The sequence below is a fragment of the Nocardioides sp. NPDC004968 genome, assembly GCF_040608935.1.
Lineage (GTDB): Bacteria > Actinomycetota > Actinomycetes > Propionibacteriales > Nocardioidaceae > Nocardioides.
This window is the reverse complement of record NZ_JBEXJF010000018.1, coordinates 57,672-105,479: the sequence shown is the minus strand read 5'-3', so window position 1 is coordinate 105,479 and position 47,808 is coordinate 57,672. Positions and strand designations below refer to the sequence as shown.

Annotated in this window: 38 protein-coding genes (1 of these 38 cut by a window edge); 25 read left to right on the top strand and 13 right to left on the bottom strand. The window is 68.8% G+C overall.

Annotated elements, in window-relative coordinates; all coding sequences use genetic code 11:
• Window positions 1-129: 129 nt before the first annotated feature.
• On the bottom strand, window positions 130-1,782 hold the full coding sequence (locus ABZU72_RS17685) for a glycosyl hydrolase family 18 protein (RefSeq protein ID WP_355020135.1): 1,653 nt from the start codon (window positions 1,780-1,782) through the stop codon (window positions 130-132).
• Between the two features lie 175 nt (window positions 1,783-1,957).
• Between ABZU72_RS17685 and ggt the strand changes: the two genes are divergently transcribed.
• Window positions 1,958-3,784, top strand: a complete 1,827-nt coding sequence (gene ggt / locus ABZU72_RS17680) for a gamma-glutamyltransferase (RefSeq protein ID WP_355020134.1) — start codon at window positions 1,958-1,960, stop codon at window positions 3,782-3,784.
• On the opposite strand, the gene ABZU72_RS17675 is transcribed toward ggt, so the two are convergent.
• Window positions 3,781-4,848 (bottom strand): PLP-dependent transferase, encoded by a 1,068-nt coding sequence (locus ABZU72_RS17675; protein ID WP_355020133.1) that lies wholly within the window; start codon window positions 4,846-4,848, stop codon window positions 3,781-3,783. The two genes, ggt and ABZU72_RS17675, sit on opposite strands and share 4 nt — an antisense overlap.
• An 87-nt stretch (window positions 4,849-4,935) precedes the next feature.
• On the opposite strand from ABZU72_RS17675, the gene ABZU72_RS17670 reads away from it, so the two are divergent.
• The 4 genes from ABZU72_RS17670 (at window position 4,936) to ABZU72_RS17655 (ending at window position 9,569) form a co-directional block, all read left to right on the top strand.
• Window positions 4,936-5,673 carry an alpha/beta hydrolase gene (locus tag ABZU72_RS17670; protein WP_355020132.1) on the top strand — a complete coding sequence of 246 codons (738 nt, stop codon included), beginning with the start codon at window positions 4,936-4,938 and terminating at the stop codon, window positions 5,671-5,673.
• 23 nt (window positions 5,674-5,696) lie between these two features.
• Window positions 5,697-7,187 (top strand): UDP-N-acetylmuramoyl-tripeptide--D-alanyl-D-alanine ligase, encoded by a 1,491-nt coding sequence (gene murF / locus ABZU72_RS17665; RefSeq protein WP_355020131.1) that lies wholly within the window; start codon window positions 5,697-5,699, stop codon window positions 7,185-7,187.
• 20 nt (window positions 7,188-7,207) lie between these two features.
• The gene (locus ABZU72_RS17660) at window positions 7,208-8,323 is read left to right on the top strand and encodes a hypothetical protein (RefSeq protein ID WP_355020130.1); all 1,116 of its coding nucleotides are present in this window, start codon (window positions 7,208-7,210) and stop codon (window positions 8,321-8,323) included.
• 292 nt (window positions 8,324-8,615) lie between these two features.
• Window positions 8,616-9,569, top strand: coding sequence for a type IV toxin-antitoxin system AbiEi family antitoxin domain-containing protein (locus tag ABZU72_RS17655; RefSeq protein WP_355020129.1), 954 nt, complete (start codon window positions 8,616-8,618; stop codon window positions 9,567-9,569).
• A 134-nt stretch (window positions 9,570-9,703) separates the two neighbouring features.
• Here ABZU72_RS17655 and ABZU72_RS17650 read toward each other — a convergent pair whose 3' ends face one another.
• On the bottom strand, window positions 9,704-10,660 hold the full coding sequence (locus ABZU72_RS17650; protein ID WP_355020128.1) for a D-alanine--D-alanine ligase: 957 nt from the start codon (window positions 10,658-10,660) through the stop codon (window positions 9,704-9,706).
• Between the two features lie 39 nt (window positions 10,661-10,699).
• The gene (locus ABZU72_RS17645; protein WP_091049571.1) at window positions 10,700-10,936 is read right to left on the bottom strand and encodes an Lrp/AsnC ligand binding domain-containing protein; all 237 of its coding nucleotides are present in this window, start codon (window positions 10,934-10,936) and stop codon (window positions 10,700-10,702) included.
• 188 nt (window positions 10,937-11,124) lie between these two features.
• On the opposite strand from ABZU72_RS17645, the gene ABZU72_RS17640 reads away from it, so the two are divergent.
• A complete protein-coding gene (locus ABZU72_RS17640; protein WP_355020127.1) occupies window positions 11,125-12,081 on the top strand; it encodes a thiamine-phosphate kinase in 957 nt (318 codons plus the stop codon).
• A 58-nt stretch (window positions 12,082-12,139) separates the two neighbouring features.
• Here the strand turns inward: ABZU72_RS17640 and rpmB are convergent, their stop codons facing one another.
• Together rpmB and ABZU72_RS17630 are read right to left on the bottom strand one after the other, a co-directional pair.
• Window positions 12,140-12,325, bottom strand: a complete 186-nt coding sequence (rpmB, locus tag ABZU72_RS17635; RefSeq protein WP_141803692.1) for a 50S ribosomal protein L28 — start codon at window positions 12,323-12,325, stop codon at window positions 12,140-12,142.
• Between the two features lie 125 nt (window positions 12,326-12,450).
• A complete protein-coding gene (locus tag ABZU72_RS17630; RefSeq protein ID WP_355020126.1) occupies window positions 12,451-13,479 on the bottom strand; it encodes a methyltransferase domain-containing protein in 1,029 nt (342 codons plus the stop codon).
• Between the two features lie 238 nt (window positions 13,480-13,717).
• Between ABZU72_RS17630 and ABZU72_RS17625 the strand changes: the two genes are divergently transcribed.
• The 8 genes from ABZU72_RS17625 to ABZU72_RS17590 all read left to right on the top strand — a co-directional run bounded on the left by ABZU72_RS17625 (window position 13,718) and on the right by ABZU72_RS17590 (window position 25,052).
• Complete coding sequence (locus ABZU72_RS17625) at window positions 13,718-15,361, top strand: DAK2 domain-containing protein (protein ID WP_355020125.1); 1,644 nt, start codon at window positions 13,718-13,720, stop codon at window positions 15,359-15,361.
• 13 nt (window positions 15,362-15,374) lie between these two features.
• Complete coding sequence (locus ABZU72_RS17620; RefSeq protein WP_355020124.1) at window positions 15,375-17,639, top strand: ATP-dependent DNA helicase RecG; 2,265 nt, start codon at window positions 15,375-15,377, stop codon at window positions 17,637-17,639.
• A 9-nt stretch (window positions 17,640-17,648) separates the two neighbouring features.
• On the top strand, window positions 17,649-18,212 hold the full coding sequence (gene rsmD, locus ABZU72_RS17615) for a 16S rRNA (guanine(966)-N(2))-methyltransferase RsmD (protein WP_160024539.1): 564 nt from the start codon (window positions 17,649-17,651) through the stop codon (window positions 18,210-18,212).
• Between the two features lie 20 nt (window positions 18,213-18,232).
• Entirely contained in the window at window positions 18,233-18,724 is a 492-nt protein-coding gene (coaD, locus tag ABZU72_RS17610) for a pantetheine-phosphate adenylyltransferase (protein ID WP_350661889.1), read from the top strand.
• Window positions 18,725-18,829: 105 nt separating this feature from the next.
• Window positions 18,830-19,528 carry a class I SAM-dependent methyltransferase gene (locus ABZU72_RS17605; RefSeq protein ID WP_355020123.1) on the top strand — a complete coding sequence of 233 codons (699 nt, stop codon included), beginning with the start codon at window positions 18,830-18,832 and terminating at the stop codon, window positions 19,526-19,528.
• Window positions 19,529-19,597: 69 nt separating this feature from the next.
• Window positions 19,598-21,313 carry a hypothetical protein gene (locus ABZU72_RS17600; RefSeq protein WP_355020122.1) on the top strand — a complete coding sequence of 572 codons (1,716 nt, stop codon included), beginning with the start codon at window positions 19,598-19,600 and terminating at the stop codon, window positions 21,311-21,313.
• A 317-nt stretch (window positions 21,314-21,630) separates the two neighbouring features.
• Complete coding sequence (locus tag ABZU72_RS17595; protein ID WP_355020121.1) at window positions 21,631-23,385, top strand: hypothetical protein; 1,755 nt, start codon at window positions 21,631-21,633, stop codon at window positions 23,383-23,385.
• 122 nt (window positions 23,386-23,507) lie between these two features.
• Window positions 23,508-25,052, top strand: coding sequence for a phospholipid carrier-dependent glycosyltransferase (locus ABZU72_RS17590; RefSeq protein ID WP_355020120.1), 1,545 nt, complete (start codon window positions 23,508-23,510; stop codon window positions 25,050-25,052).
• Here ABZU72_RS17590 and ABZU72_RS17585 read toward each other — a convergent pair.
• The 7 genes from ABZU72_RS17585 to ABZU72_RS17555 all read right to left on the bottom strand — a co-directional run bounded on the left by ABZU72_RS17585 (window position 24,961) and on the right by ABZU72_RS17555 (window position 34,052).
• Window positions 24,961-25,932, bottom strand: coding sequence for a lysylphosphatidylglycerol synthase domain-containing protein (locus tag ABZU72_RS17585; protein ID WP_355020119.1), 972 nt, complete (start codon window positions 25,930-25,932; stop codon window positions 24,961-24,963). The genes ABZU72_RS17590 and ABZU72_RS17585 overlap by 92 nt on opposite strands.
• The gene (locus tag ABZU72_RS17580) at window positions 25,929-26,984 is read right to left on the bottom strand and encodes a glycosyltransferase family 2 protein (protein ID WP_355020118.1); all 1,056 of its coding nucleotides are present in this window, start codon (window positions 26,982-26,984) and stop codon (window positions 25,929-25,931) included. Before ABZU72_RS17580 ends, ABZU72_RS17585 begins: the two co-directional genes overlap by 4 nt.
• Before the next feature lie 203 nt (window positions 26,985-27,187).
• Window positions 27,188-27,475, bottom strand: coding sequence for an enoyl-CoA hydratase-related protein (locus ABZU72_RS17575; RefSeq protein WP_355020117.1), 288 nt, complete (start codon window positions 27,473-27,475; stop codon window positions 27,188-27,190).
• A 141-nt stretch (window positions 27,476-27,616) separates the two neighbouring features.
• Window positions 27,617-29,230, bottom strand: a complete 1,614-nt coding sequence (locus tag ABZU72_RS17570) for an acyl-CoA synthetase (RefSeq protein WP_355020116.1) — start codon at window positions 29,228-29,230, stop codon at window positions 27,617-27,619.
• A gap of 65 nt (window positions 29,231-29,295) precedes the next feature.
• Window positions 29,296-32,085 carry a YfhO family protein gene (locus ABZU72_RS17565; protein WP_355020115.1) on the bottom strand — a complete coding sequence of 930 codons (2,790 nt, stop codon included), beginning with the start codon at window positions 32,083-32,085 and terminating at the stop codon, window positions 29,296-29,298.
• A gap of 81 nt (window positions 32,086-32,166) precedes the next feature.
• On the bottom strand, window positions 32,167-32,922 hold the full coding sequence (locus ABZU72_RS17560) for a class I SAM-dependent methyltransferase (RefSeq protein ID WP_355020114.1): 756 nt from the start codon (window positions 32,920-32,922) through the stop codon (window positions 32,167-32,169).
• 23 nt (window positions 32,923-32,945) lie between these two features.
• Window positions 32,946-34,052, bottom strand: a complete 1,107-nt coding sequence (locus tag ABZU72_RS17555) for a glycosyltransferase (protein WP_355020113.1) — start codon at window positions 34,050-34,052, stop codon at window positions 32,946-32,948.
• Window positions 34,053-34,146: 94 nt separating this feature from the next.
• On the opposite strand from ABZU72_RS17555, the gene ABZU72_RS17550 reads away from it, so the two are divergent.
• The 11 genes from ABZU72_RS17550 to ABZU72_RS17500 all read left to right on the top strand — a co-directional run.
• Window positions 34,147-35,151 (top strand): lysylphosphatidylglycerol synthase transmembrane domain-containing protein, encoded by a 1,005-nt coding sequence (locus ABZU72_RS17550; protein WP_355020112.1) that lies wholly within the window; start codon window positions 34,147-34,149, stop codon window positions 35,149-35,151.
• A complete protein-coding gene (locus ABZU72_RS17545; protein ID WP_355020111.1) occupies window positions 35,103-36,482 on the top strand; it encodes a hypothetical protein in 1,380 nt (459 codons plus the stop codon). The genes ABZU72_RS17550 and ABZU72_RS17545 overlap by 49 nt, the downstream gene beginning before the upstream one ends.
• A 40-nt stretch (window positions 36,483-36,522) precedes the next feature.
• Window positions 36,523-37,077 (top strand): YceD family protein, encoded by a 555-nt coding sequence (locus ABZU72_RS17540; protein WP_355020110.1) that lies wholly within the window; start codon window positions 36,523-36,525, stop codon window positions 37,075-37,077.
• A 66-nt stretch (window positions 37,078-37,143) separates the two neighbouring features.
• Complete coding sequence (gene rpmF, locus ABZU72_RS17535) at window positions 37,144-37,329, top strand: 50S ribosomal protein L32 (protein ID WP_008358292.1); 186 nt, start codon at window positions 37,144-37,146, stop codon at window positions 37,327-37,329.
• Window positions 37,330-37,349: 20 nt separating this feature from the next.
• Window positions 37,350-38,048, top strand: coding sequence for a ribonuclease III (gene rnc / locus ABZU72_RS17530; protein ID WP_355020137.1), 699 nt, complete (start codon window positions 37,350-37,352; stop codon window positions 38,046-38,048).
• Window positions 38,049-38,060: 12 nt separating this feature from the next.
• The gene (gene mutM, locus ABZU72_RS17525) at window positions 38,061-38,927 is read left to right on the top strand and encodes a bifunctional DNA-formamidopyrimidine glycosylase/DNA-(apurinic or apyrimidinic site) lyase (RefSeq protein ID WP_355020109.1); all 867 of its coding nucleotides are present in this window, start codon (window positions 38,061-38,063) and stop codon (window positions 38,925-38,927) included.
• Window positions 38,928-39,249: 322 nt separating this feature from the next.
• Window positions 39,250-40,446: a glycosyltransferase family 8 protein gene (locus ABZU72_RS17520; protein ID WP_355020108.1), complete on the top strand. Its 1,197-nt coding sequence runs from the start codon at window positions 39,250-39,252 to the stop codon at window positions 40,444-40,446.
• 99 nt (window positions 40,447-40,545) lie between these two features.
• A complete protein-coding gene (locus tag ABZU72_RS17515) occupies window positions 40,546-44,682 on the top strand; it encodes a glycosyltransferase (RefSeq protein WP_355020107.1) in 4,137 nt (1,378 codons plus the stop codon).
• A gap of 34 nt (window positions 44,683-44,716) precedes the next feature.
• On the top strand, window positions 44,717-46,828 hold the full coding sequence (locus ABZU72_RS17510; protein WP_355020106.1) for an acyltransferase family protein: 2,112 nt from the start codon (window positions 44,717-44,719) through the stop codon (window positions 46,826-46,828).
• A 91-nt stretch (window positions 46,829-46,919) separates the two neighbouring features.
• A complete protein-coding gene (locus tag ABZU72_RS17505; protein WP_355020105.1) occupies window positions 46,920-47,738 on the top strand; it encodes an FkbM family methyltransferase in 819 nt (272 codons plus the stop codon).
• Window positions 47,739-47,749: 11 nt separating this feature from the next.
• A protein-coding gene (locus ABZU72_RS17500; RefSeq protein ID WP_355020104.1) for a glycosyltransferase family 2 protein crosses the window boundary here: on the top strand, window positions 47,750-47,808 show its start. It continues 1,168 nt past the right edge of the window; only the first 59 of its 1,227 coding nucleotides appear in the window; it begins with the start codon at window positions 47,750-47,752; its stop codon lies beyond the right edge, outside the window.

Below are 47,808 nucleotides of genomic sequence, written 5' to 3'. Positions count from 1 at the left end.
GCCGAGCGGGCGACCCCTACGAGCTCTCACCCGGCAGGCTGCTGCGCGAGACCCTGGTGACCAGCGCCGTGCGGAGTTCCGCACGGGAAGCGGGCCTTTCTCTGCATACCTTGATGGAGGGTCAGCGGCTCAGGCGGTGCCGAGGTCCTTCCACGGGCCCCACTCCTCGGTGCCAGGGGTGTTGCCCTGGGTCCACCACTTGGCCTCCCACAGGTGACCGCCGTAGGTGGCACGGTCACCGGCGACGTACACCGTCGTGGCCGACCATGCGGCCGCCCCGCCGGGCGGGTCGGTCGGTTCCTCGGTCGGCGGGTCCGTGGGCTCCTCGGTCGGCGGGTCGGTCGGGTCCGGCTCCTCGACCGGGCCGCCGGTGCCGTTGCGCATGGCGTCGGCGAAGGTGCCGATCAGCTCGCCCTGACGGTCACCGGAGAGCTCCCACCACATGCCTCCGCCGAGGCCCTTCGAGATGGCGTACGCCGCCTTCTGGGCGATCGTGCGCTTGTTGTCGTAGCTCCACCACTGATTGCCGTCGTAGCGCCACCCGGCGCCGGTCGCGGCGTCGTAGTGGTCGGTGCCGCGGGACTTGAGCTTGTCGTAGTCCTCGTTGCCAGCCTCGTACGTCCCTGGTGCCGCGGCGGTCGCCGGACCCCACGGGGCGGAGGAGGTGGCACCCTGCCAACCACGGCCGTACGCCGCCATGCCGAGCCCGAGCTGGGCCGGTGAGATGCCGGCGTCGAGGTACTCGCGGACCGACTCGTCCACGCTGAACCGCTTGCCGTCGGGGCGCGGGTCGGCGGGGTCGGCGTAGAGGTTGCCCTGATGGCCGGTCAGCGTCGGGTCCCAGGCACCCCACAGGTCGTAGCCCTGGATGTTGCCGAAGTCGAGGGAGTTGAAGATCGCCGGGTCGTTCCAGCCGCCCGCCTCGATGTCCTGCGGGTTGGCCGGGAGGAACGCGGAGAGCTGGTAGTCCTTGCCCGTGGTCGATCCCAGCGCGTCCAGCTGGGAGCGGAACTCGGCCAGCAGCGCCTTGAAGTTGGCGCGGTCGTTGACCGGGTCGACGTGGTTGCCGGCGTTGCCGTTGGGCGAGCCCGGCCACTCCCAGTCGATGTCGAAGCCGTCGAAGACGCCGGCGGCCGCTCCGGCGCCACCGCGGCCGTCGATGACCGGCAGGTTGCCCTTGATGTAGAGGTCGATGCAGGAGGAGACGAACTTGCGTCGCGACTCCGGCGTCGCCGCCGCGAGGGAGAAGTTCTTCGACCAGGTCCAGCCGCCCAGCGAGAGCAGGACCTTCAGGTCCGGGTGCTTGGCCTTGAGCTGCTTGAGCTGGTTGAAGGAGCCCGCCAGGGGCTGGTCCCAGGTGTCGGCCGTGCCGGAGACGGAGGCGTCGGCTGCGTACGACATCCCGTAGTCGGCGTAGGCGTCACCGGCGCCGTCGGAGCCGTTGGGCCCCTCGCCCTGAGCCTTGTTGGCCTCGAAGCAGGTCAGCGTCTGGTGGTGGATGTTGCCGAAGGCGTAGTTGAGGTGGGTGAGGTCGTCGGCGACCCCGGACGTCTCCAGCTGCTTGAGCTTGAAGGCTCGGCCGTAGACACCCCACTGCACGAAGTAGCCGACGTTGCGGTAGCCGTTGATCGCGGTCGGCTCCGCGGCGGCCGTCGTCAGCGATGCGCTGGACGGGGTGCTGGTGAGGACGAGCGTGCCGGTGAGGGCGAGCGCTCCGGCGAGTGCGCCGATGAGAAGGCCGGCTGTCCGGCGTGATCTTCGTGAGGGCAAGGCGACATGCATGGTGACACCTCCGAGGTGATGGCTGGCTCGGGCACCAGGCGCCCGAATCGCCATTCGATGGTGGCAGTCGGTTTGTTTGTAAGCAACCCTTACTAATTAAGGAATTTCAGAACGTAATTCGAGGTCGGCGCCGAAGTAGTACGTTCGATGAGCCGCCAATCTCTGGGAGATCGCCATGCTCGGACGCCGCTCTGCAGTTGTCGCCACACTGACCGGAGGTGCGCTCGCGCTGGCCACCCTGGTCCCGTACGCCGGGGCGACCGCCGCCCCGGAGGAGAGGCTGGCGCCACCACCGAAGGCGCCCACCGCGATCGGCTACGGAGGCGCGGTGGCGAGCGTCGACGCCGACGCGAGCCGGGTCGGGCTCGAGGTGCTGCGCAAGGGCGGCAACGCGACGGACGCAGCGGTCGCGACGGCTGCGGCGCTCGGCGTGACCGAGCCCTATTCGGCCGGGATCGGCGGGGGCGGCTTCTTCGTGCACTACTCCGCGCGCACCGGCGAGGTCGAGACGATCGACGGCCGCGAGAAGGCGCCGGCCGCGATGCCGCGCGACGCGTTCATCGACCCCGAGACGGGGAAGGAGTATCCATTCTTCCCCGACATGGTCACCAGTGGCGCCTCGGTCGGAGTGCCCGGAACCCCGCTGACCTGGGACAAGGCGCTGAGGAAGTGGGGCACGCGGTCGCTCGCCAAGTCGCTCGAGCCGGCGGCGCGGCTGGCTCGCCGGGGCTTCGTCGTCGACGAGACCTTCCGCCAGCAGACCGTCGACAACGCGGAACGTTTCGCAGCGATCGATTCCACTGCCGAACTATTTCTTCCTGGAGGATCCGCGCCCGAGGTCGGCAGCCGGTTCCGCAACCCCGACATCGCCGCGACCTACGACCTGCTCGCCCGCAAGGGCGTGAAGGCCTTCTACCGCGGCCCGCTGGCCGCGGAGATCGCCGCGACGGTGGCCGAGCCGCCCAAGAGCGACGACACCGACCTCCCGGTTCCGGCCGGCTGGGTGACCACCGAGGACCTCGCCGCCTACACCGCCCCCGACCGCGAGCCGACCCACTCGACCTACCGTGACCTGGACGTCTACGGGATGGCACCGCCGTCCTCGGGCGGCACCTCGGTGGGCGAGGCGCTCAACATCCTGGAGCGCTACGAGCTGGCCGGGATGACCAACACCGAGGCCTACCACCATCTTCTCGAGGCGAGCGCGATCGCCTTCGCCGACCGGGGCGCCTACCTCGGCGACCCCGACCACGTCGACGTACCCGTCGAGGCGCTCCTCGACGACACCTTCGCCGCCGAGCGGGCCTGCGGCATCGACCCCGCGGCGGCCCAACCCAAGCCCGTGGCGGCCGGTGATGCGTACGACTTCGACGGGGTCTGCGACGGCGCGGAAGGCGCCGGCGAGACCGCGAGGGACACCGAGAACCTCGAGACCACCAACCTGACCGTGGTCGACCGCTGGGGCAACGTCGTCGAGTACACCCTGACCATCGAGCAGACCGGAGGATCCGGCATCACCGTGCCCGGCCGCGGCTTCATCCTCAACAACGAGCTGACCGACTTCTCGACGACCTACCGGGCCGACGACCCCAACCGGATCGAGCCCAACAAGCGCCCGCGCAGCTCGATGTCACCCACGATCGTCCTCTCCGACGGCCGGCCCGTCCTGGCGGTCGGTTCGCCGGGCGGCTCGACGATCATCACCACGGTGCTCCAGATTCTCATCGAGCGGTACGCGCGCGACCGGACCCTGCCCGAGGCGATGGCGGCGCCGCGGGTCTCCCAGCGCAACGCGGCGAGCACCGGTGCCGAGCCGGCCTTCATCGAGGCGTACGGAGGGCCACTGACGTCGCTGGGGCACACCTTCGCCCCGACCGCTGAGCTCGGCGCGGCCACCGCGATCGAGATCGGTCCCGACGGGCTGCTGACCTCGACCGCCGAGCCGTGGCGACGCGGTGGCGGGTCCGCGCTGGTGGTGAGCCCGGTGTCGCCGACCCACTAGCTCCCGATGCGGTCCAGCGCCTGGAGCAGGTCGGCCCAGAGGTCGTCGACGTCCTCGACCCCGACCGACATCCGCACCAGCCCGTCGGGCACCGTCGCCGACTCGGTCTTCCAGCGGCGACGGCGCTCGAACGTGGACTCGACGCCGCCGAGGGAGGTCGCATTGACCCACAGCGAGGTTGAGTGGGTGAGCAGATCGGCCTGCTCCGCGGTGGGCAGGACCGCCGCGAGCATGCCGCCGAACCCGGGGTAGCGGACCTCAGCGACCGCCGGGTGCGCCGCCAGGCGCTCGGCGAGGGTCGCCGCGTTGGCGGAGGAGCGCTCGACGCGCAGGTGCAGCGTACGAATACCGCGAAGCGCCAGCCACGCCTCGAACGGGCCGGGGATCGCGCCGAGGAGGTCGCGACGGGCCTTGAGTACGTCCCACAGCGTGTCGTCGGAGACGACGACCGCGCCCATGACGACGTCGGAGTGGCCGGCGATGAACTTGGTGGCCGAGTGGATGACGATGTCCGCGCCGAGCGCGAGCGGCTGCTGGAGCAGGGGAGTGGCGAAGGTGTTGTCGACCACGACCCGCGCCCCGGCCTTGTGGGCGGCGGCGATGACGGCCGGCAGGTCGGCGAGCTGCATCCCCGGGTTGGTCGGGGTCTCGACCCAGACCAGCGCGACCTCGCCGTCGAGCTTCTCGAGCAGCTTCACGACCGCGGCGGTGTCGGAGAAGTCCGCGAGGCGCGCCGTCAGCCGGCCGCGCCCCTCGAGGTCGGCCAGCTGGCCGATGGTCCCCAGATAGCTCTGCTCGGTCGCCACGACCACCGAATCGTTGACCAGGTCGAGCAGCGTCGCGATCGCCGCGAGCCCTGAGGCGAACGACAGCGCCCGCCCTCCCTCGAGCTGCCCGAGCGCCTCCTCGAACGCCACCCACGAGTCGTTGGTGTAGCGCCCGTACTCCTTGTCCCCGCCGGCCACATAGGTCGAGGCCATCGTGATCGGTACGTTGAGCGGCTGGTCGGGCTCGTGGGCCGGCCGCCCGGCGTGGACGGCGATCGTGGCGGGCTTGTGATCCATGACTTCGACCCTATTGCCCGCTCGACAACCGGGCTCATGCGCCGCGCGGTTACGGCTCAGCGCATGGTCCCGGATAAGGTTGCGGCCGTGTTGACGACCCTGCTGGATGGACGTGCCTTCGGTGAGAAGCACGGCAAGGATGCTGCCACCGTCGTGGCCCTGCACGGCTGGGCCCGCAACCGCAGCGACTGGGGCTCGACGCTCGAGGGCATGGACGCGCTCGCGCTCGACCAGCCCGGCTTCGGCGCGACCCCGGCCCCCGAGGAGGCCTGGGGAAGCAAGGAGTACGCCGAGTGGCTGGCCCAGATCCTCGAGGGTCTCGACCGCCCGGTGCTCGTCGGCCACAGCTTCGGCGGCCGGGTGGCCGTCCAGCTCGCCGCGGCCCGCCCGGAGCTCGTCCGCGGCATCGTCCTCACCGGCGTGCCGCTGTTCCGTCCGAAGACCGGTGGCAAGCCCAAGCTCGCCTACCGGATCGGCCGCTGGCTCCACTCCAAGGGGCTGATCCCCGAGGCACGGATGGAGGCGCTGCGGGAGAAGTACGGCTCGACCGACTACCGCAACGCCAAGGGCATCATCCGCGACATCTTCGTCAAGGTCGTCAACGAGTCCTACGGCGACCAGCTGGCAGCCATCCCGAAGGACCTTCCGGTCCGCCTGATCTGGGGCGAGAACGACACCGCCGCACCGGTCTGGATGCCCGGTGAGGCCATGGAGATCCTGGGGGAGAACGCGACCCTGGAGATCGTCCCCGGGTCCGCGCACCTGCTCGACGCAGGGCTGGTCAAGAGCCTTCGAGGCGCCATCGACGAACTTCGTACGAACTGAATCTGAGGGGCTGAAGAAGAAGCATGTGGATCGTCCTGGTCACCTCCGCGCTGACCCTGGTCTCGTACTACCGCTGGCTGCGGGTCGCTCAGCGTGAGCACTACGAGCCGACGCGGCTGTTCGCGATCGAGTGGATCTGGATCAAGGCACGCCCGGTCGAGGCGATCCTGCTCGGCGCGGTCGTCGTGGTCTGCCTGGCCTCGTTCGTGCTGCCCTACGGCGCGCTCGTCGGCGCGCTGCTGTTCATCGGCTGGCCGGTGGGGATGAGCTTCACCGGCGCCAAGCGGCTGGTGTGGACCGACCGCGTCAAGCGCCTGGCCGGTGTGCTGTTCGTGCTGCACGCGATCGTCACCGTCGTGATCGCGCTCGTCGTCCCGGCCGCTGCGGGCCTGCTCCCGATCCTCGCGGTCCCGCTGGCCGAGGCGGCGCTGGCGATCATGTGGCCGATCGAGAAGGCGATGGCGAAGAAGTGGCAGGTCCAGGCGGCCGCCACGATCAAGAAGGTCAGTCCGCGGATCGTCGCGATCACCGGCTCCTACGGCAAGACCTCGACGAAGAACTACGCCACCCACCTGATGCAGGGCCGCTGGTCGACGCTGGCCTCACCGGCGAGCTTCAACAACGCGATGGGCCTCTCTCGCGCGGTCAACGACCGCCTCCAGCCCGGCACCGACATCTTCGTGGCCGAGATGGGCACCTACGGCCCCGGCGAGATCGCCGAGCTGACCGAGATCTTCCCGCCGGAGGTCGCCGCCATCACCACGATCGGCGAAGCCCACCTGGAGCGGATGAAGTCGCGCGAGACGATCGTGAAGGCCAAGTCGGAGATCCTCCCGAAGGCCTCGACCGTGGTGCTCAACATCGACGTACCCGAGCTCGCGCTCATCGCCGAGAACCTCCGCGCCAGCAAGCGCGTCATCGCCTGCTCCGCCGTTCCGGGCACCACCGCCGAGGTCGTGGTGGCCGACGGCGCGCTCCAGATCAACGGCGAGACGTACGCCGTCCAGCTTCCCGACGAGGTCGGGCACCCGATCAACGTGGCGATCGCCGTCGGCCTCGCCCTCGCGGTCGAGGTCCCGATCGAGACGATCACCCAGCGGCTGGCGTCGATCCCCGGCACGCCCCACCGCGCCGAGGCCAACAGGACGCCCGGCGGCGTCTGGGTCGTCGACGACACCTTCAACTCCAACCCCACCGGAGCCGCCGCGGCGCTCGCGAAGGCCAAGCGGCTGGCAGGGGAGTCGGGCACGGTGTGGACCATCACGCCCGGTATGGTCGAGCTGGGCACTGAGCAGGCCGCGCGCAACATCGAGTTCGCGCAGGCTGCCACGGCCTCCGACAAGATGCGGCTGTGCATCGTCGGTCGCACCAACCGAAAAGCGCTGCGTTCGGGGGAGCCAGCGCGAACCACCGCGTTCGAGAGCCGTAAGGCGGCAGCGGATCACGCTCTGACCGCGGCCAAGGAGGGCGACGTGGTGCTGTACGAGAACGACCTCCCCGACCACTACGCGTAGGACCCCCAGGAGCTTTCACCATGAGCGTAACCAAGGCCACCATCGTCTTCGGCGGTCCCAGCGCCGAGCACGACATCAGCATCCTCACCGGCCTGCAGGCCGAGCGGGTCCTCTCCGGTGCCGGCGTCGAGGTGACGTGCCTCTACTGGGCGCGCTCCGACAAGTGGTTCCTGGTGCCTGCCAAGCAGGAGGCGCGTGACTTCCTCGGCGGCGAGCCGAAGGGCTCCAAGGCCGTCGAGTTCCGCCTCGGCTCCGAGAAGGGCGACGGGTTCTACACCGTCGGCGGCTTCGGCGGCGGCAAGCGCCTCGAGACCGGCCCGATCCTCTCCGCCTTCCACGGTGGCGCAGGCGAGGCCGGCGGCATCCAGTGGCTCTTCGAGCTCGCCGGCCTCAAGGCGACCGGCGCGACCCCGGCTGCGGCCGCGCTCGGCATGGACAAGCTCGCCTTCGGTGCGGTCATGCTGAACGCCGGCCTCCCGTCGCTTTCTCGTGAGCTCCTGTCGCGCTACGCCGCGCCGTCCTTCGAGGGCCCCTACATCGTCAAGCCGCGCTTCGGTGGCTCCTCGATCGGCATCGAGGTCGTCGACGACTACGAGACCGGACTTGCGCTTCTCAACACCTCCCCGCACCTGCGTGCGGGCGCGGTCGTCGAGCCATACCGCCCCGACCTCTTCGACCTCAACGCCTCGGTGCGCACCGCCCCCGAGGTCGCGGTGAGCGACGTCGAGCGTCCGCTGCGCTCGGACGAGGCGAAGATGTACGACTACTCCGCCAAGTACGTCCACACCGACGGCCTCTCCTCCTCCCCGCGCGAGTTCCCGGCCCAGGTCGAGGAGTCGGTCACCAAGCAGATCAAGGACCTGGCCGTACGCGTCGTGGAGCTCACCGGCCTGACCGGCATCCTCCGCATCGACTTCCTCTCCGACGGCAAGGGCGAGGTCTACATCAACGAGGTCAACTCCATCCCCGGAGCCCTCTCGCTCTACCTGTGGCCCGACACCCCCGCCTCCGAGGTCCTCACCAGCGCCATCGCCGAGGCCGAGAAGCACATCCCCCAGGTCACCCGGAACTTCGAGGAGGGCGTCGCCCTCAAGGCCGCCGGCGGCATCGCCGGCAAGCTCACCGGCCTGAGCTGACGCCGAGTCGGCGCAAGCTGACCGAAAACCACGCCGAGTCGGCGCGGCTGTGGCGGGCGTGGGATACCCGGTCGACCGGGTATCCCTGGGCATGACGGGCACTGAAACACCCGTCCAGTCCACGAAGTGCCCGTCAAGTTGACCCGACGGTCTCAATTTCTGAGCCGGCCCGAGCCACGGTGACGGTGACTCGGGCCGGTTGGCGTCCACAGGTGCACTTGAGGTTCGAGTTATCCACAGAGAGGCCTCCGGGCCTCGAAGACTGTCCTAGGTCATGGCCAGGCTGAGCGGCATGAACCTAGATCCCGATGATGTACGTCTCATGCCAATCCGACTGCGGCGGGAGCTGCTTGCGTCGGGCTATGACGATGCCGCGATCCTGCGAGCCGTCCGGTCTGGTCAGTTCGCACGCGCCCGACGCGGGGCGTACGTGAACGCCGCGCCGTTTGCCGCACTCGATGAACGCTCTCAGCACGCGGTGCGCGCCCGAGCCGCGGCGAAGCAGGCGAAGACGGAGGTGGTGATCTCCCATACGTCCGCGATCGCCCTCTACCCCGAAGCGGTGCCTACGTGGGGACTCGACCTTCGCAACCTGCACCTGACGAGACGAGACGGAAAGAGCGGGCGCAAGGAGGCCGGCGTCCAGCAGCATCGCGGACGCCTGGTCGAAGGCGATGTCGTGCGTATTGGTGACGTCGACGTAACCTCGCCGGTGAGGGCCCTACTAGAGGTCACCACCATGGCACGGGTCGAGGTCGGTCTCGTCCTCGCGAGCTGCCTCCTGCATCGCAAGCTGGTCACGATGGAACAGGTCGTCCAGCGGTATGCCGGCGCGATGGATCATTGGCCTCAGACCTTGACCACCGACTTGGTCCTCCGGCTCGCCGATGGACGAATCGAGTCCGTGGGCGAGGGGCGCGTGTTCCACCTTTGTTTCGCCCAAGCGCTGCCAATGCCTTGTCCGCAGTACGAGGTATCCGATGACTCGGGAAGCGTAGTCGCTCGACTCGACTTCGCATGGCCGGAGTACGGGGTGTGGGTGGAGTTCGACGGCCGTATCAAGTATCAGGAGTTGTTGCGCGAGGGTGAGTCGGTCACTGACGTGGTGCTCAGGGAGAAGCGCCGACAGGAGATGATCGAAGAACTCACGGGTTGGCGGTGCATCCGATTGACGTGGGCCGATCTCGCCAGCCCCGAGCGGGTCGCCGCCAGGATCCGCGCTGCCTTTGCGCGCGCGGCGGCCTGATGACTGTTCTCGCCGTCCGGGTGGTGAGACGTACGGCGGGGCTTGACGGGCACTTTGGGGACTGGGCGTGTGTTTCAGTGCCTGTCATGCCCAGGGATACCCGGTCGACCGGGTATCCCACGCGGGGCCGCCGGTCAGCGGGAGAGGGCGCGCTTGAGAAGGGCGAGGGTGACCTCGCCCATCGAGGTGCCGTCGTGCTTGGCGGCGAAGGGGAAGACGCTGGTCTCGGTGGCGCCGGGGGTGATGGCGACCTCGAGGACGACGAAGCTGCCGTCGGGGGTGACCATGAAGTCGGTGCGGGAGATGTCACGCATGCCGAGCAGCTCGTGGGCGCGTACGGCGGTCTCGCCGAGCTCGGCGAGCAGCGCGTCGGGGAGGTCGGGGCGGCCGAAGCCGACGAACTCCGCGGTGTAGCGAGCCGCGAAGTCGAACTCGTGGCCCTTGCTGAAGTCGATGGCCACTGGCGTCATGTATGAGAGGCCCGAATCCTGCTCGTGGACGACCACGGAGACGTCGATGCCGGCGTAGAAGCGCTCGATGAGCGCCTCGTCGCAGTAGGCGTAGGTCTTGACCAGGGCCGCGGGGAGGGCGGAGAGGCCGTCGACGCCGGTGACGCCGAGCGCGGAGCCGCCGCGCGAGGGCTTGACCACGACCCGCTCACCCAACCGCGAGATGACGTGCTCCATCAGCACCGGCGCCCCGACGTCGCGGAACGTCGTGGACGACAGCGAGACCGAGTCCGGCACAGGGATGCCTCCGCGGCGCAGGAGCTCGCGGGCAGCCGTCTTGTCGAACGCGACGCGGCAGGAGGTGGAGACGGTGCCGACGTACGGGATCCCGATCAGCTCCAGGAGCGTCTGGATCTCGCCGTCCTCACCGAACTGGCCGTGCAGAGCCGGCAGCGCCACGACCGCCTTGTCGCGTTCGAGGTTGTGCAGCAGCGCCCGGTCGAAGTCGTACGCAGCCACCTCCACGCCCAGCGCCGACAGCTCGCGCACGAGGTTGCGGCCAGAGGCCAGCGACACGTCGCGCTCGTGGCTGAGCCCGCCGGCGATGACGGCGACAGGTCCGGAAAGAGGAGGTGTGCTCATGGGTTCGTTCTAACAGACGGCCGGGAAGAGCCGTCAATCTCAGATGTGGACGACCGGGCAGGTCAGGGTGCGGGTGATGCCCTCGAGGCTCTGGACGCGGGCCACGACCAGCTTGCCGAGCTCGTCGACGTTGCGAGCCTCAGCGCGGACGATCACGTCGTACGGACCGGTGACGTCCTCAGCCAGAGTCACGCCCTGGATCTTGCCGATCTCGGTGGCGACCTCTGCGGCCTTGCCGACGTCGGTCTGGATGAGGATGTACGCCTGTACGACCATTGTGCTGCTCCTGTTCTCCGTGCCTTCCTTGGCACAACGTCAGGCAAGTAACCTATCGCGTTATCTATCGATCGACCTACACCGACCCTGGGGATAAGACGAACGAGGAAGTGACCGAGCGAAGCTCGGAGACACGGTGATGCGTGTCCCGGTATCTCCGCGCGTGGCGAGGAGGGTTGGATGGAGCCATGGCTTTTCCGAGGGACACGACGCTCGCCGACATCGGTGAGTTCGGGCTGATCACCGAGATGACCAAGCACTTCGCCCAGGGGGAGCAGGTGCTGGTCGGTCCCGGCGACGACGCCGCGCTGGTGCGGGTCAAGCAGGGTCATGTGGTGGTCTCGACCGACCTGCTCGTCGAGGGCCGCCACTTCCGGCGGGACTGGGCCGAGGCGTCCCACATCGGCCACCGGGCGGCGGGCCAGAACCTCGCTGACATCGCCGCGATGGGTGGTGTCGCGCACTCGATGACCCTCGGGCTCGCCCTTCCCTCGGACCTTCCTGCCGAGTGGGCGGTCGACTTCGCGGAGGGGTTCGCCGCGGAGTGCGCGCTGGTCGGGGCCTCGGTCGTCGGCGGTGACGTCACCGGCGCCGACCAGATCGTCATCTCCGTGACCGCCATCGGCGCGGTCGCCCAGGCACCGGTGCTGCGCTCGGGCGCGGAGCCCGGCGACGTACTCGCGCTGTGCGGCCGCCAGGGGTGGGCCGCGGCCGGCCTGGCGATCCTCAAGCGAGGGTTCCGGTCACCACGGGTGCTGGTCGATGCCTACCGACGCCCACAACCGCCGTACGCAGCCGGCCCCGCCGCCGCGGCAGCGGGTGCCTCGGCGCTGATCGACGTCTCCGACGGGCTGCTGTCCGAGGCCCGGCACATCGCCGATGCCTCGGAGGTCTCCATCGACGTGCACACCGCCGCGCTGACCATCCCCGACGAGCTCAACGCGGTCGCCTCGGCGACCGGCGCCGACGCGCTCGCGTTCGTGCTGGGCGGGGGAGAGGACCACTCCCTGCTCGCCGCGTTCCCGCCTGACGTCGAGCTGCCGCAGGGATGGACCGTGATCGGGACGATCGGCGAGCCCGGTGGAGAGCCGGTCACGGTCGACGGGAAGGCCTACGAGGGTTCGACGGGCTGGACGCACTTCTGAGAACGACGAAGGCCGCTGCCCGAGTGGGCAGCGGCCTTCGTGCGAGGAAGATCCCGGGTCAGCGAGCGACCTTGCCGGCCTTGATGCAGGTCGTGCAGACATTCATGCGCTTCGGGGTGCCGTTGATTACGGCGCGAACGCGCTGGATGTTGGGGTCGAAGCGGCGCCTGGTCGCCTTCTTGGACCACGGCCGGTTGTTGCCGAAGCCCGGCTTCTTGTCGCAGATGTCGCAGACGGCAGCCACCGTGAACTCCTGAGGTTGAATAGATGATCGAGGTCGATTGGATAGTGTCGGCGGGCGCGATGAACGGCTGCCCTGCCGAGACAACCGAACAAGCGTAGCCCGTCCGGCTGTGCCCGGCGAAATCGTCAGTCGTCCGAGCGGCGATCCCGCCATCTGTCCAGCGGCGCGGCCAGTGCGGTGGCCAGCTTCCACCGCTTGGACCCGCGCAGATCGTCGATCTCGGCGCGCTGGCCGGCGAGCTGCTTGCGCTGCGACTCGAGCCGCCGCCGCTGGTCCGCGACGACCTCACGGAGCTTGGCGACCTCGTCGCGCAGCTCGAGGCCGTGCTCGACCCAGTCCGGGATGGCGGGCACGGCGGGGAGGTCGGGGGAGAGGCCGCGGCGCAGGACGACGTAGAACTCGATGTCGTTCTCCGGCACGGGCAGGAGGGACTCGACCGACCAGCCGGTCAGCCCCAGGCGGCGCAGCTCGGCGATGATCTCGGGGAACGAGCGGTCGGTGTAGGTCCACACATGGCAGTCGACGTACTCGCCCCGGCGGGCGCGCTCGACCTGGGCCCTGGTGTAGCCGAGGTCGTGGATACAGGTCTCGGCCTCGCTCGGCCCGCGGTGGTGGAGGCGCTTGGCGTCGGTGTTGACCGCACTCCGGTGGTGGTCGAAGACGGCGCGCACCGACGGGGTCGTGTCGCCCGCCTCGTACGCCTGCAGGATCTGGCCCATCGTCGTGGGCGGGCGATGGGCGTCGAAGGTGTAGCGCCGGTCGGGGACGACCAGGACGAGAGCCCCGTTCGGAGCGACGACGGCCTCGACCTGCGCCAGCCATCCGACCAGGTCGGGGACGTGCTCGACGACGTGGCTGGCCAGCGCCCAATCGAACGGGGCACCCTCCTTGGCAGCCTCCTCGAGCGTACGCATCCGGGTGCCGTCCCACATCGGATAGTCGATCTCGGGGATGGTGTCGTGATTCACCTGGGAATGCTCGGCGTACGACTCGTAGAGCCGGTCGCGGTCGTAGAGGTCCAGATAGGAGACCTCCGCGGCATCTCGGGGGACGAGCGGTTGGTGCAGGGGTCCGATCTCCAGGCCGCGCCCGGCCGAGAAGTCGAAGATTTCGTTGACGCGTTTCGCGCGTGGGGTCGGGGTCGGAATCGACATCCGTGAGTCCTTCGGCGTTGGGGACACCTCAACACTAGGGATGATCGTCACCGAGGTGGGGCGCAACTCGGCAGAAGGTGTTACTCGTTCGTGTCTTTGCTGCAGCCTCGGATTTGTTCACCCGTCGTTTACCCCGTACCCAGGCACCGCCTACCCTGGGGGCCGCGATACCGGGAAGTGTGTCCGGCGTCACGGTGTCTGGGTGTATGCAGGGGTGTAGAGGAGTAGGGAGGGCAGCGTGGCCGAGGTCAAGCTCGATCTGTTCCGCCGGTTCGGCGACCTGGCGACCGACGCGCTCGCGTCGCACCGCGAGGAGATCGACGCGCTCAACGTCTTTCCCGTGCCCGACAGCGACACCGGCACCAACCTCTACCTCACGATCGCCGCGGCCCGTGACCGGCTGCGCGAGTTCACCGGCCACGACTGGCGCGAGGGACTGCGCGCGTTCTCGCGCGGCGCGCTCCTGGATGCCCGCGGCAACTCGGGCGTGATCCTGGCCGAGATGATCGGCGCCCTGCTGCGCCGCCTGATCCAGGCCACCGAGGAGGAGCGCACCGCCACGGTCTTCGCCGACGCGCTGCGCAGCGCCGGCAACGCCGCGTACGCCGCGGTGGGGGAGCCCCAGGAGGGCACCATGCTCAGCGTGCTCCGGGCCGCCGCGGACGCGGCCGAGGCGTGCGTCGAGATCGACGAGACCGCACGCACCCGCGACGTCATGTCGGTCGCCGCCAGCGCGGCCCGCGCCGCTCTTGCCCGTACACCGGAGCAGCTGCCCGCACTGGCCGCTGCCGGGGTGGTCGACGCCGGTGGCCGCGGAATCTGTGTGCTGCTCGACGCCTTCGAGACCGCCCTGACCGGACGCCGTCCGAGCCCGCAGACGCCGATGCCGAGCACCCCGCACATCCCGATCCCGATCCAGACGGGCATGGGCGCGGCCGACGGCCACGCGCTGGAGCCCGGCGGGCCGGCGTACGAGGTGATGTACCTGCTCGACGCCGAGGATGCCGCGATCCCCGTTCTTCGCAAGCGGCTCCAGCCGCTGGGCGACTCGCTGGTCGTGGTCGGTGGCGAGGGCATCTGGAACGTGCACGTCCACGTCGACGACGTCGGCGCCGCGATCGAGGCGGGGATCAACGCCGGGCGGCCGCACCGGATCCACGTGACCCACTTCGCCGAGCAGATCGCCGGCCAGGCCCATCGCCACGCGACTCGCGCCGGCCGGGCGGTGATCGCGTTCGCGGCCGGGCCGGGTCTGGCCGAGCTCTTCCGCGGTGCCAGCGCGATCGTGATCGAGGGCGGCCCGCACCGGCGCCCGACGACCTCCGAGCTGCTCGAGGCGATCACCGCCTCCGGTGCCACCGAGGTGATCGTGCTCCCCAACGACGCCCCGACCCGGCAGTCGGCCGAGGCCGCGGCCCGCACCGCCGAGGACGACCTCGACATCAACGTCGCGGTGATCCCGACCCGCAGCCAGGTGCAGGGGCTGGCGGCGATCGCGGTCCACGAGCCCGGCCGGAAGTTCGACAAGGACGTGCTCGAGATGACCGCCACCGCGCGACACGCGCGGCATGGTGCGGTCACCATCTCGAACACCCGAGCGATTACCATGGCCGGGCCGTGTATGCCGGGTGACGCGCTCGGGGTGCTCGACGGAGACTTCGTCAAGGTCGGCCAGGACCTGGAGATGTGTGCGACCTACGTGCTCGCCCGGCTCATCGGTGGTGGCGGCGAGCTGGTGACGCTGGTCTCCGGCCTCGAGGACCCCATGGGCGAGCTCGCCGGGGCCGTCGCGGCGTGGCTGGCTGCCAACCATCCGGCCGTTGATGTGATGGTGTACGACGGAGGCCAGGAGCGCTACCCCCTCCTGATGTCGGTGGAGTAGAGGAGAAGAGACGGTGCCGATCACCCTCGAGTCGCCGATCGAGGCCGTGCTGGGCAACAGCAAGCACGCCACGAAGTTCACCAAGGGTCTCGGGCTGCGCACCGTCGGCGACCTGCTCTACCACTTCCCGCGGCGCTACCTGCGCACCGCCGACCTCAGCCAGACGCCGCAGCTGCACGAGGGTGAGATGCTCACGGTGCTCGGCGAGGTGGTCCGCAGCGTCGTACGGCAGCACACCGACCGCCGCACCGGCCGGCCCGCCTTCCGCGTCGAGACCCAGCTCAAGGCCGGCACCGCCGACCTGCAGCTCACCTTCTTCTCCAAGTCGCAGCGGATCGCCGAGTGGCGGCGCGGCGTGCTCGCCCCGGGCGTCCGCGGCGTCTTCGTCGGAAAGGCCGGATCGTTCCGCGGCGAGTGGCAGCTGGCCAACCCGCAGATGGTCGTCTTCGGTGACCCGTCCGACTCCGAGAACGCCGCCGAGGCGGCCGACAACCAGATGGCGGTCGAGGAGCTGACCGAGCTCTTCCCGATCTACCCGCTCACCGCCGGACTCCAGCACTGGGACGTGATGCGCGCGGTGCGGTTCGCCCGGCAGGTCGTCGAGGACGTCACCGACGTGCTCCCGGAGCAGCTGCGGGAGACGTACGCCGTTCCGGGGCTGCGCGACGCCCTGGACCTGATCCACGCGCCCCGCGAGTGGAAAGACATCCAGCGCGCCCAGCACCGCTTCCGGTTCGAGGAGGCGCTCGGGCTGCAGCTGGTCCTGGGACGCCGGCGGAGGGCACTCCAGGCGCTGGGCACCACCGCGCGCACCGGCGGGGCCCACCACCTGCTCGAGGCCTTCGACGCGCGCCTGCCGTTCACCCTCACCAAGGGACAGGCGGAGATCGGGGAGGAGCTCGAGGCGGCGCTTGCCCAGCCCCACCCGATGAACCGCCTCCTCCAGGGCGAGGTCGGCTCCGGCAAGACGCTGGTCGCGCTGCGCGCGATGCTGCGGGTCGTCGACTCCGGGGGCCAGGCCGCGCTGCTGGCGCCGACCGAGGTGCTCGCCCAGCAGCACTACCGCTCGATCACCGCGATGCTCGGCGATCTGGCCGCCAGCGGCCTGGCCGGCGGGCTCTTCGCCGGCGACCAGGAGCAGACCCATGTCGAGCTGCTCACCGGCTCGATGACCAAGACCCAGCGCAAGGGGCCGCTGAGTCGGATTGCCACCGGCGAGGCCGGGATCGTCGTCGGCACCCACGCCCTGCTGCAGGACCAGGTGATGTTCGACGACCTCGGCCTGGTCGTCGTCGACGAGCAGCACCGCTTCGGCGTCGAGCAGCGGGCCGCCCTGACCGACAAGGCCGGCACCCCACCGCACCTGCTGGTGATGACCGCGACGCCGATCCCGCGCACGGTCGCGATGACCGTCTTCGGCGACCTCGAGGTCTCCACGCTCACCGAGCTCCCGGCCGGACGCGCCGAGATCCAGACCAACCTGGTCTCGCTCGTGGACCATCCCGCGTGGATCGCCCGGGTGTGGGAACGCGTCAAGGAAGAGGTCGAGAAGGGCCACCAGGTCTACGTCGTCGCCCCGCGGATCAGCGGGGACGAGTCCGAGCAGGGGGAGAGCGACCAGCGCGACTTCGACGCCGACGGCATCGAGGTCAAGGCCGCCCCTGCCCAGCTCTCCGCCGTCGACGAGGTCACCGAGGAGCTGACCACCGGCCCGCTGCGGGGGGTGAACGTCGCCAAGCTCCACGGCAAGCTCCCCGCCGAGGAGAAGGAGCGCACCATGAGCGCCTTCGCCGCCGGCGACATCGATGTGCTGATCGCCACCACCGTGATCGAGGTCGGCGTAGACGTACCCAATGCCACCACCATGGTCATCCTCGACGCCGACCGCTTCGGCGTCTCCCAGCTCCACCAGCTGCGCGGCCGGGTCGGCCGTGGCGGGCTGCACGGGCTGTGCCTGTTGGTCTCCCACGCCGAGGCCGGCACCCCGGCCAGGACCCGCCTCGACGCGGTCGCCGAGACCACCGACGGGTTCGCGCTGTCCCGGGTCGACCTCGACCAGCGCCGTGAGGGAGACGTGCTCGGCGCCTCCCAGTCGGGCCGGCGATCGAGCCTGGAGAGCCTGCGCGTGCTCCGTGACGAGGAGACGATCCTGGAGGCGCGCGAGGCGGCCGAGGCGCTCCTCGAGGCCGACCCGGAGCTCGCGACCGCACCGCTCCTGGCCGAGCGGGTCACCGAGATCGAGGAGTCCGCTTCCGCCGACTACTTGGAAAAGTCCTAAGGTATCCCAATGACTCGGATCATCGGTGGCGTCGCAGGAGGGCGACGCCTACTCGCTCCCAAGGGGGTGCGGACCCGTCCGACCACCGATCGGGTGCGCGAGGCGCTCTTCTCGGCGATCGAGTCCTCCTACGGCTCCCTGGCCGGACTGCGCTTCCTCGACCTCTACGCCGGCACCGGCGCGGTCGGGCTGGAGGCATGGTCCCGCGGCGCCGGGGTCGTGACCCTGGTCGAGTCGGACAGGCGTACGGCCGGGGTGATCCGGTCCAACGCGAAGGAGCTCGGTTTCCCGCGGGCCCACGTGGTCGCGGCCACCGTGGCGAGCACCCTGGTGACGCCGCCGCCGGCTCCCTACGACCTGGCCTTCCTCGACCCGCCCTACCCGCTCTCCGACGACGCCGTCTCCGAGGACATCGCGCTGCTGGTCAAGCACGGCTGGCTGGTTCCGGGCGCCCTGGTGGTCGTCGAGCGGTCCGCACGCAGCCCCGAGCCGGTCTGGCCCGACGGGTTCACCGACCAGAAGTCGAAGAAGTACGGCGAGACCACGCTCTGGTACGGCCACGCGCCGGACTGACCCAAAGAAAGAAGAAGACAATGACGCGTCGTGCGGTGTGCCCTGGTTCGTTCGACCCGCCCACGTTCGGCCACCTCGACATCTTCACCCGCGCCTCGGCGATGTTCGACGAGGTTGTCGTCGCCGTCGGAGTCAACCCGTCGAAGTCGAAGCGCCTGTTCACGGCCGAGGAGCGGATGGAGATGATCACCGAGGTGACCGCTCCGCTGGGCAACGTACGGGTCCAGGGGTTCACCGGTTTGGTCACCGACTTCTGCGTCGAGATCGACGCCCAGGCGATCGTGAAGGGGCTGCGCGGGGCGCCCGACCTGGAGTACGAGGCGCCGATGGCGCAGATGAACGCCCACATGACCGGCGTCGAGACCGTCTTCCTGCTGAACGACCCGCGCTGGGCAGCGGTCTCCTCCTCGCTGATCAAGGAGATGGCCCATTTCGGTGGGGATGTGTCGGCTTTCCTGCCGCCGGATGTTCTTGCGCGACTCACCAAGCGTTTGGCAGAACGTTCCGAGTAAGGGGGAGCGTTCGCCGGTATCGTTCCCTGGGTAGTCCTTCCTAGGGCTCCCCGACAATCCTTTCCCTGGAGATCAATGTCCACCTCAGGTCGTTCCCCGCTTTCCTTGGCCAAGCAGTCTTATGCCGCTTCCCTCAAGGCCGTCGGTCGCGGGCTGACGAAGACGGGACTCGCCAAGGAGACCGCGCCGCCGGTCGAGCAGCGCTGGCGTCACTGGGCCCACTCGCTGACCAAGGTCTACGACTCCCTGGCGATGGCGAAGCTCGACGTGCCGTGGTGGACCTACGACGCGATCGCCGCGGTCGACGCCTGGCTGGGCGAGCGTGAGCGACCGATCCGGATCTACGAGTACGGCTCCGGCGCGTCCACCATCTGGCTCTCCCGTCGCGCCGACGAGATCCACTCCGTCGAGCACCACAAGGGTTTCGGCGAGATGATGCAGGCCGAGCTCGCCGGCGAGGAGAAGATCTCGCTGCGGGTCATCGAGCCGGTCGCCAGCGACAACCCCGTCGTCCCCTCGCAGAAGGAGGGCCACGCGGGCCTCGACTTCGAGGCGTACGTCAACTCCATCGACGACGTCGACGGCGAGTTCGACCTCGTGGTGATCGACGGGCGTGCCCGTGAAGCGTGTCTGGAGAAGGCCAAGGACCGGCTCGCTCCCGGCGGGATCATCGTCTTCGACAACAGCCGCCGCAGGCGCTACGTCGAGGCCATCGCCGCCTCGGGGATGAAGGAGACCATTCACGCCGGTCTCACCCCGACCCTGCCCTACCCGGAGCGCACCTCCGTCCTGACGAAGGGCTGATCTCGTACGTTTCGTAAGCGGCGGCGTGGATTATCCACGCCGCCGCTTACGCGCTCTAAGGTCTGGCGCATGGCATCACCGGGGGAGCGGAACGAACCAGTCGGAGCTGTGCGTTGGGCGACGTTCGCCGGGGTCTGTGTCGTGGCGCTGGTCTGGGCGGCCTACTCGGTCGGCGCCCAGAACGGGTCGTTCCTGACCCAGGACTTCGGCGCGCAGTACCACCTGGCCGAGATCACCGCCCACGGTGCGATCCCGCTGGTCGACTTCGAGCACGGCTGGAACGCCGGCTCGTTCTGGGTCAACGCGGCGCTCTACGCGATCGCGAGCGGCAGCCCGACGATCTGGTACTTCCTCTGGGGCCGCCTGCTCGGCGCCGGCCTCGGCGCGGTCCTCGCCGCCGCCATCGGCCTCCGCCTGCGGCTGCACCCGGCCGTGATGATCGCGCTCGCGCTCGGCGTGCTCCTGCTGGCCACCCCGCTGCACATCAAGTACACAATCTGCCTGCTGTGGGTCTTCGTCCTGCTGCCGACCGGTTGGCTCGAGTCCCGCCCACGCCTGGCCGCGGCCGCGCGGGTGCTCCTCCCGGCCCTCGTCTTCTGGCAGTACGTCGAGCTGGCCGTGCTCCTCACCGGCGCCTCGGGGCTCTTCGAGCTGTTCGCGCGGCGCGCGGCGCCCTGGCGTACCCGGATCCTCAACTGCGTGCAGCTGTCCGGTGGATTCGTGCTCGGGCTGGTCGTCCAAGCGGTGGCGTACAAGCTCGTGTGGGGGCTCTCCTTCGCCGACTTCAACCGACAGGTGATCCTCGGGCAGACCGAGACGCACGAGGGTTCGCAGTACGCCGTGTGGAACTTCTTCGACCTACCGACCGAGTCGGGGCGCTTCTTCATCCTGGCGCTCTACCCGTTCGCGCTGCTGATCCCCTTCGTGCCGCTGGTGTGGCAGCGGATCTCGGACTCCACCCGGCTGATCGCGCTGGCCGGACTGGTCCTCGTCGTCGTCCCGATCCGGCGCGTCGACAACCCCCACACCACCACCGTCTCCGCCCTCGTTCTCCTTGCCGTCGTCCTGGCGGTGGCTGAGCTCTACGAGCGCCGCATCCCGCTGACCGAGTCGCGACCGCGGCCCATGATCGCGCTACCTCTCGCCGTGCTCGGGGCAGCCTGGGCTGCCGCCACCCTCTGGATCGGCTTCGGCCTGCAGAGCATGCTCGGCGCGGTCCTCCTGGTGACGCTGGCGATCGCCGGGGCGGTCCTCGGAGGAGCGTTCCTCCGCGGAGCCACCGCAGCGGTCTCCGCCGGTGCGCTGGTCGTGCTGGGCGGCGTACCTGCTCTAGCCGCCGTCAACCACCTCGACGACATGCGCCGCGATGCGAAGTCCTTCGCCGTGAGCGACTCGATCGCCCGCTGGGCGGGCCCCGAGTACGAACGCTGCAGCGCCGGCACCCGCGAGGCACTGGTGATGCCCAACTATCTCGAGCTCTACGACGCTCTGGAGATCACCAACCCGACCCCCTACTACCTGTTCCACTACGACTTCGCGCAGTACGAGGACGTGCTGGTACCCCAGCTCGAGGACGGCTCGATCCCGGTCATCATCGAGACGATGCCGCTGCACACGCCGCAGCCCTGGCTCACCGAAGCCATCCGCGCCAACTACGTCCCCTGCTCGGTCGTGAGGATCGAGAAGCAGGCAACGACTGTGACGATCTGGACTCACAAGTCTCGTGGTGATGTTCAGCAGCGGGATCTCACTGTTCGGGGTGGGGCGATGGGGTCGACGCGCTGAGGGTGCTGTGTTTGTGGTTGGGGTTTGCCGCCGACCCATTTGGGGAGGGTGTTCTCAACGGGCGAACGAACTTTCGTTCGCCGCAAGATGTTGCCTCGACCGGGGTGGGGTTGGCGGGGTGAAAGAAATTTTTCTTTCACGCGGAGACCCCATGTCTGGCGTAGGCGAGGAACGGTCACCTTCCGTGGGTGAGTGTCTGCGGCCCAAGACCGGTCACGCGCAACAGTCGTTGAACACAAGAAAAGCAACGCCTACGTCCAAAAACCAGAGACTCCGTTCGACCCACTGGAGCCTGCGGCAGCGCGTACTTTCAGAGCATGCTCGATCCGGCGGCCACGACGGCGATCCCCTCGGACGCACCCCGAGGGCGTGAACCCATCGGCCTGGTCAGATGGGCGAGCTTCGCGGTGATCGTCGTCGTCGCCGTCGTACATGCCGCCCACACCCTCACCGCGCAGATGGAGCCGTTGACCGGGGACAGAGGAGCGCAGTACTACCTCGGCAAGCTCACGGCCGAGGGTGCGGTCCCGCTGGTCGACTTCCAGCACGGCTGGAACGCCGGTTCGTGGTGGGTGAACAGCCTGGTCTATCGCCTGGCCGGTGGCGATCCTCTGTGGTGGGAGTTCCTCCTGGGCCGTTTCTTCGGCGTGACCCTGTCTGCCATCCTCGTGGCCGCGATGGGGCTGCGCAGACGCGTACATCCGGCTGCGATGGCCGCAATGGCGCTGGCTGTCCTGACGCTCGCGTCGCCCGCTCAGGTGAAGTACGTCCTCCCTGTCGTCTTCGCGTTCATCCTCCTGCCCGGAGGTCGGCTCGACTCCGGACGATGGTCGTTGGTCGTGCGGGTGCTGGTGCCGGCGGCCCTCTTCTGGCAGCACGTCGAGCTGGTGATCCTGCTGACCGGTGCGGCCGGACTGTACGAGCTCATCGGGCGGGACAAGGCAGCGCTGCGGGAGAGGCTGACACGATGCGTCGCCCTCGCCGCCGGAATCCTGGCCGGAATCGTGTCGGAGGTGCTGTTCTACCGGATCGGCTACGGAATGAGCCTCGCCGAGCTCAACCGCCAGGTCGTCTTCGGTCAGGCCCAGCAGTTTCCGAAACACTTCGGCTGGCCCTTCTTCGACGTGCCGTCCGACGGGGAGGGCTACGAAATCGTCGCCGTCTATCCCTTCCTCCTGCTGCTGGTGTTCGTGCCGGTCATCTGGCGTCTGGCGAGCGACTCGACGCGGTTCCTCGCGTTGTGTGCTCTTCTTCTCGCGACCGTCCCCATCCGGCGTCCGGGGCCCGGGCACGCCGAGACCGTGAGCGCTCTGGTGTTCGCGGCTCTGATCTTCGTCCTCTGCGACGTGTACGACCGCAGGGACCAGATCTCGTTGCCGAGCCGGCCGAGGTCCATGTCCGGCCGACAGGTCGTGACGGCGGTTGTGGGGTCCGCGGCGGGGGCGGTGTGGGTGGGTGCAGCTCTTGCCTTCGGTTTCGGCGCGCGCAGCCTCGCTGGTCCGGTGATTCTCGTGCTCGTCGTCAGCATCATGATGATCACGGCGAGGCTGCGGGCGAGGCTGGTCGCCGTGTCCGTGGGCGCCTGCCTCGTTCTGGGGGTGGTTCCCCTGGCCGCGGCCATCGAGCACGTCGACGACCTGAGCCGCGACAGTCGTCAGCTCGAGGCCGCCGAGGTCTGGGGAGACGCGATACAACCCGAGATGACACGGTGTTTGAAGGGAGCCCGCACCGCTTTCGTGTTGGGCAACCAGCTGTCGCTGTATGACGCCCTCGATGTCGAGAACCCGACGCCGTTCTACTTGTTCCACTACGACTTCGATCGCAACGAGAAGCAATTGACGGCGATGATGGCCGGCGGAGAGGTCCCGGTGGTGCTGCAGACGACCGCGATGGCCCGCGGCGGCTGGGTGGAGACCGCGATCGAGAAGGACTACGAGCCCTGCGCCGAGGTCTGGATCGCGGACGAACACCAGCGCTTCCGCATCTGGGCGCACCGCTCGCTGGAGCCGTTCGAGAAGCGGGCTGTCACGGTCCAGCCCGACGGCACCAGGACTTCAAGCAAGCTGACCTAGTCATTAGGGCGCTTACGACCGGAGACAAGAGCCAACTCAAAGGACACGCGGCCAGAGCACGAGAGCACGGGAGAACCTGACATAGGCTCGCCATCGCCCGCAAGCTCATCCGAAGGTCGTGAATGTTCCGCTCTCCCGGTGAGGACCGCGCCGAGGTACGACTCCAGAAGCGGCTGCTGGCGGCGATGGTGCTGATGGCGTTCTTCGCGCTGAGCCTGAGCAGCTACGTCGCGCTGACCCGGGCCTTGCAGTACCAGACCCGCGACGAGGGGCCGAACGCCGGCTACGCGGTGGAGCTGGCCTCGGGGCGGCTGCCGACCATCGACACGCCCGTGACGACGGATGCCCGCCGATATCCGCAGGTCGTCGAGGGGTTGGCAACCATGGTGGACGAGCCGCACCGGCACATCTGGACCGCCAACCACCCTCCGCTCTACTACCTGATGTCGCTGCCGTTCGTGGCCGCGGCCGGGGCGCTGGACGCACCTCAGGTGATGGTCGTCGGGATGCGGCTCATCAATGCGGTCGGCTCCGCCCTGTGCGTACTGCTGGTGGGCCTGATCGCCTTCGAGGTGACCCGGCGGGAGACGGTCGCGTTCCTGGCCACGGGGATCAGCGCCTCGTGTGCCGTGCTGGTGAGCGCCGGAGGGCACATCGCCAACGACGGGGTCGCGGTGGCAGCGTCGTCGCTGACCCTGCTGGCCACGATCCGGATCCTGAACCGGGGCCTGTCGCCGGGGCGCCTGGCACTGGTCGCGCTGGCCGGGGCGGCCGCGGCAGGGGCGAAGGCGCCGGGGGTCCTGACCGTCGTCCTGTGCGGGGCGGCGATCGCGGTGGCTCTGCTGCTGAGGGACCACTCGCGCCGCGGCGTGATCCGCGCTCTGGCGGCTTCGGCTGTGGCCACCGGCGTTCCGGCGCTCGCCACCGGATGGTTCTACGTCCGCAACATCGTCCTCTACGGCGACCCGACCGCCACCGATGCGCTGCTGGACAAGTTCGACCGGGAGCCGAACGGGACCTGGTGGCAGATCCTGACGGACGGCTCGCTCTGGAAGGACTGGTACGAGCGCCTGTGGGCGCCGGTGCTGGCCGAGGGGTACGCGGCGGCGGCCGACGTGCTGGCCGTCGTCGCGGTGATCGGCCTTCTCGTGCTGCTCGTCCGACGCAGAGCCACCGGGCCGACGCACCTGCCCACCTCTCGCGCCGGGTGGCTGCTGCTCACGGTCCACGCAGCCGTCATCCTGGCGAACCTGGTCGGGTTCGTCGCGGGTGGCGGGAACCCGAACGACCGCTATCTGATGCCGCTGATGCCCCTGCTGGCCACGGCGCTCGCCGTCGGCGTCATGGCGCTCGTCGACCTGATCCCGCTCGGCTCCCGTGAGTCGCGGGCGCAGCTCGCGGCGGCCGCGATGACCCTCGCGCTGGGTGCGTACGCGCTGCTGATCTTCGACTGGTTCGTCAGCTCGGCCACCTACGCCGGCCGGCTGCCGAACTCCGAGTCGCGAGGGGCCGAGCTCGTGGTCGCCGCAGGCGTTGTCTGTGGTCTGGTCGCCGTCTGCCTCGCGGCCCGGCCGGTCAGGACGTACGCCGCCCGACAACCGCTCCCAGCGCAGCCAGCAGTACATCAGCAAGGAGCAGGAGGACCCGCGAGGCGAGCGCGACGGTGAGCGCCTCGGGGACGCCGATGATCGGGCCGAGGGTGAGGGCGAGCAGCCCCTCACGGATCCCGGCGCCGGCCGGGGCGGGGATGAACGCGATCCCCGCTGCCCACGCCAGGGCCATCCCGCCTGTCGCGGCCGCGACCTCGAGGAGGCCGATCGAGGCGTACGACTGCATCATCACGGCCAGGTGGAGGCCGAAGGCGACCCAGGCGAGCACCGCCCAGCCGATCGCGGTGAAGAGGCCCCGCGCGGTGAGGCGTACGTTGAGGGGTTCCCGGCCGAGCCGGGCGAAGAGCCAGTCGAGCACGCCCGGGACGACGCGCGGGTGCAGGCAGACGGCCAGCGGCACCAGCAGAAGCAGCAGCCACCAGTAGCGGTCGAGGCCCTCCGGCGACGACCAGGGAAGCAGAAGCGCGCCGACGCTGATGCCGCTGGCGACGACTACACCCATGAAGAGGATGTTGGCGCCGAGCATCGTCCGGCGCGCGACGCCCCAGCGCAGCCCGAACTGCATCTGCGCGACGACCGGCCACACCGAGCCGGGCAGGTATTTGCCCAGCTGGGAGACGTAGAAGACCGAGTGGGAGTCGCGCAGCGACGGCCGGATGCCCATGCCGTGCAGGAGGGCGACCCAGGTCTGGCCGATCAGCATGGTGCCGACGATCGCCAGGACCCCGGCGATCGCGACGCGGCCGAGGCTCAGCTCCTGGACGGCGGTGGCCAGGTCGGCACGCTGGCGCCAGACCAGGTAGGCGCCGCCGAGCACGACGACGAGGGCGAGCGCGATCTTGAGCAGCCGCTTCCCAAGGCTGGGTTTCGTCGGGCCGGGCGTAGCCGACGACCCGGCCCCCGTGGCGGAGACCGGGCCGGAGTGGGTTGTCGTCACAGGCTGGTCGTCCACGTCTCGCCGGACTGGGCAGATGACTTGCTGGTGCGCGGCGTGTGCGGCAGGTCGAACTCGGCGACCGAGGTCTGGTCGCGAAGCATCTCGGTGCCGGACTTGCCGAAGCGAGCCTTCTTGGTGTGCTCCAGGTCGTCCTCGATGAGCACCCGGTTGGTGCGGATCAGGTCGGAGATCACGCCGAGCATCGCGGACATGAAGGCCAGGTTGATCAGCACGCCGCCGAGCAGCAGCGACTGGATGTGGTTTCCGTTGTCGCCGCTGATCCACAGCACGAGGTAGCGGAGGAACGGGATCGCCCCGAGGACGAAGAAGAAGGCGGTGAGCCAGACGAAGATGGCGTACGGCTTGTACATCATGTAGGAGCGCACGATCGCCGCGCCCGACTTCGCGATGTGCTCCGGCATCGACTTGAACAGCCGCGACTCACGCGTCTTGGCGTTGGTCTCGATCGGCACCGAGGCGATCTTCATCCGCTTGTTGCCCGCCTGGATGATCGTCTCCATGCAGTAGGAGAAGCGGGTCACGGTGTTGAGCAGCATCAGCGACTCGCGCGAGTAGGCGCGGAAGCCGCTGGCCGCGTCGGGCAGGTCGGTCTCGGCGGCCATGTTGACCACCTTGGAGCCGACCTTCTGCAGCTTCTTCTTCAGCCCGGAGAAGTGCTCGATCCGGTCGACCTGCCGGTCGCCGATGACGATGTCGGCCTGGCCGTTGATGATCGGCTGGACCAGGTCGGTGATGCGGTCCTGCGGGTATTGGTTGTCGCCGTCGGTGTTGACCACGATGTCGGCGCCCAGCTCGAGCGCGCGAACCACCCCGTCGTGGAAGGAACGGCCCAGCCCCTGGTTGCGGGAGTGGTGCACGAACTCGCGCACGCCGTGCTCCTTGGCCACCTCGACCGTCCGGTCGGTGCACCCGTCGTCGACGATCAGGATCACGATCTCGTCGATTCCGGGGATCTGCTTCGGAATCGACTCGAGCACGGACGGGAGTGTCTCCTCCTCATTGAGGCAGGGGACTTGAACGACAAGCTTCACAGGGACCTCAGGGCAAGTAGTGGGACCGAACACGGGATTCGGGGCAGATGAGGGGCTTCTGAGCTGCCACATTACCGCGTGGATTCCGCGGCCCCACGCCCCCTCGCGGGTGTCATCCGGCGTATGTGCTAAGGCAACCTGGTGTTCAACACCGGTCTACGCCGTGTCCGTTCCTTTGCCTGTGGGCCGAGCGGCTCGGTGGGCTAGGGACGGGCCTGAGGTCGGGGTAGGTCGTCGCGGAAGCGTGCCGGCCGCCCCTCCTTGCGGGCGCGCGTGGCTTCCTCGAAGTTGTCGGTGAGCAGGCGAAGGTAGAGCTGGCCGATGCCCTCGATCGGCATGTAGCTCTCCATCGAACCGGCTGCACGGAAGTACGCCGCGGTGGAGGCGATCCGGACGTCGCAGGCGAGAGTCAGGCAGAGCCCGCCACCGATGGCCGCACCGTTGACCGCTGCGATGACCGGTTGGTGCAGGCGGCGGATCGTTCCGATCACGTCCTCCAGGAGATCCAGCGACCGCAACGCATAGCCCGGTCGGGCGAGCCCCTCGGTGTGCGGTGGCCGCCCGGCCGACTCGGTCCAGGGTGAGGACGGCGACGCCGTCGGCGGGGCGGTCGACCGTGACGTACGACATGGTCAGCTCGCCTTCTCGGCGCAGAGAGCGTCGGAGATCTCCCGGGCACGGCGATAGTCGGCCTTGCCGGTCACGTGTCGTGGCACCTTCTCGACGACGTGCACGGTGCGCGGGACCTTGTAGCCCGAGAGCCGCGTGCGCAGGTGCGCGCGGACGTCCTCGACGTCGAGTGCGACACCTGGCCGGGGCTCGATGAGGGCTGCGACCTGCTGACCGTAGGTCGGGTCGGGGAGCGCGAAGACGAGCGCGTCGAAGACTCCCGGGTGCGACTTGAGGGCGACCTCGACCTCCTCGGGATAGACCTTCTCGCCGCCGGTGTTGATACAGCCCGACCCGCGTCCGAGCAGGGTCAGCCGATGGCCCTCCTCGATCTGGACATAGTCGCCGGGCACGGCGTACCGGGTGCCGTCGATCTCGATGAACGTACGCGCAGTCTTCTCCGGATCGCCCAGGTAGCCGATCGGGATGGCGCCCGAGCGTGCCATCAGCCCGATCGCGCCTACCTCGGTGGGATCGATGATCCGGTGCTGCTCGTCGATCACGGCGGTTCCGGGGCCGAGGTGCACAAGGGAGCCCTTGTCCGCGAGCGTCGCCTGCTCGATCCGTCCGTTGCCGGTCATCCCGGTCTCGGAGGAGCCGATGACGTCGAGCACCACGGCGTCCGGGAAGGTCTTGATCCAGCGCTCCTTGACCTCGGCGGAGAAGAGTGCGGCCGCGCTGGTCACGGTGGTCAGCGTGCTGGCGTCGTAGGAGCCGCGCTCGAACTCCTCGATCAGCGGTCGTGCCATCGCGTCCCCGACCAGCGAGATCGTGCTGATCCCCTCGGCCTCGACGGTCCGCCAGATCGTCGCTGGGTCGAACTTGGGAAGAATTACGCTGGTGTGGCCGGTGATGAACCGCATCAGCATCGCCCACTGCCCGCTGGAGTGCATGACCGGCCCGAGCTGGAGAGTGACCAGCGGCGATGGATCCTCGGCCGCGGCCTGAGACGGCGCGAGCTCCTCGATCGGCTTCCGCGTCGCGAAGTCGATGCCGCCGCCCAGAGCCCTCCAGGCATCCTCCTGCCGCCACACCACGCCTTTGGGGTAACCCGTCGTCCCGCCGGTGTAGATGATGAAGGCGTCATCGGCGCTGCGCTCGCCGAACCCCCTCGTCGTGGGCTCGCGATCGAGAGCCGTGCGCCAGTCGATGGACTGATAGGCAGTGCTCTCGCCACTGCCGTCGCGGATCGACACCACATGCCGAAGGTGCTCGTGCCGCGACACGACCCCGGCCAGCACCGGTGCGTAGCGGTCCTCGTGGACGAGGCCGACGATCCCGGAGTTCTCGAAGAGATAGTCGAGCTCCGCCTCGAGGTAGCGGTAGTTGATGTTGATCGGCACCACCCGCGCCTTGAAGCACCCCAGCATCGCGACCACGTGCTCGGCCACGTTGCGGGCCATCAGCCCGACATGCTCGCCCGGCTCGATCCCGGCACCGAGCAGGTGGTGAGCGAAGCGATTGGCCTCCGCGTCCAGCTCGGCGTACGTGTAGCGCACCTCGCCGGCGATCAGCGCCGGTCGCTCCGGGACGACGTCGACAACGTGCTCGAACAGGTCGGCGATCTGTACAGCCATGAGCGAGACCTTGGTACGTGGACGGACCGGTGTCACGCCTGCGGTGTCGCTGGGTGGAACGTGTTCTAGACGTCGGCATCCTTCGGGGCCGAGGAGTCGTTCCTGCTTCGCCGCCATCTGCGGAACACGGTCGGGACGAACAGGAGGCCAAGAAGGACAAGTACGCCGACTGCGGAGATCACCGCCCCGGCCCGCAGACCGGGCGCGTCATAACGGAGGGTGACGGTGTGTGCGCCGTCGGGGACCGGCACCGCGGCGAAGGCGTGGTTGCCGGCGACCAGGTCCACCGGGCGGCCGTCGACCGTCGCCGACCAGCCCGGGCGGGCGATCGAGTCGGCGACGACGAGGTAGCCGGCTCCGTCGGCGGTGACCTCGGTCGAGATCGTCTCGGCCTCGTCGCGGCGTACGTCGACCTGGGCGGTCGAGCCGGACGCGGCCGGGGTCGAGTCGTCGTCGAGGAGCACCGTGCCGGGCGCGACGCCCTCGGTCAGGCGCCGCACTCGCGTGGGCCCGTCGGTGACGACCTCGCTGGTGCCGGCCCAGCGGATCCGCGGCAGCGCGCTCGCGCGCTCGTAGACGACCGCGCCGGCCGAGGCGTGCACCACCCGCAGCCCGTCGCCCTTCTCCGGCCGGACCGCGGCGCAGACCGCGGAACCGTCGGTACGGCCGGCCAGGTGGACAGGCTTCTTCTTCCCCGAGAACGAGATGGTGACCGGCACCGGACCGGACGCGAAGCGGTGGTCGGGCACGGCGACGCGCAGCTTCTCCCCGCGCTTGAGCGGCCGGTTCACGGCGATGGCCCGCTCCGAGGTGACCTTCTCGGCGCCGGCTCCGACGCTCACCCGGACGACCGTCGGTGTCTGCGCCCGCGGCTTCAGGCCGTCGGGCACGGTGACCTCGATCCCGCGCAGGTCGCCCTGCGGGACCTGGCACGTCGCCTGTTGGCCGGGCATCACCATCAGCGGCCGCCGCTGCGCGACCGGCACCGGCGTCGGCTCGGATGCCCCGATGACCTCCATCGGCTGGGTCACCCAGTAGCGGACCGAGAGCTGGTCGAGCACCGGCTGGCGCCCCGGCGTGGGCACGTTGGCGGGGAAGTCGCTGTAGGTCGGGGACAGCTGGGCGTCCGGGCTGACCGCGGCGATCAGCGACTTCCACTCCGCCGAGGTGAACTCATGGCCGGTCGGCGTACGCAGCCGGTAGTGGTCAGCGACGCCCGTGTGCTCCCACGCCGAGGCGCCGTAGCGCTCCTCTCCCAGGTTCTTCTTCAGGAACTCGTGGGCCGGCGTGATCGGGTAGAACTCGGCACGGTCGGTCAGCGGCAGCACCTCGCGCGCGAACATCGTGCTCTGCGCGAGCACCGCCAGCACGAGCACCAGCGGCCCCAGCAGTCGCAGCCGGCCACGCAGCAGCAGCGTCGCCGCCACCGCGAGGACCGAGACCACTCCCAGCAGCGCCGGCACCCGCAGCTTCGCGGCGATGTCGGGGATCGGACGAGGGGCGCCGTCGATGTAGACGTACGCCGCATACAGGAAGTACGCAGCCACCCCCGCAGCCGCCAGCAGCAGGACCAGCGACACCACCAGACGCGGACGCCAGGACCGCCCCTCCTCATCAGCCTCATCAGCAGACCGCGACACCTCGGCCCGCTGGAGGAGACGCTCCAGCCCGATCCCGGCCAGCACCGCGCACAGGAACCCGAAGATCGAGTTCGCCCGCCCGAAGCTGTTGGAGCTGTAGCCGGGCAGCTTCTGGAGCAGCTCGAGCGGCAGCCCGCCGATCCACAGCAGCCAGGCGACCGCGGCCAGCACGACCGAGAGCAGTGCGGGCGTCGAGGGGCGGCGACTGCCGGGGAGCCTGACGATCAGGGCGCACAGCACCAGGATCAGCGCCGCGACGCCGACGAAGGAGATCGACTCGATCGGGTTGTCCTCGCCGGCCCAGAGCCCATCGACGCAGGTGCCGTAGACGTCAGGGGCGACGGTCGTCAGCACGAGACTGGCGGGCTTGACCTGATTGGGGACCCGCCCGTCGAGCCCGAGAGCGCTCATGTTGAGCGCGAAGGGGAGCACCTGGACCGCGGAGAGCGCGACCCCGAGCCCGACTCCGCCGGCGGCGACGCCGCCCGCGATCAGCGTGCGCCGCACGTCCCGCAGCGCCAGCGCCCGGACGACCACGTAGATCCCGCCCAGGGTCAGCGCGAACATCGTCACCGCCGGGAACCCACCGAGCAGCATCGCGGCGACGACCAGGCCGACCGCGGCCAGGTCGCGCGCGCCGCGCTCCCGCACCGCACGGTCCAGCGCCCACAGCAGCAGCGGGACCAGGCAGGCGACCTTGGTGTGCGGCCAGTTGGTCCACATCATCATGAACCCGGAGGTGAAGAAGACCAGGCCGGCGACCAGCGCGATGCTGCGCCGCACCCCGAGCCGGCCGAGGAACAGCACCATCCCGGCCAGCACCAGGACCAGCTCGGTGAGCTTCACCCAGGCCGGCGCCAGCCACATCGGCATCACCCAGTAGGGCCACGAGACCGGGCTCAGCACCGCGTGGTTCGGCAGCGAGGCCAGCGGCGCGCCACCCACCTCGTAGGGCGCCCAGGTCTGCCAGTTGCCGTGGCGTACGCCCTCGACGATGTTCTCGACGCCTGGCAGGTAGTAGTCCCAGGTGTCGCCGCGGCACCACAGCGTCCCTTGCGGGATCGGGCCGTCGGCGGCGTACGGCATCATCGCGTGCAGCCATCCGGTGTCCAGCAGCATGCCTTGTCCCACGAGCGCGGGACCGAAGGTCACCGCGACGAAGAGGAGAAGGAGCGCCAGGACGACGCCCGCGCGCCACCGATCGGATGGGATCACAGCCGGAAATCTATGAGTAGTCGGGAACGGGCGCCGGTAGCGCGCGCGGTAGGTCGGTCAAGTTGTCTTCTGGCCGGCGGATCAGTCGAGCCTGGTCGCGACGGCCACCAGACCGGTGCCGGTGTCGGGCCGTAGCCGCTGCAGGGCCGTGAACGGGCTGGTCGCGAGGGCGATGGCGGCGCCCTTGAGCTGACCGCTGGGCTGGAACGTACGTCCGGTCGCCCGGGTGAGCTCCTCGGGTGTGAGGTCGCCCACCTTCTCCAGCTTCCGGGCGTCGATCCGGTTGCGGACCGCCTCCAGGGCGTAGCCGAGCGGCCAGCCGTAGACGGTGATGTCGACCTCGCCAAGACCAGCCTCCTCCAGCCGGTGGGTGAGCTCCTCGGGGCTGTAGCGACGGAAGTGCCCGGCGTGCCGGTCCATCGGCCCGAACCGCTCCTGGAACGCCGGCACCGAGAGCACCAGATGCCCGCCCGGGCGGATGTGGGTGACCCACTCGGTCAGCGCCCCCTTGTCGTCCTCGATGTGCTCGAGCACCTCGAAGGCGCAGACCATGTCGTACGTCCTCCCCAACTCCAGCTCCGAGGACATCGCGTTGAGCACCGTGCCGCCCATGCATGTGATCCGCTCGTACGCCACCGCGAACGAGTCCGCGTCCGGCTCGATCCCGAGGTAGTCGGCGCGAGTGGCCAGGCGGGCTCCGAAGGCGCCCTGGCCGCAGCCGATCTCCAGCGCTGTCGTCGGCGCCAGCCGGTCGATGATCCGGCTGACGACGTCGTAGCGGAGCCAGGCGCGAGGTGCGAGCGGAGGCAGCGGGCGGTCGGTGGCGTTGAGCGTCATCTGGTTCCTGGGTCGGGGTGGATTCACGTAAGACATTCGAGGATGGGGGAGGCGACGGACTGCGGGGTGTAGTGCTCGCGAGCCTGCTCGTAGGCGGCCTCGCGGAGGCGCTGGGCCTCGTCCGGGTCGTCGGCGAGCTTGGTCAGGGCCGAGGCGAGCTCCTCGGGGCTTCCGGGAGAGACGAGCATGGCCGCGCTCTCCAGCATCCGCCGCTGGGGCGCGGTGTCGGAGGTGACGACCACGGCGCCGGCGGCGGCGCCCTGGAACGCCTTGTTGGGCACCACCCGTCGTGCCTGCGGGACGGTGCCGAAGATGCCGAGGCTCACGTCGAACCCGGCGACGAAGTCGGGCAGGTCCTCGGCGTCGACCCAGTCGACCCAGGAGACGCGCGGGTTGCCCGCCGCGAGGAGCCGAGCCTCGTCGTACTGCTGGCCCTGCCCCACCATCGTCACCTCGATCCGCTCGTCGTCGGCGAGGATGTCGAGGGCGTCGGCGATCACCGGGGCGCCGTGGGTGGGGGAGAAGAGGCCGACGAAGACCGCCTGCAGCGGCGCCTCGGTCGGCCGCTCGAGCGCCCTGGCACCCGCGTCGAACCACTCCGTGGTGGCACCGACCGGGCACACGACCGAGTGCCGGCGTACGTCCTCGGGCAGTCCGGCCTGCTGCTCGACCGTGTCCACGATGACCACGTCGGCCTGCTTCAGCGCCATCGCGTCGATCGCCTTCATCAGGCGCAGCTTCAACCCGCCGGAGCCGGCCAGCCGTCGGTTGGTTGCGACCCCGGCCGCCGAGACCATGTGGTCGAGCAGGATGGTCGAACGCGGGTGGAGGAGACGGGCCAGGTGCACGTCGAAGTGGCCCAGATAGCCGACCAGGACGGCGTCGGGACGCCCGCGCCGACGCCGACGCAGCGACTCGACGACGAGCCCGTTCCAGCAGGTCAGCAGGCGCAGCACGAGCAGCGGCAGCCGCCACGGCTGTCGCAGGATCGCCACCCTCGCCGCGGTGTCCAGGCCGAGCGGCCGGTTGACCTCGGTGACGTCCGCGCCACAGGCGCGTAAGCCCTCGATGAGTACCGCGACCCGCGGATGGGAGGCCACGTCGTAGGTGCCGAAGGCGACGATGTGCATCACCTCAACGTTAGGGTCGAGGTCAAGGAGAGATCGAGCAGCACACCCCGCATCTGAGATGTCGGCACCCGAAAAGTGCTGCCAAGGAGGACCCGTGGGCCGAGGCTGGACGAAGGCGGTGCCGCTCAAGGCGGTGGTGGTCGTGATCGTCGTCCTGGTGGCGGCGTACGCGGTCCACCGCAACGGGGACGCGCTCGTGCGGGGCTTCGAGGAGCTGCCGCCATGGGTGCTCGGGGTCGCCTTTCTGCTGACCGTGCTCGCCCAGGGTGTCGCGCTGCTGATGTGGCGGGTGGTGCTGGCCGATCTCGGCTCGCCCCTGCCGCTCGTGCCCGCGGCCAGGATCTTCTACGTCAGCCAGCTGGGGAAGTACCTGCCCGGCTCGGTGTGGACGATCGTCGGGCAGATGGAGCTCGCCCGCGCCGAGCGGGTGCCGCGGCGTACGTCCCTGACCCAGGGTGTCCTCGTGCTGGCGATCGCCGTCGGCGCCGGGGTGATGGTGTCGGTGCTGCTGATGCCGTTCCTGGGCCAGGAGACGTTCGCGCGCTACTGGTGGGCGGTCCTGCTCCTGCCGCTGATCCTGGTGGCGCTGCATCCGCCGGTCTTCGCGAAGGTCGCCGACACCGGGCTGCGGCTGCTGCGTCGTGAGCCGCTCGAGGTGCTGCCGACCTGGCGGGGGATCGGCACGGCGCTGGCGCTGCAGGGCGTGGTCTGGCTCCTGCTCGGCCTCCAGATCTGGGTGGTCGTGGTCGGCCTGGGTGGCGACCCGCTGCCCTCGTTGCTGGCCAGCGTTGGCGGCTATGCGCTCGGGTTCAGCCTGGGCATGGCCGCGATCGGGCTGCCGGCCGGCGCCGGGCTGCGCGAGGCGGTCCTGGTGGTCGCCCTCTCCGGCGTCCTCTCGCCCGGGCTGGCGCTGCTGGTCGCGCTGCTGGCCCGCGGCATCGCCGTCCTGGCCGACGTCGTCGTCGCCCTGGTCGCCGCCTTCCTGACCCGTCGCGCCGGCGACATCCCCTCACCAGCCCCACAAGCCAACGAACCACTCGGGAGATCTTTGTGCCCACCGCACGGCCCACCGCACCACAGCTCTGGACCGCCGGCCTGATCGCCAACCTCATCACCTGCGCCGGCGTGTGTGCCGGCTATGCGCTCTCCTCGCCGCTCTACGGCACCAAGGACGAGGTGGCCCATGTCGACCACGCCTACCAGCTATGGCACGGCACCCTGATCAGCATCGGCGACCCGATGCGGATGCCGCAGATCTGGGGCTACACGCTGCCCCTCGACTGGACCGGCCAGCACCCACCGCTCTTCTACCTGCTGCTGGCGCCCGTGGTCGGACCGCTCACCGACGCCGGCCACCTGCTCGCCGCCGGCATGGCCGCCCGCGGCATCGTCCTCGTGATCACCTGCCTGGTCGTGGCCGCGGTGATGTGGACGACGCGCCAGATCGTCCCCAGCCGCCCCGAGGTGTCGATCGCGGCCGGCCTGGTCACCGCGCTCAGCCCGGCCCTGACCAGGCTCGGTGGCGTCGTCTTCAACGACAACCTGTTCGTGCTGTGGGCCACCCTGCTGGTCGGCCAGACCGTCTGGCTGCTCCGCCACGGGCCCCGGACCGGCGGGCTGGTGCTCTTCGGTCTGTATGCCGCGGCCGCCCTCGGCACCCGGCTCCCCGGGGTCGTCTTCATCGGCCTGTGCGCGACGACCCTCGGCCTGGTCTGGCTCCTCGGCCCGCGCCGCGACTGGGCGGGCATCCTGCGTCTGAGTGTCGCGGTGCTCCTCGCCGTCGCCGTCAACGCGTGGTTCTACCTCCGCAACTTCCGTGCCACCGGCAACTGGTCCGGCATGCAGACCGACCTCGTCGGCACGCCCGGCGGCCCCCTGCAGGAGCGGGAGGTACGCCCCGTGCTCGACGTCGCCACCGACCCCGACATCTGGCGCCAGCTGCTGATCCCGCCGGCTCTCCAGGAGCACGTCACCATCGGTGCCGTGCTCACCCTCGCCCCGCTCGTGCTCGGCCTGGTGGTCAGCCTCCGCGCCTTGTCCCGGTCGCGACGCGAGCCCGTCCGGGTGGCGACGGCGCTGCTGCTGCTCGCCCTGACCGTGGTCACTGTCGGGATCCAGCTCAACTACGCGGCCGGTGGCGGGGGAGCGTACTGGCGCTATCTCATCCCGCTCACCGTCGTCACCAGCCTGCTCACCGCGCTCGGGCTCGCCGCCACGCCGCGCCTGGCGGGGCCGGCGGTCGCGGTCTGGGCCGCGGCGGCATTCGCGGTCTTCGCCGTCCACATCGCTCCGCCGAACCCCTCCGGCGGCGACCTGGCCACCGCACCGGTCTTCCAGTCGGCGGCCTGGGTCGCGACGGGCATCGCCGGTATCGCGTGCGTGGCCGGTGTGGTGACCGTCCTTTTGGTCGCCGTCGCCCGGTCCCGTTAAGATCTATCTGATCTGTCGTGCCCTCATCCGGAAGTGAAACATGACTGCCCTGGACCCGAGAGCGCCGCTCGTGCTCGATACACGCGAGCTCGGCCGCCGCCCGGGGTCCGAGCGTCACGTGGAGCTGACGGTGCCGGCGCCGGCGGATCTTGGTATCGAAGTCCTCTCTGTCCCCGAGGGTTCGCCGGTCGAGTTCGACCTGCGGCTCGAGGCGGTCATGGAGGGTGTGCTGGTCACGGGGACGGCTTTTGCTGTCCTCGAGGGCGAGTGCGTGCGGTGCCTGGAGCCGATCGAGGACGAAGCCGAGGTCGACATCCAGGAGCTGTACGTCTACAACGACTCTCGTGACGGCCAGGCCCCTGACGAGGACGACGAGACCAGCCGGACCGAGGGCGATCTGATCGACCTCGAGCCGGTGCTCAGGGATGCGGTGGTGCTCGCACTGCCGTTCCAGCCGATGTGCCAGGACGACTGTCCGGGACTGTGCCCCGAGTGTGGGGCGCGGCTCGCGGACGATCCCGGGCACAACCACGGCGACAAGGTCGACCCGCGCTGGGCGGGGCTGGCTTCGCTGAATGATGAGCCCAGCAACTAGAGTTCGCCAGTAACTAGGCTTCAGTAGCCGGTCGAGATCCGACCGGCCGAATAAGAGGAGAAAACAGTGGCTGTCCCGAAGCGGAAGATGTCGCGCAGCAACACCCGTCACCGCCGCTCGGCCTGGAAGGCCGTTGCGCCGACCCTGGTGACGTGCGCGAACCCCGCCTGCGGCGCCAAGCACATCCCGCACCGTGCGTGCGGCGAGTGCGGCCAGTACGGCGCTCGCGCCGAGCGTCGCCAGGTCCTCTGATCTGACACGCGGTTAGTCTCCTGACCAACTACGCCGAGCTTCGCAAAGCGCTCGGGGATCCGATCCTGGACCCCGAGCTGCTTGAGCGTTCGCTCACTCACCGGTCCTACGCCTACGAGAACGGTGGCCTGCCCACCAACGAGCGCCTGGAGTTCCTGGGCGACTCGGTGCTCGGCGTCGTGGTCACCGAGACCCTGTATCGCATCCACCCCGACCTGCCCGAGGGCAAGCTGGCCAAGCTGCGGGCGGCAGTTGTGAACGCCCGCGCCCTGGCCGAGGTCGGTCAGGCCATCGGCCTCGGCCAGCACATCAAGCTGGGCCGTGGCGAGGAGGCCACCGGTGGGCGCGAGAAGGCGTCGATCGTCTCCGACACCGTGGAAGCGGTGATCGGAGCGGTCCACCTCTCCGGTGGCATCGAGGTCTCCACCGTCCTCGTCCACCGACTCTTCGACCCCCTCATCGAGGCGGCCTCCGACCTCGGCGCCGGGCTCGACTGGAAGACCTCCCTGCAGGAGCTCGCCGCCGAGCGTGCCCTCGGTGTGCCCGAATACGTCATCACCGACGAGGGCCCCGACCACATGAAGACCTTCACCGCGAAGGTCCGAGTCGGCGAGCAGCTCTACGGCAACGGCGTCGGCCGCTCCAAGAAGGAGGCCGAGCAGGCCGCCGCGGAGACGGCCTACGGCGAGATCCAAGCCGCCGCCTCTTCTTCCGCCTGAGACGGACTGTCCTTGCCTGAGCTCCCCGAGGTCGAGGTCGTACGTGCCGGCCTCGAGCGTCACGTACTCGGCGCGAGGATCATCGCCGTCGAGGTCCTGCACCCCAGGCCCGTACGCCGCCACCTCGCCGGTGCCTCGGCCTTCGCCGAGGAGCTGAGGGGCCGCGTGCTCGTCGGCGCCCGCCGCCGCGGCAAGTATCTCTGGTTGCCGCTCGACTCCGGTGACGCCCTCATGGCCCACCTGGGCATGAGCGGCCAGATGCTCGTCCAGCCGCCGGAGTCGCCCGACGAGCGGCACCTGCGCGTCCGGATCCGTCTCGACGGGGCCGCGGAGGGTCGGGAGCTCCGCTTCGTCGACCAGCGCATGTTCGGCGGCCTCTCGATCAGCCCCGGGGGAGCCGAGCTGCCGCCCGAGATCGTCCACATCGCCCCCGACCCGCTCGAGGCCGCCTTCGACGCGGAAGCGGTCGTGGCCCGCGTACGCCGCTCATCGAGCGGCATCAAGCGGATCCTGCTCAACCAGACCGTCATCAGCGGCGTCGGCAACATCTACGCCGACGAGGCCCTGTGGCGCGCCAAGCTGCACGGCGAACGGCCGGGGGACCGGCTGACCGGCCCGAAGGTGCGCGAGCTGCTCGGCCACGTACGCGACGTGATGACCGAGGCGCTGTCCCAGGGCGGCACCTCCTTCGACGCGCTCTACGTCAACGTGAACGGCGAGTCCGGCTACTTCGAGCGGTCGCTCGCTGCGTACGGACGTGAGGGCGAGCCCTGCGATCGGTGCGGTGCCCCGATGCGCCGCACCGCCTTCATGAACCGCTCCTCCTACTTCTGCCCCACCTGCCAGCCAGCACCTCGAGTCCGCCGAATCCAGGGGTAAATAGCCCATCTGGGCTATTGCTCACGGCCCCTTCGGGGCCGCGAATATTGCAGCCCTGTGACGCTTCCGAAAATCGTCGACGAAAGTTAAGTGATCCGGATTCGGTTGGGTTAATCTCTCGGTCGTTCGTCCTGGGTGCAGCTCTGCACCAGCCGGGGGGCAGCAGACGACGCACCGCCTTGTTCGGGCTGGCGGTTTTGCCGGGTGGCGACGTGGTCATCCGGATCTCGGGGAAGACAAACCACGGCCCACCCATACCGGCACAGGCGTGAACCACACGCCCGCGCCATCGGGTTGGTCAACAGCTCGACAAGGACAACAGGTGGCTCCCCACAAGCTCGCCGTATCCGATCATGCGCCCACAACGCGCCCGCAGGATCTGGAACTACCGCAACCCCGCGTAGCCAACGCTCAGGCCGAGCAGACCCGCACCATCCCGGTCGCCATGGCCGCCGACCTCAACTACGCCAAGCCCATGTCGGTGGCGATCACGTCGTTGTTGGAGAACTCCGGGACCGACACCAGCTACGACCTGAAGATCCTGGTGGCGGAGGAGTACCCGGCGGACGTACGCGACCAGATCCTCAGCTTCGAAAATCGTTATCCAGGTAACACGATCACGTTCGTCGTCGTGGACGGCTTCGCCGACGTCAAGGTGAGCACGTCGCACCTGACCGCACCTGCGTACTTCCGGCTCAAGCTCCCTGACCTCTTCCCGGACGTCGACAAGATCATCTATCTCGACGTCGACACCGTCATCGAGAGCGATCTGTCGCCGCTCTACGCGCAGGACGTGCATGACGTCTATGTCGCCGCAGTGCCGGCTGCGGTCTACCACCTCCGGTCGCCAGAGGCGGCCCGGGCGATGGGCCTCCCGTCCTTCGACCGCTACGTCAACTCCGGGGTCATGGTGATGAACCTGGAGAAGATGCGTGAGGACGGCCTTGTCGAGGAGTTCCTCGAGCTCTCCGCCAAGGAGTTCGACTCCGACGATCAGGACATCATCAACATCGTCTGCTACGACGGCCTCCGCCATCTTCCGCTCCGCTTCAACCTGATGACGAAGTACGGTCCCAAGAACGTCGAGGAGTTCTGGAGCAGACCGGCCGTCCAGCGGGTCTGGTCCCGCGACGAGTACGACGAGGCGATGAGCTCGCCGGTCATCATCCACTTCGCGGACAAGCGGAAGCCGTGGATGGATGTCTCGGCCGACTTCGCAGAACGATGGTGGCAGTACGCGGCGATGAGCCCGATGTGCGCCGAGATCGTGGCCACTTATCTCGCCGACGCGGTCGCCGAGGCAGCCGGGACCGCCTCGACCGTCCGCAAGCGGCTGCGAAACCGGGTGGTCACCCTCGAGCAGGAGCTCCAGGGCCGTGATCAGGAGCTCGCCGACACCCGCGGCTCGGTGTCCTTCAGGATCGGGTCCCTGATGACGTCCGGACCTCGCGTCATCCGCAACTCGCTCAAGCGAGACGTCCGCCCGCCACAGCCCCGAGCCCGCGTCGTCGAGAAATAGCCCGGCGCTGCGGCGCGCCGTGAGCCGGCTCGATCGCGAAACCAGACCAAACGCGGGACCGCCCGCACTGTCGTCACCCCAGAAACACAAGGAGGAACCATGCCTGCCGGTATGGGCGAGCAGCCGATCAACAAGCTCGGGCTGCGTCATCGGATGGTGCGCGTCGCGGAAGTGGACGGCGAACACAAGCTGGTGCTGTTCGGTCGTCCGACCAGCGGCGGTCCGGTCCTCTCCCGCTACACCCGCCTCCTGGACCGAGAGTCGGGTCTGAACGCGAAGATCGAGCGCCTGCGCGCCCGGCTGGGCGAGCCTGCGGGCGACGAGCCGGACAGCGGGCGGCCGTACTATCTCAAGCCCGACAGTGCTGAGCGGCTCAGCGTCGAGGAGATGGTCGAGACCCTGGCCGCGTACGACGTCGTCTCGTTCGATGTGTTCGACACGGCGCTGTATCGAGCGGTGGAGTTCCCGAAAGACGTCTTCCGGATCTTGGGGTCGAGGCTCGGCATCGACCGGTTCCCGAGCATCCGCAGGCAGGCAGAGGATCACGCGCGCCGGGAGAACGACAACCACAAGGGGTCCCGAGAGGTCACCCTCCGTGAGATCTACACCGTGATGGCGGAACGTTACGGCGCGGATCCGGAGTGGGAGATGCTCGAGCGGGACCTCGAGATCGAGCTGGCCGAAGCGAACCCGTACATCAAGGAGGTCTTCGATCGGCTCCTCGCCCAGGGCAAGACCATCGTGTTCACCTCCGACATGTACCTCCCGCGGGAGGTCATCGAGGAGATGCTCGTCCGCAACGGGTTCGCGGGCTACGAGAAGATCTACCTGTCGAACGAGTACCTCCGCCGTAAGGGCGACGGCACGCTGCAGCAGGTCCTCCTGGAGTACTACGGCAGCGAGACGTCGATCGTCCACGTCGGCGACAATCTCGAGGCAGACGTCGAGCAGTCCGAACGAGTCGGTCTTCCGGCCGTGTACAACCAGGACCAGCGAAGGTTCGTTCGGGAGCCGTACATGGAGACGCTCGCGGGCAGCTTCTACGGGGCGGCCCTCAACAACTCGATCGCCTCCGGCACCTGGACCGAAGGCCTGCACTACACGCACGGCTACCGTGTCGGCGGCGTTCTGGCCGCGGGCTTCTGCGAGTTCCTCGAGTCGGTCGTACGCGAGAAGGGCATCGACCGGATCCTGTTCTGCGGGCGCGACTGCGACGTGATCTCGCGCGTCTACGACCGTTTCTACGGCAGCGCGGACGGCGTCTACATCGACATCTCCCGCTACGCGGCCGCCGGGATCACGCTCGACCTGAACTTCGACGACTTCGTCGGACGCTCCTTCTTCCGCTGGTTCAAGGAGTCCAACAACACCAAGACCATCGAGCAGCTCCTGATCGACACCGGGTTTGACTACCTGCTGCCGTACCTCGACAAGGCAGACATCGAGCGGTTCCTGTTCCCGGCCAGCGCCACTCGGCGACGTCTGGAGCAGTTCTTCTGGGACCACAAGCACGTCATCGAGGAGCACAACCGCACCAGCGTCGATGCGGCGAAGGAGTACTTCAGTGCGGCCGTCGGCGATGCCAAGCGGGTTCTGATCGTCGACATCGGTTGGAGCGGCACCTGCATCACCGCCCTACGACACTTCTTCCGCACCGCATTGGCTGACCGCGCTCTCGAGGTCTCCGGCGCCCTGATGTGTACGAGCCGCACGGAACAGGTCACCGACACGGTGTCTGACGGCTTCATCAGCGCATATGCCTACTCGCCGTTGGCAAACCTGGACCTCGCGAGGTTCATGATGCCCGGCGGACCGAAGGCGGCGCGCAAGACGGACCTGCTGCACCACCCGCTCGAGTACCTGTTCACGGAGGTTGCCTCCAGCGTTGTGGGCTACGGGTTCGAGGAAGGCCGGGCTGTCGCCCTCCGTGGGAACAACGCTCCGCCCAACGTCGAGCAGATCACCGAGATGCAGCGCGGGATCGTCGACTTCGTCGAGGCGTACCTGGCCCGCTCCAAGAACTACCGCGACATCCGCCCGATCTCTCCCTATGTCGCGTTCAATCCGTTGAAGGCGGCGATCGAGAACGAGTCGTACTCCTACGACGTCTACAAGGACTTCCTCTACGACGCCACACCAGCTCTGTTCGGCGAGGAGACGCATACCGAGCGATTCGGTGACCTGTTCGACCTCGGTGGGCCGAGCCAGGCTCTCGAGCCTGGTGCCGCCTCGGAGGACTCCGCTCAGGTCTCGCGGTCGCGCCGCATCGTGTTCGTGTCGCCGGAGATGACCTACACCGGCACGCCCCGAAGCCTGCACCGGATGTGCAAGGTCGCGATGTCGCTGGGGTACGAGCCGGTGGTCTGGACCGCGAAGCCTGGCCCTTTCTCGAAGGAGTTCGCAGCTCTTGGCATCTCCGTGAAGGTGATGCGCGCCGGCCAGCTGGGTCCGAAGCGGATCAACAAGCTCATCGAGAGTGGCGTCGAGCTCGTCGTCTGCAACACGGTGGCGACGGACGACTACGTGCGCGCACTGGAGGGCAGGATCCCGCTCGTCTGGTACGTCCGTGAGGCGACCAACCTTCCTGACTTCTTCGCCGCAGCCCCGGAGCGTCAGGAGACGCTTCGCCAGAGCCGCAGCATCTGCGTGGTCAGCGAGTACGCCGCGGCAGCCGTCGCGGAGCACGCCGAAGGGCCTGTCGAGGTAGTGCGTAACAGCGTCGTCGACGTCTCGGAGTACGCACAGCAGTACGAGATCGCCGCCGGCGGCAAGTTCAAGTTCGTCCAGCTCGGCACCATCGAGCACCGCAAGGGATACGACGTCTTCATCGCCGCCTACAAGGCCATGCCGGAGGAGTATCGGGCTCGCGCAGAGCTGCACTTCGCGGGCGGGTTCATCAACAGCGGTACGTCGGTCAGTTCCTACGTTTTCGGCCAGATCGCAGACGAGGAGAACATCCAGTACCACGGTGTGATCTCCGACGAGCGAAAGAAGATCGAGCTCCTTTCGCAGATGGACACCGTGGTCGTCGCGTCGCGCGATGAGTCGTGCTCGCTGGTGGCGCTCGAGGGAGCGATGCTGTCCAAGCCCTTGATCGTGACGGAGAACGTCGGCGCCAAGTACATGGTCAGCAACGCGAACGGCCTGGTGGTCGACACCGGTGACGTGATGTCGCTCCGCGCCGCCTTCATGGCCATGATGGACAAGGAAGCCTCGACGCTCGAGAAGATGGGCAACGCGTCCCGCAGGGCGTATGACGAGCGGGCCAGCATGGATGCGTACACCAAGGACCTCGGAGCTCTCTTCGAGCGCCGAATCGCCGCTGGGGCCGGCCGCAGGATCCAGCCGGTCATGTCGAAGGCTGAGCGACGCCGTGGACGAGTTCCTTCAGCGACGCGGGACGTGGTGGTGTCACTGACCTCGATTCCTCACCGGATGCTCACCATCGGCCAGTGCATCGACTCTCTCGTGGAGCAGACGAAGCGGCCCGACAAGGTGCTCCTGTGGCTCTCCACCGAGAACTTCCCCAACCGCGAGGCCGATGTCCCGAACGAGGTCCTGGAACGTCAGGACGACTGCTTCCAGATCCACTGGGTCGACGGCGACATCGCGCCGCACAAGAAGTACTTCTACGCGGTGCAGGAGTATCCCGACGCACTCGTCGTCACCGTCGATGATGACGTCGTCTACGACGAGAACCTTGTCGAGACCCTGTACGAGGGCCACCTTGCGAACCCGCAGGCCATCATCTGCCAGCGGGCCAACCTGGCCATGTTCCGGCCGGACGGCACCCTTCGTTCCTACGACGGGTGGGTCTACGACTGCAACTACCTGCGTGGCAAGGCGAGCTACCAGCTCCTTCCGACGGGGATCGGCGGGGTGCTCTACCCGCCGCACTCGCTGCCCGCAGCGACCTTCGACCTCGAGGCGATCACTGAGACCGCGCTGTACGCCGACGACCTCTGGCTCAAGGCGATGGCGACCGCCAACGGCTACCCGGTCTGGATGCCGCGCGAGCGCGCCGGCTACCAGCAGATCCAGGAGGCCCAGACCGTCGCACTGTGGCGTCGCAACGCGTTCCAGGGCAACAACGACCTCGTGCTGGAGAAGGTGTTCGGCCACCTCGAGCATGGCGTGGGTGTCTCCCGTGATGCGCTGCTGCAGCGCATCCGAGGTGTCGCGGACGACGGTCGCGTGATCGGCCCGGACGACGTCGACACGGCGCCGCTTCTCTGACGGCCATGACGATGCACATGGACGAGAGGGCTTCATGACGACGGCGACGAGGACGCGGTCGGCGGATGCGCGTACGGCGTCGAGTGCGCAGGTGCGGGCAGGTGCGTTCCGGCCAGACATCCAAGCGCTGCGCGCGATCGCGGTCCTCTCCGTGTTCGCCTACCACCTCGCTCCGGGCCGACTGAGTGGTGGGTACATCGGTGTTGACGTTTTCTTCGTCATCTCGGGGTTCCTCATCGGGAGTCACCTGCTTCGTGAGATGGAGACGACCGGCCGTATTCGCCTGGGCGCGTTCTGGGCGCGGCGAGCGAAGCGGCTTCTGCCGGCATCGCTCCTCGTCCTGCTGGTGAGCGCGGTCGCGACGTTCATCTGGGTGCCGCGAAGTCTCTGGTCGCAGTTCCTGACCGAGATCGGCGCATCGAGCCTGTATATCGAGAACTGGCGGCTCGCCTGGGCGAGCGTGGACTACCTCGCCGCCGACAACGAGCCTTCCGCGGTTCAGCACTTCTGGAGCCTCTCCGTCGAGGAGCAGTTCTACGCGTTCACACCGCTTCTGCTGCTCTTCGTGGTGCTGCTCTCCCGGTTGATCGGCCCGAGGTCGTACGTCACGACCCGGGGACTCGCCGGATCGCTGTTGGCGCTCATCGCCGGCGCCTCCTTCACCTACGGCGTCTGGCTTACTGCGAACACCCCGGAGGCATACTTCTCCACCTTCACCCGCGCGTGGGAGTTCGCCGCCGGAGTTCTCATCGGGTTGTTGCCGATGATCGCTTCGAGGAGGGCGCGCGCTCTGGGGGTGGCGCTGGGCCTTGCCCTGATCGCGACGGCAGCGACGCGCTACACCAGCGCCACGCCATTTCCAGGGGTCGCCGCCCTGGTTCCGGTGAGCGGCGCCGCACTCGCCATATGGCTCGGCCGGGGAACGTTCCTCGCACGCGTCGGAACATGGCGACCCGTGTCCATCGTCGGAGACACCTCGTATGCCATCTACCTCTGGCACTGGCCGCTCATCATCCTGCTGCCGTACATCACCGGTGCGCCCCTGAACGTGGGGACGAAGCTGCTGATCCTCTGCGTGACATTCCCGCTCGCATGGCTCAGTACGACCCAGTGGGAGAACCGTGTGCGCTTCTCCGCAAGGCTTCTTGGCGGCCGCTCTCCGCTTTCGGTCGGCCTGTGGAGTGCTGCGGCAATGGTGGTCGTGCTGGTCGTCGCTGCTACTGGGCTGACAGTGCAGGCGATCAGCGCAGCGGAGTCGGAACGGGAGGCGAACACCCTGCTCGCTCGGAATCTGCCCTGTCTGGGCGCAGCCGAGCTCGCCGACCCGGACTGCGAGAACCCCGATCTGGACGGCGTTCTCGTCCCGAACCCGTCCGACCTCGCAACGGACCAGGCGAACCGAGGCGAATGCTGGTCGAGCTCGGCCGCCAAGACCGGTGACGTCGTCATGTGCCACCTCGGCCCGAAGACCGGCTACAGCAGGCGGCTGCTTGCGGTCGGCGACTCCCACAACGACCAGCTGGTCGGGGCGTACGAGGACATCGCGCACGAGTACGGGTGGCGGATCGATGTTGCTGGCCGAGTCGGCTGTTACTGGACGGAGTCGGATCTCCAGAAGAACAGCACCGCAGACCATCGGATGTGCCAGGAGTGGCGGCGTGGCATCAGCGCGTATGTCGAGAACGCCGTTGACCTGGACGCGATCCTCACCTCCAAGGCGCGAAACTCCTCTCCGATACTGACCGGTGGCGATGTGACGACGTCTGTCGCAGAGACCGCTGACGGGTTGGCCCGCGCGTGGGCGCACCGGCCGGCCCCTCGAAAGGTGCCGGTCATCGCGATCGAGGACAACCCGGCGATGCCAGAAGGAACGATGGCCTGCGTGGAGGCGCAGCTGCTCGACGCAGCTTCAGCGTGTGCGCAGCCGCGCAGGAAGGTCCTTCCGCCGTCGGGACTGGCAGAGGCCGTGGCCATCGACCCGAACGCGGTGTTGGTGGACCTGACGGACCTCTATTGCGAATCGAAGTTCTGTCGGCCGGTCGTCGGTCACGTCATCGTCTACCGTGATGACGGTGAACACCTGACCCTCACCTACACGCGAACCCTTGCGCCGTACCTGGGCCGCGCCATCGAAGACGCCTTGTGACAGACCTAGAGCGTCGCGGAACCAGTTCCGTCCCATCTTTGCGCTGCGAAAGTGATCACGAATGATTGACAGCTCGACATCCTCGGACCGTATGACGGCGATCGAGGTTGAGGGACGGAGCTACGCGGTCTGTGTTCCACATGCCGCAACGGACTACATCCAGTCGAACCTGGTGCGAACCGGCCGTCCCTACGAGGAGCAGATGCTCGAGGCGATGGTTGCTGCTCTCGAGCCAGGTGACCTCGTGATCGATGTCGGGGCGAACATCGGCAACCACACGCTGTACCTGGCGGTGATCGGAGGGCTCCGCATCGTCGCGTACGAGCCAAACCCTGAGCTGGTCGCCGGAATCAGCGCCAGTGTCGAGGCCAACGGCCTCGGTGACCGTGTCGTCGTCCGTGACGTGGGCGTCCATGCGAAGTCCGCACGCGGCACGATGGCGGACCTCGATGCGACGAATCTGGGGGCCCAGTCCGTCGCGGTGTCGGACGTCGAGGGCGACTTCGCGGTCGTCGCTCTCGACGACGAGCAGTTTCCGGCCCGGGTGGCGGCGATCAAGATCGACGTCGAAGGCGCCGAGATCGACGTGCTCGGCGGCGCGGCCGAGCTCATCGCCCGGGACCGACCGCTCCTGTACGTCGAGTGCGGAACGCTGGCGGGATACCAGAAGGTCTCCTCCTGGATGAGTCGAATGGGCTACGCCCAGACAGGCACCTACAACCTCACTCCGACCCACGTCTTCCGCCCCGCCACGGGATCACCCGAGGAGGCAGAGGTGGTTGCGGCGCTGGTGACGGCGACCGAGGAGATCTACCGCCTCAATTCGTTGAAGCGGTCGCTCCGTGACCAGATCAGCGAGCTCGAGAAGCGGGACCGCCAGTCGGCCGCGGAAAAGGACCTCCCGCTGTGAGAAGTGCTCGGGTGCGCTCCGTCGGGGAACGGATCGGCGTGACGGACTGGCGCCAGCGGACGGACGCCGG

Bases quoted from the DNA above. Each gene is read 5' to 3' on its own strand.
- ABZU72_RS17640 (WP_355020127.1), top strand. From the start codon at position 11,125: ATGGCTTTTCCGAGGGACACGACGCTCGCCGACATCGGTGAGTTCGGG.
- ABZU72_RS17560 (WP_355020114.1), bottom strand. From the start codon at position 32,922: ATGACGCTCAACGCCACCGACCGCCCGCTGCCTCCGCTCGCACCTCGC.
- ABZU72_RS17595 (WP_355020121.1), top strand. From the start codon at position 21,631: ATGCTCGATCCGGCGGCCACGACGGCGATCCCCTCGGACGCACCCCGA.
- ABZU72_RS17540 (WP_355020110.1), top strand. From the start codon at position 36,523: ATGACTGCCCTGGACCCGAGAGCGCCGCTCGTGCTCGATACACGCGAG.
- rsmD (WP_160024539.1), top strand. From the start codon at position 17,649: ATGACTCGGATCATCGGTGGCGTCGCAGGAGGGCGACGCCTACTCGCT.
- ABZU72_RS17555 (WP_355020113.1), bottom strand. From the start codon at position 34,052: ATGCACATCGTCGCCTTCGGCACCTACGACGTGGCCTCCCATCCGCGG.
- ABZU72_RS17515 (WP_355020107.1), top strand. From the start codon at position 40,546: ATGCCTGCCGGTATGGGCGAGCAGCCGATCAACAAGCTCGGGCTGCGT.
- coaD (WP_350661889.1), top strand. From the start codon at position 18,233: ATGACGCGTCGTGCGGTGTGCCCTGGTTCGTTCGACCCGCCCACGTTC.
- ABZU72_RS17510 (WP_355020106.1), top strand. From the start codon at position 44,717: ATGACGACGGCGACGAGGACGCGGTCGGCGGATGCGCGTACGGCGTCG.
- ABZU72_RS17570 (WP_355020116.1), bottom strand. From the start codon at position 29,230: ATGGCTGTACAGATCGCCGACCTGTTCGAGCACGTTGTCGACGTCGTC.
- ABZU72_RS17645 (WP_091049571.1), bottom strand. From the start codon at position 10,936: ATGGTCGTACAGGCGTACATCCTCATCCAGACCGACGTCGGCAAGGCC.
- murF (WP_355020131.1), top strand. From the start codon at position 5,697: ATGTGGATCGTCCTGGTCACCTCCGCGCTGACCCTGGTCTCGTACTAC.
- ABZU72_RS17630 (WP_355020126.1), bottom strand. From the start codon at position 13,479: ATGTCGATTCCGACCCCGACCCCACGCGCGAAACGCGTCAACGAAATC.
- ABZU72_RS17660 (WP_355020130.1), top strand. From the start codon at position 7,208: ATGAGCGTAACCAAGGCCACCATCGTCTTCGGCGGTCCCAGCGCCGAG.
- ABZU72_RS17505 (WP_355020105.1), top strand. From the start codon at position 46,920: ATGACGGCGATCGAGGTTGAGGGACGGAGCTACGCGGTCTGTGTTCCA.
- ABZU72_RS17685 (WP_355020135.1), bottom strand. From the start codon at position 1,782: ATGCATGTCGCCTTGCCCTCACGAAGATCACGCCGGACAGCCGGCCTT.
- ABZU72_RS17600 (WP_355020122.1), top strand. From the start codon at position 19,598: ATGGCATCACCGGGGGAGCGGAACGAACCAGTCGGAGCTGTGCGTTGG.
- ABZU72_RS17650 (WP_355020128.1), bottom strand. From the start codon at position 10,660: ATGAGCACACCTCCTCTTTCCGGACCTGTCGCCGTCATCGCCGGCGGG.
- ABZU72_RS17675 (WP_355020133.1), bottom strand. From the start codon at position 4,848: ATGGATCACAAGCCCGCCACGATCGCCGTCCACGCCGGGCGGCCGGCC.
- ABZU72_RS17590 (WP_355020120.1), top strand. From the start codon at position 23,508: ATGTTCCGCTCTCCCGGTGAGGACCGCGCCGAGGTACGACTCCAGAAG.
- ggt (WP_355020134.1), top strand. From the start codon at position 1,958: ATGCTCGGACGCCGCTCTGCAGTTGTCGCCACACTGACCGGAGGTGCG.
- ABZU72_RS17655 (WP_355020129.1), top strand. From the start codon at position 8,616: ATGAACCTAGATCCCGATGATGTACGTCTCATGCCAATCCGACTGCGG.